The organism is Burkholderia perseverans, from assembly GCF_022870505.1.
Taxonomy (GTDB): Bacteria; Pseudomonadota; Gammaproteobacteria; order Burkholderiales; family Burkholderiaceae; genus Burkholderia; species Burkholderia plantarii.
In genome coordinates this window covers 3687169-3744384 of the sequence record NZ_CP045094.1, presented here as the reverse complement: position 1 = coordinate 3744384, position 57216 = coordinate 3687169, and the positions used below count along the sequence as shown (strand labels likewise).

The window sequence follows — 57216 nt, the reverse complement described above, 5'->3', positions numbered from 1 at the left end:
GCCGGCGGCGTCGAAATTCGGTTCCATATCCCTCCCGTGAGATTGGCGAGCGGTGCGACATCAAGCTTGCCGCATCCTGCGCATGCTATCATTTCGAATCGTTGACACGTCAAACGTTGTGTGAGCAAAAGATGGCCGTCCATACCGCCGCCCACCATTCGAGTGGGCAAGTCCTGCCGTTTCGCGAATCGCTGCTCGCGATGCTCGGCGTCTCGTTCGTCACCATGCTCGTGGCTTTCGACCAGACCGTGGTCGGCACCGCGCTGCCGACCATCGTGGCCGAGCTGCGCGGCTTCGATCTGTACGCCTGGGTCGCCACCTCATACCTGCTGTCATCGGTGATCACCGTGCCGATCTTCGGCCGGCTCGGCGACCATTACGGCCGCAAGCCGTTCGTGATCGCCTCGATCGTGGTGTTCACGGCCGCCTCGGTGCTGTGCGGGATGGCCAACAGCATGCGCTTTCTCGTGATCGCGCGCGTGCTGCAGGGCGTCGGCGGCGGGATGCTGGTGGGCACCGCGTTCGCCTGCGTGCCCGACCTGTTTCCCGATTCGGTGGTGCGGCTGCGCTGGCAGGTGCTGATGAGCACCGCGTTCGGCATCGCGAACGCGATCGGGCCGTCGCTCGGCGGGTTCCTGACGCAGTTCTGGGGCTGGCGCTCGGTGTTCTACGTGAACCTGCCGTTCGGGCTGCTGTCGCTGTATTTCGTGATCCGCTACCTGCCGCACCTGCGCCATGCCCCGCAGGCCGGCAGGATGCGGCTCGACTGGCCCGGCGCGCTGCTGATCGCGCTCGCGCTCGGCGCGTTCCAGCTGTTCGTCGAATGGCTGCCGCAGCGCGGCTTCCTCGGCTGGCCGGCCGCGCTGCTGGCGCTCGCGGCGCTGGCCGGCGTGGCGCTCTGGCGCTGGGAGAAGCGCACCGAACACGCGCTGCTGCCGGCCGACCTGTTCCGCAACCGCTCGCTGTCGATGCTGTTCTGGCTCGCGATCCTGGCCGGCTTCTCGATGTTCTCGCTGCTGTTCTTCGCGCCGCTGCTGTTCCAGGGCGGTTTCGGGATGTCGCCGAAGGCGGCCGGCGTGGTGATCACGCCGCTGGTGGTGTTCGTCACGATCGGCAGCATCGTGAACGGCCGCATCGTCACGCGGATTCCGAGCCCGAACGCGATGCTGCCCGCCGGCTTCGCGCTGCTCGCGCTGGCCTGCTTCGGCATCGCGCTGTCCTCGCATCTCACGCCGCGGTGGCTGCTGCTCGTGATCATGGTGGCGGGCGGCATCGGGCTCGGCTTCGTGCTGCCGAACCTCACCGTGTTCGCGCAGCAGACGGCCGGGCGCGGGCATCTGGGCATCGCCACCGCGCTGTTGCAATCGCTGCGTATGGTTGGCGGTATGATCGGCACCGCGCTGACCGGCACGCTGGTCAACCAGACCTACGCGGGCGGGGTGCGCGACGCGCTCGGCGCCGAGCATGCGCAGCGCTGGTTCGCGCAGCTCGCCGATCCGCAGATCCTGATCGATCGCGCCGCGCAGACGCGCGTCGTCGCCGAGCTGGTGCAGCAGGGCCACCCCGGCGCGCAGCTGCTCGAGGCCGCGCGCGCATCGCTGGTCGCGGCGATCCACCTCGGCATCGGGATCGGCGCGGTGGTGGCGGTGCTGGCCATCTGGCAGAGTTGCCGCGTGCCGCCGATCCGGCTGCGCGGCAAGATCGAGCCGACCGTCGTCGCCGAGTGAGCGGCGCGGCCGGCGTTCACCCGCGTGGCGCTCGCTCGCGTCAATCCGCTCGCGAGGCGCATCCGCGGCATTCACTCGTCATTGTTCTGAATCATGGAAGCTCAAGACCACGTCGCGGTCCTTCAGCAGTTCGGCCGGACCTATCGCGCGTTCCTCGCCGCGTTCGAGGCGCACGTCGGCCAGCCGATGCCGCGCTGGCGGATTCTGCTCGCGCTGCACAACGAGCGCGGCACCGCCTCGCAGAAGCGGCTCGTCGAGCTGGTGCGCACCGATCCCGGCGCGCTCACGCGGCAGCTGAAATCGCTCGAGGCGCTCGGCTGGATCGCGCGCGCCTCCGATCCGCGCGACAACCGCGTGACCAACGTGACGCTGACCGCCGCCGGGCGCGAGGCGTTCGACGAATGCATGCCGCGCCGCGTCGCGTTTCTCGACGAGACGATGTCGGCGCTGCCCGACGACGCGCTGAGCGCGCTGTCGGGCGCGCTCGCGCTGCTCGAGGCGCGCATCGCCGAGTTCGGCGCGGCGCCGGCGCAAATCGGCGAATCGGCGCGCGGGCGCCGCTCGGCGGCCTGAGCCGCTCGATCCGCTTGGCTTGATCCGCTTGGGTCATGGAAAAGCCGCTCGAATCGCCGGCCGTTTCAAGCCGGTGTCCGTTGCGCCCACCACCGGCGCAGCACCGCATGCGCGGCGCGACCGGGATGACAGGGGACGAGCGGCGACGGCTGGCGGTGCGGATCTCGCCTGGGTGTGAGGTTGGCGCGCCGTGTCGCGCCGCTGTTTACAGCTCGATGCGCGTGCCGAGCAGCGTCAGGAACTGTGCGATCCAGGCCGGATGCGCGGGCCAGGCGGGCGCCGTGACGAACGGCGCGTCGGTGACGGCCGCGTCCACCGGGATCTCCGCGTATTCGCCGCCGGCCAGCCGCACTTCGGGCGCGCAGGCCGGGTAGGCCGAGATCCGCTTGCCGCGGATCACCTCGGCCGCCGCGAGCAGTTGCGCGCCGTGGCAGACCGCGGCCACCGGCTTGTTCGCGTCGACGAACGCGCGCACCAGCGCGATTACCTTCGGATTCAGGCGCAGATATTCCGGCGCGCGGCCGCCCGCGATCATCAGCGCGTCGTAGCGCGACGCCTCGACCTCGTCGAAGCTCGCGTTCAGCGTGAACTGGTGGCCGGGCTTCTCGGTATAGGTCTGGTCGCCCTCGAAGTCGTGGATCGCCGTCTTCACCTTGTCGCCGGCGCACTTGCCCGGGCAGACCGCATGCACGGTATGGCCGATCGCCTGCAGCGCCTGGAACGGCACCATCGTTTCGTAGTCTTCGGCGAAATCGCCGGTGAGAAAGAGGATCTGCTTGGCTGCCATCGTGTGCTCCGCGGGTTGAAGACGGGAGCGGGCAGTGTACGCCTCGCGGCGGTTCGATACCATGACGGCCGGGCGCGCGCGGCGCGGCCCGGAGCGGGCCTTCGGCGTGGTGCGCCGGACCCTGCGAGGCGCCGGATGCGCCCGGGGCGCGATGTTGCCGGCGCGCGCCGGGGCGGCCGGCGCGTGGCGCTCCGGAAGAGGCTCCGGTAGCGCCGGCGACGCCGGCCCGCGCGACCTCGGAACCTCAGAAGAACGTCTCGATCACCTCGGTCACGCGGTAGTCCGCGTCGACCACGAGGATCTGCCGCCACTTGTCGAACGTCAGGCACGGATGCGAGATGTCGAACGCGATCATGTCGCCGACCTTCACGTCGGCGCCGACGGCGATCTTCAGGTAGGCATGCTGGTCCATCATCCCCGTCACTTCCCAGCCGTCGGCCGGCGTGACCTCGCGCGGCGCGGTGCCGCTGCCGGGGCGGAAGTGGCGCGCCGGCTCCGGATAGCCGGCGTCGAACGCGGCGTCGCGCTTGCCGAGCGTGATGATCGCGCGGTCCGGCTCGGGAATCGACTGCACGTAGGCCCACAGCTGCAGCGCGGGCTTGAGCGCCTCGCCCATGCGTTTGGCCACCGGGTTGCGCGCGAGGATCTCGTCCTGTGCGCGGCGATAGACGCCGACGTCGTGCGTCAGGTAGCAACCCGGGCGCAGCACCACCTCGACGGCGCCGTCGGCGGCGACCTGCGCGAACTCGTCGGCGACCACGTCGTACCAGGCCGAGCCGGCGCCCGACAGCACGGCCGGGCTACGCGTGAAACGGCCCTTGGCCGCGAACTCGCGCGCGAGCGCGACCGCGTCCCTCAGGAACGCGCGCACCCCCGCCTCGTCCTTCAACACCCCTTCGTAGATCTCGATGCCGGCGAGCCGGATCGTGTCGGCGTGGCGTGCGATCGCGTCCAGCACGGCGTCGCGCTGCCGTGCGTCGCGCACGCCGGTGCGCCCGCCCGGCACGCCGAGTTCGAGCAGCACCTGCAGCGGACGGTTGACGGCCGCGAAGTAGCGGCCGAGCTGATCGACGTTGTCGGCCGAATCGACGAGGCAGAAGAACTCGAACTCGGGGTCCGACAGCAACTCGGCCACGATCGCCATGTTGTGCTTGCCGACCAGCTGGTTGGCAAGCAGCACGCGGCGCACCCCGCCCTGGTAGGCGGCGCGCGTCTGGTGGGCGGTGGCGAGCGTGATGCCCCAGGCGCCCGTCTCGATCTGGCGGCGGAACAGCTGCGGCGCCATGGTGGTCTTGCCGTGCGGCGCCAGCTTCACGCCGTATTCGGCGACGAACGCCTGCATCCACTTCAGGTTGTGCTCGACGCGGTCCGCGTACAGCACCGCCGCGGGCAGGCTGACGTCCTCGTCGAGCAGGTTCCATTCCAGTCGCGCGGCGTCCGACAGCGGCACGCTCGCGCTCGGCACGCGGCCGAGTCCCTTGCCGAGCGGCTGGATCGCCGCTTCCTGATAGTTTGTAACTTTCATCTTCGAGTGCTCCGTTGCTCGTCCTGTTTGAATCGAAGTTGACGGCAGGATAGTACAGAAAGTAGCATCCGCCCGGTAATGTTATTTACTAACAGATGCCCCATCCCGCCCGACCCGCCGTGACCCGATCCGCCCCGATGCCTGCCGCCGCGCCCGACGCGCTCGAAGAGAGGACGCCCCAGCCCGCGCCGGCCACGGGCCAGCTCGCGTTCGACATCGTCGCGCGGATCGCCGAATGCGCGCCCGCGCTGCGCGACGCCGAGCGCAAGGTGGCGGCACGCATCCTCGACGACCTGGCCGGCGCCGCGCATGCGAGCATCGGCGAGATCGCCGCGCAGGCCGACGTCAGTATCGCCACCGTCACGCGTTTCGCGAAGGCGGTGGGCTGCCGCGACGTGCGCGAACTCAAGCTGCGGCTCGCGCAGGCGGCCGCGGTGGGCCGGCGCTTTCTCGCGCCTGCCGCCGGCCCGGCCGGCCGGGCCGACGAGCCGGCCAGCGCCACGCGCGTCTACGACGAGGTGCGCGTCACGCTCGAACATCATCATGCGCTGTTGCGACAAACCGCGTTCGACGCGGCCGCGGCCGCGCTGGCCGGCGCGCGGATGATCTACGTGTACGGTCAGGGCGGCGGCTCGACCGCGCTCGCCGACGAGCTGCGCTTCCGGCTGGTGCGCTTCGGCCGCCCGGTCGCGAGCTATCAGGACGCGCTGCTGCAGCGGATGGTGGCCAGTACGATGACGGAGGAATGTGTCGTCGTCGCGTTGTCGGTCACCGGGCGGGTCCCCGAGTTGCTCGACAGCTGCGCGCTCGCCAAGCGCTACGGCGCGCGCGTGATCGCGCTGACGGCGCCGGCCTCGCCGCTCGCGAAGCTGGCCGACGACCTGATCCCGGTGGTCGCGTTCGAGACCGATTTCATCTTCAAGCCGTCCACCTCGCGCTACGCGATGATGATGGCGCTCGACGTGCTCGTCACCGAGGTCGCGCTGCGGCTCGGCGACGGGTGCCGCGAGACGCTGCGCCGCATGAAGCACGCGCTCGACCTGCACCGCGGCGGCGGCGACCGACAACCCCTCGGAGACTGACATGCACTCCCATCCCGAAGCCGCCGATACGCTGATCGTCGACGCGCAGCTCTACGACGGCACCGGCGCGCCGCCCGTGCCGCGCGACGTCGCGATCCGCGACGGGCGCATCGTCGCGATCGGCAACCTGTCGAACTGGCTCGCCGAGGACGTGATCGAGGCGAACGGCCTCGCGCTCGCGCCCGGCTTCATCGACGTCCACACCCATGACGACACGCACGTGATCCGCGCGCCGCAGATGCTGCCGAAGATCTCGCAGGGCGTGACCACGGTGGTGGTCGGCAACTGCGGGATCAGCGCCGCGCCGGTTTCGCTGCGCGGCGATCCGCCCGATCCGATGAACCTGCTCGGCGAGCGCGACGCGTTTTGCTATCCGAGCTTCGCGTCGTATGTCGAGGCCGTCGACGCGGCGCAGCCGGCCGTCAACGTCGCGGCGCTGGTCGGCCACACGGCGCTGCGCAACAACCAGATGGACCGGCTCGACCGCGCGGCCAGCGCCGACGAGATCGCCGCGATGCGCGCGCAGCTCGAGGAGGCGCTCGCGCATGGCGCGCTCGGTTTGAGTTCGGGGCTCGCCTACGGCTCCGCGTTCGCGGCGCCGGTGGAGGAGGTGATGGCGCTCGCCGAGCCGCTCGCGCGCGCCGGCGCGCTCTACACCACGCACATGCGCACCGAGTTCGACGCGATCCTCGACGCGATGGAGGAGGCCTACCGCGTGGGCCGCCACGCGCGCGTGCCGGTGGTGATCTCGCACCTGAAATGCGCGGGGCCGTCGAACTGGGGGCGCAGCGCCGAGGTGCTGGCCTCGCTCGAACGCGCGCGCGCGCGGCAGCCGGTGGGCTGCGACTGCTACCCGTACAGCCGCAGTTCGTCGACGCTCGACCTGAAGCAGGTGACGGGCGACATCGTGATCACCATCACCTGGTCCGAGCCGCATCCCGAGATGGCCGGCAAGACCATCGCCGCGATCGCGGCCGAATGGGGCGTGAGCGAGCAGGACGCGGCGCGCCGGCTGCAGCCGGCCGGCGCCGTCTATCACAACATGTCCGAGGACGACGTGTGCCGGATCCTCTCGCATCCGGCCACCATGGTCGGCTCGGACGGCCTGCCGAACGATCCGCTGCCGCATCCGCGGCTCTGGGGCGCGTTCCCGCGCGTGCTCGGCCATTACGCGCGCGACCAGCAGCTGCTGCCGCTCGCCGAGGCGGTGCGCAAGATGAGTTCGCTGACGGCGCGCCGCTTCGGGCTCGAACAGCGCGGCGAGGTCCACGTCGGCTACCACGCCGATCTGGTGCTGTTCGATCCCGACACGGTGATCGACGTCGCGTCGTTCGAGCGCCCGCAGCAGCCGGCGCGCGGCATCGAGGCGGTGTGGGTCAACGGCGTGCTGTCGTATCGCGGCGGCGCGTCCACCGGCGCGCGCGCGGGCCGCTTCGTGCCGCGCGGCGCGCGCACCGCGCCCGACGACGCGTTCTGACGGCGTGATGCCGGGCTCGTGCGCGTCGCGGCGTGCGCGAACCCGGCCGAAACATTGCCGGCGCGCGGCTGCGGCGCCGGGTGAGGCGGCCGTGCCGCGCCGGCACGGCCCGAACCAGCAAACCGAAGGAGAAAACGATGAAGCGTTACGGTGTGGGCGATGCGAAGGGAACGGGCGGCCAGGTGATGCCGTTCGCGCGGGCGGTGGAAGCGGACGGCTGGCTGTACGTGTCGGGGCAGACGCCGATGGTGAACGGCGAGGTCGTCGAGGGCGGCATCGTCACGCAGTCGAAGCAGGCGATCGAGAACCTGATCGCGATCCTCAAGGATGCCGGCTACGGCGTCGAGCACGTCGTGCGCTGCGGCGTCTGGCTCGACGACGCGCGCGACTTCGCCTCGTTCAACAAGGTGTTCGTGTCGTATTTCGGCGAGCATCCGCCGGCACGTGCCTGCGTGCAGTCGAGCATGGTGATCGACTGCAAGGTCGAGGTGGACTGCATCGCGTACAAGCCGCCCGTCAGGTAAGCGGCGCGGCCGTGATCGGCCTTTGTCAATGACAAACGCGGCAAGGCGGGCTTCGATGCCCGGCTGGCCGCGTTTGTCGTTTCTGGAGCGCCCGCTGCCGCGTTTACTGCCGCGCGGTGCGCGCGTTGTCGGGCAGCGGCTGGTTGAAGTTGGTGCGGAACGGGTTGATGTCGAGCCCGCCGCGACGCGTGTAGCGTGCATAGACGGCCAGCTTCAGCGGCCGGCATTCGCGCAGGATGTCGACGAAGATCCGCTCGACGCACTGCTCGTGGAAGCCCGTGTGATTGCGGAACGAGATCAGGTAGCGCAGCAGCCCCGCGTGGTCGATCGGCGCGCCGACGTAATGGACCTGCACGCTGCCCCAGTCGGGCTGGCCCGTGACCGGGCAGTTCGACTTCAGCAGGTCCGACACCAGCGTTTCCTCGACCGGCGACTCGCCGTGCGAGGCCGCCAGCAGCGTCGGGTCAGGATGATAGACGTCGGTGTCGAGGTCGAGCCGGTCGAGCGAGAGGCCGTCGAGTTCCTCCAGCTTCAGTTTCGCGAACCCCGACGGCGAGGCCAGCTGCACCGCCACGCTCGCGCCGCAGGCGGCCGACACGTCGCGTTTGAGCGTATCGCGCACGGCATCGACCGAATCGAACGCGGTCTGCGCGAACGAGCCGAGATAGAGCTTCAACGACTTCGATTCGACGATGTTCGGCGAATCGGCCGGCACCAGGAACGTCGCCACCGCGATCTGCGGCTTGCCGCGCGGGGTGAGCCACGACAGTTCGTAGGCGTTCCAGATGTCGGTGCCGAAGAACGGCAGCGCGGCGCCGATGCCGATCTGCTCGCGCGCGCCGGCGCGCGGGATCGGGAACAGCAGCGAGGCGTCGTAGTCGGTCGTGTAGACGGCGGCCTTGCCGAGCGGGGAATGGTCGGGAGTCATCGAGCGTTTCTCTGCAATCAGGACAGGAACAGCCGGTAGGCCGGGTTCGCGGTCTCTTCGTGATACGGGTAGCCGAGCGTGGCGAGGAACCGGTCGAACGCCGCGTGATCGGCGCCCGGCACCTGCAGCCCGACCAGGATCGAGCTGTGGTCCGCGCCCTGGTTGCGGTAATGGAACAGGCTGATGTTCCAGTTCGGCGCCATCGCCGACAGGAACTTCATCAGCGCGCCCGGACGCTCCGGGAACGTGAAGCGGAACAGCCGCTCGTCGCGCGAGAGCGGCGAGCGCCCGCCCACCATGTAGCGAATGTGATCCTTCGACAGTTCGTCGCCGGTCAGGTCGGCCGCCTCGAAGCCGTGCGCGGCGAAGTTCGCCGCGATCTCGGCCGATTCCCCGCGGCGGCGGATCTGCACGCCCACGAAGATCTGCGCGGCGCGCTCGTCGGCGATCCGGTAGTTGAACTCGGTCACGTTGCGCTCGCCCACCAGCTCGCAGAAGCGCCGGAAGCTGCCGCGCTCCTCGGGGATCGTCACCGCGAACACCGCCTCGCGCGCCTCGCCCACCTCGGCGCGCTCGGCCACGAAGCGCATCCGGTCGAAGTTCATGTTGGCGCCCGAGGTGATCGCCACCAGCGTCTCGCCCTCGATGCCGACTTGCGCCGCGTAGCGCTTCGCGCCCGCCACGGCCAGCGCGCCGGCCGGCTCCAGCACGCTGCGCGTGTCCTGGAACACGTCCTTGATCGCCGCGCACAGCGCGTCGGTGTCCACCGTGATCACGTCGTCGAGCAGCTCGCGGCAGAGCCGGAACGTTTCCTCGCCGACCAGCTTCACGGCCGTGCCGTCCGAGAACAGCCCGACCTCGGCCAGCGTCACGCGCTCGCCGGCGCGGATCGACTGCGCCATCGCGCAGGAATCCTCGGTCTGCACGCCGATCACACGGATCTCGGGGCGCACCGCCTTGACGTAGGCGGCCACGCCGGCCGCCAGGCCGCCGCCGCCGATCGGCACGAAGATCGCGTGGATCGGCCCCTGGTGCTGGCGCAGCACTTCCATCGCAACCGTGCCCTGGCCGGCGATCACGTCGGGATCGTCGAACGGGTGGACGAAGGTCAGCTCGCGCTGGCGCTGCACCTCGAGCGCGTGGGCGTAGGCGTCGCTGAACGATTCGCCGGCCTGGATCACCTCGACGGTCGGCCCGCCGTGCGTGCGCACCGCGTCGACCTTGACCTGCGGGGTGGTGACGGGCACCACGATCACGGCCTTCACGCCGAGGCGCGCGGCCGAGAACGCGACGCCCTGCGCGTGGTTGCCGGCCGAGGCGGTGATCACGCCGCGCGCGAGCGCATCGGCGCTCAGGTGGGCCATGCGGTTGTAGGCGCCGCGCAGCTTGAACGAGAACACCGGTTGATTGTCCTCGCGCTTGAGCCAGACGCGGTTGCGCACGCGCGCGGACAGGTTGCGTGCCGGTTCGAGCGCGGTTTCGACCGCCACGTCGTAGACGCGCGCGGTGAGGATCTTCTTCAGGTAATCGTGAGCAGCCATGACGGTCGCGCGGGTATCGACCGGCGCGCCAGAAAGCGGGGAAAATCGCGATTTTAGCGCCAACCTCGCCCCGGCGGGCCGGCTGGTCCGGTGACCGACCGGACGGACGGCAAATTCGATGACGGATCGGATGGCCGACGGGAGGGTGAGTCGGAGGATGAATCGGGCCGCCGGCGACCTACCTGTTCTCGTAGTGCCGCCACCAGCGGGCCGCGCCGGCCGCGCCAGGCGCTCACGCGTGCGCCCATCCTGGGTTAGAATTCTGTTTTGAATCAAGGATCGGAAGATGCAACGGCAGTTCCGGATTGCCCATTTGATGCCTTCCCCGCGCGCAGCATGTCCCGCGGCGGTTCGGCATGCGCACTGCGCGCGATCGTGCTGATGGCTCCGAGCTCCGCCAGGCAGCCCCAGGCCTGGTAACAGAAGATTTTCCCCAGATCCGCGCACCAAGCGCATGCCGGTGTCGTGCCTCCAGCGCACGGCCGGCCTTCCGAACTGTCCGAACCATGAACGCACCACAAGTTTTCGATCCGCATGGCGCGGCTGCCGTCGTCGCCGCCGACCTGAAACCGCGCCTGCGCGAAATCCCGTACAACTACACGTCGTTCTCGGATCGCGAGATCGTGATCCGCCTGCTGGGCGAGGAAGCCTGGTCGGCGCTCGACGAACTGCGCGGCGAACGCCGTACCGGCCGCTCGGCGCGCATGCTGTACGAAGTGCTCGGCGACATCTGGGTGGTGCGTCGCAATCCGTACCTGCAGGACGACCTGCTCGACAACCCGAAGCGCCGCCAGATGCTGGTGGACGCGCTGAACCACCGGCTCGCCGAGATCGACAAGCGCCGCCAGGCCGACCTCAGCACGCACGACGACGACGCGGGGCACGATCGCGCCTCGCGCGTGGCGCTGCTGACGGTGGCCGCGCGCGGCGCGGTGGACGCGTTCGCGCGCGAGTTCGAGCAGATGGCCGACCTGCGCCGCCGGGCCACCAAGGCGCTCGGCCGCTGCACGCAGAAGGACAACATCCGCTTCGACGGCCTCGCGCGCGTCTCGCACGTGACCGACGCCACCGACTGGCGCGTCGAATACCCGTTCGTGATCCTCACGCCCGACACCGAGGCCGAGATCGCCGCGCTCGTGAAGGCCTGCTTCGAGCTGGGCCTGACGGTGATCCCGCGCGGCGGCGGCACCGGCTACACGGGCGGCGCGGTGCCGCTCACGCCGTTCTCGGCCGTGATCAACACCGAGAAGCTCGAACAGCTCGGCGCGGTCGAGCTGACCGAGCTGCCCGGCGTCGCGCACAAGGTGCCGACCATCTTCTCGGGCGCCGGTGTCGTCACGCGCCGCGTGACCGAGGCGGCCGAGGCGGCCGGCTACGTGTTCGCGGTCGATCCGACCTCGCTCGACGCGTCGTGCATCGGCGGCAACGTCGCGATGAACGCCGGCGGCAAGAAGGCCGTGCTGTGGGGCACCGCGCTCGACAACCTGGCCTGGTGGCGAATGGTCGACCCGGACGGCAACTGGCTCGAGGTCACGCGTCACGAACACAACCAGGGCAAGATCCACGACATCGCGGTCGCGCGCTTCGAGCTGAAGTGGTTCGACGGCGCCCACGCGCCGGGCGAGAAGCTGCTTCGCAGCGAGATGCTCGAGATCGAGGGCCGGCGCTTCCGCAAGGAAGGGCTCGGCAAGGACGTCACCGACAAGTTCCTGGCGGGCCTGCCCGGCGTGCAGAAGGAAGGCTGCGACGGCCTCATCACCTCGGCGCGCTGGATCCTGCACAAGATGCCCGCGCATACGCGCACCGTCTGCCTCGAATTCTTCGGCCAGGCGCGCGAGGCGATCCCGAGCATCGTCGAAATCAAGGACTACCTGTTCGAGACCTCGAAGCAGGGCGGCGCGATCCTGGCCGGCCTCGAGCACCTCGACGAACGCTACCTGCGCGCGGTCGGCTACGCCACCAAGAGCAAGCGCAACGCGTTCCCGAAGATGGTGCTGATCGGCGACATCGTCGGCGACGACGCCGACGCGGTGGCCGCGGCCACCTCGGAAGTGATCCGGATGGCCAACGGCAAGAGCGGCGAGGGCTTCGTGGCCGTCAGTGCCGAGGCGCGCAAGCGCTTCTGGCTCGACCGCAGCCGCACCGCCGCGATCGCGAAGCACACCAACGCGTTCAAGATCAACGAAGACGTCGTGATCCCGCTGAACCGGATGGGCGAGTACACCGACGCGATCGAACGCATCAACATCGAGCTGTCGATCAAGAACAAGCTGCAGCTGCTCGACGCGCTCGAAGCGTTCTTCCGCACCGGCGACCTGCCGCTCGGCAAGAGCGACGACGCCAACGAGATCCCGAGCGCCGAACTGCTCGAGGACCGCGTCCAGCACGCGCTCGAACTGTTCAAGCAGGTGCGCGCGCGCTGGGAATTCCTGCGCGACCGGCTCGACATGCCGCTGCGCGAGGCGCAGCACTACCTCGTGCAGCTCGGCCACGAGAAGCTCGCGGCCACCTTTGCGGCACGCGCCGACGCGCAGCCCGAGGCGACCGTGTTCCACATCACGCAGGACCGCACGATCCGCGTGTCGTGGAAGCAGGAGCTGCGCGCGGAACTGCGCGCGATCTTCAACGGCGGCGCGTTCAAGCCGATCCTCGATGAAGCGCAGGCGATCCACAAGCGCGTGCTGCGCGGCCGCGTGTTCGTGGCGCTGCACATGCACGCCGGCGACGGCAACGTCCACACCAACATCCCGGTCAATTCCGACAACTACGAGATGCTGCAGGACGCGCACGTCGCGGTCGCGCGCATCATGCAGATCGCGCGTTCGCTCGACGGCGTGATCTCGGGCGAGCACGGCATCGGCATCACCAAGCTCGAGTTCCTGACCGAGGAGGAACTGCGCGAATTCCGCGAGTACAAGCATCGCGTCGATCCGCACGGCCGCTTCAACAAGGGCAAGCTGCTCGAGGGCGCGGACCTGCGCAACGCCTACACGCCGAGCTTCGGGCTGATGGGCTACGAGTCGCTGATCATGCAGCAGTCCGACATCGGCGCGATCGCCGAATCGGTCAAGGACTGCCTGCGCTGCGGCAAGTGCAAGCCGGTCTGCGCGACCCACGTGCCGCGCGCGAACCTGCTCTACAGCCCGCGCAACAAGATCCTCGCCACCTCGCTGCTGGTCGAGGCGTTCCTGTACGAGGAACAGACCCGGCGCGGCGTGTCGATCCAGCACTGGGACGAGTTCAACGACGTGGCCGACCACTGCACGGTCTGCCACAAGTGCGTCACGCCCTGCCCGGTCAAGATCGACTTCGGCGACGTGACGATGAACATGCGCAACCTGCTGCGCAAGATGGGCAAGAAGAAGTTCAATCCGGGCCAGGCGGCCGGCATGTTCTTCCTGAACGCCACCAACCCGCAGACCATCAACGCCGCGCGCGGCGTGATGATGGGCGTCGGCTACAAGGCGCAGCGCCTGGCCAACGACATGCTGAAGAAGGTCACGAAGAAGCAGACGGCGCGCCCGCCCGCCACCACCGGCAAGGCGCCGGTGGTCGAGCAGGTGATCCACTTCGTGAACAAGAAGATGCCGGGCAACCTGCCGAAGAAGACGGCGCGCGCGCTGCTCGACATCGAGGACAACAAGATCGTGCCGATCATCCGCAATCCGAAGACCACCTCGGTCGATTCGGAAGCGGTGTTCTACTTCCCGGGCTGCGGTTCGGAGCGGCTGTTCTCGCAGGTCGGGCTGGCGACCCAGGCGATGCTGTGGGAAGCCGGGGTGCAGACCGTGCTGCCGCCGGGCTACCTCTGCTGCGGCTATCCGCAGCGCGGCTCGGGCCAGTACGACAAGGCCGAGCAGATCGTCACCGACAATCGCGTGCTGTTCCACCGCATGGCGAACACGCTGAATTATCTCGATATCAAGACGGTGGTGGTGTCGTGCGGCACCTGCTACGACCAGCTCGCCGGCTATGAATTCGAGAAGATCTTCCCGGGCTGCCGGATCATCGACATCCACGAGTTCCTGCTCGAGAAGGGCATGAAGCTCGACGGCGTGTCGGGGACGCGCTACATGTACCACGACCCGTGCCACACGCCGATCAAGACCATGGACCCGGTCAAGCTCGTCAACGAGCTGATGGGCGCCGAGAAGGACGGCTACAAGATCGCCAAGAACGACCGCTGCTGCGGCGAGTCGGGCACGCTGGCGGTCACGCGGCCGGACGTCTCGACGCAGATCCGCTTCCGCAAGGAGGAGGAGATCCGCAAGGGCGCCGCGCAGCTGCGCAACATCCCGGTGGTGTCGGGCGACGGCGCGGCGGTGGCCGGCCAGGCCGACGTGAAGATCCTGACCAGCTGCCCGTCGTGCCTGCAGGGGCTGTCGCGCTACAACGAGGATGCCGGCATCGAGGCCGACTACATCGTCGTCGAGATCGCGCGCAGCATGCTCGGCGAAAACTGGATGGCGGACTACGTGGCGCGCGCCAACAACGGCGGGATCGAGCGCGTCCTGGTGTAAAGTCGGGGGCGTCCGACCTGTAAGGAATTGACGATGGATTGCGTATTCTGCCGCGAGGACGGGGGCGAGCTGCTCTGGAAGGGCGACCTGCTGCGCGTCGTGCTCGCCACCGCCGAGACCGATTACCCGGGCTTCTGCCGCGTGATCTGGCAGGCGCACGTCGCCGAGTTCTCCGATCTCGACGAACCCGCGCGCGTGCATCTGATGCGCGTCGTGGCGGCCGTCGAGCGGGCCGTGCGCCGCGTGATGCAACCTGATAAGGTGAATCTCGCGAGCCTCGGCAACCAGGTGCCGCACGTCCACTGGCATGTGATCCCGCGCTTCTCGAACGACGCGCATTTCCCGCAGCCGGTCTGGGCGCCGCGCCAGCGCTCGGTGTCCGACGCGCTGCTGCGGCTGCGCTCGGCGCAGGCCACGCTGCTGCACAACGCGGTCCACGAGGAAATCGAACAGGTTTTGAACACGAGGCATTCTTCATGAGCGGCTTGACCCCGACCACGCCAATTCCGTCCGGCGTGGTCGTCCACGCGGTATCGCGCGTGCTCGAACTGCAGTACCCGAACGGCGAAAGCTACCGCGTGCCGTTCGAACTGATGCGCGTCTTCTCGCCGTCGGCCGAAGTGCGCGGCCACGGTCCCGGGCAGGAGACCCTGCAGACCGGCAAGCGCGGCGTGACCATCACGGCGCTCGAGGGCGTCGGCCACTACGCGCTGCAACCGACCTTCTCCGACGGCCATTCCACCGGCATCTACTCGTGGGATCTGCTGTACGAGCTGGCGACGCGCCAGGATGCGCTCTGGCGCGAGTATTTCGACAAGCTGCAGGCGGCCGGCGTCGAACGCGACGCGCCGATGCCCGCGGCGGGCGGCCCGAGCGGCCACTGCCACTGACCACCGACTGATCCGACGGCGCCCTTCCGGCGCCGTCTTGCCATTTCCAGAGGATTCACGCGATGAGCAAAACCCACTTCGGCTTCGAGACCGTCGACGAGCAGGACAAGGCGAAAAAGGTGGCGGGAGTGTTCCACTCGGTCGCGAGCAACTACGACCTGATGAACGACCTGATGTCGGCCGGCATGCACCGCGCCTGGAAGGCGTTCACGATCGCGCAGGCGAACGTGCGGCCCGGCTACAAGGTGCTCGACATCGCGGCCGGCACCGGCGACCTGACGCGCGCGTTCGCGAAGGCGGCTGGCCCGACCGGCGAGGTCTGGCATACCGACATCAACGAATCGATGCTGCGCGTGGGCCGCGACCGGCTGCTCGACAAGGGCGTGGTCACGCCGTCGCTGCTCTGCGACGCCGAGAAGATCCCGTTTCCCGACAACCATTTCGACGTGGTGACGGTGGCGTTCGGGCTGCGCAACATGACCCACAAGGATGCCGCGCTGGCCGAGATGCGGCGCGTGACGCGGCCTGGCGGGCGCGTGATGGTGCTCGAATTCTCGAAAGTGTGGGCGCCGCTGAAAAAAGCCTACGATCTGTATTCTTTCAAAGTATTACCGTGGCTGGGCGACAAGTTCGCGAAAGATGCCGGGAGTTACCAGTATCTTGCCGAGTCGATCCGGATGCATCCGGATCAGGACACGCTGAAGACGATGATGGAGCAGGCGGGCCTCGACGCTGTCAAATATTACAATTTGTCAGGTGGCGTGGTAGCGTTACACCACGGAACCAAGTACTAAGGGGTTCTGTCCATACAGTTGCCTTTCATTTTGGAGATAGCGATGTCCGAGTCCCGTGCGTTGAACAATGGCAGCAAGCAGCGGAGGCCGTGGGCACGACGGCTCGGCACGCTGTTCATGGTCGGCCTGCTCGCGGCCGGCACGTTCGCGTCGCTCGATGCCGAGGCGCGCCGCATGGGCGGCGGCCGCAGCGTCGGGCGTCAGTCCCAGATGGTGCAGCAGCGCCAGGCCACGCCGCCCGCCCAGCAGCCGATGCAGCAGGCCGCGCCGGCCCCGATGCAGCGCGGCGCGCAGCCGGCTCCGGCCGCCCAGCCCAACCGCTCGCGCTGGCTCGGGCCGATCGCCGGCCTGGCCGCCGGCCTCGGTATCGCGGCGCTGTTGTCCCACTTCGGGCTCGGCGGCGCGTTCGCCGGCATGATGGCGAACCTGATCGTGATCGCGCTGCTCGCGTTCGTCGGCATCTGGCTGGTGCGCAAGCTGATGAACCGCGGCCGCCGGCAGGAGCCGGCCTATGCGGGCTCGGGCTCGTCGATGAACCGCGGCGCCGACGGCGCGGCCGGCGGCGGCTACGCGGCGGGCAACGCGAACTACGCGTCGGCGCCGCAGCCCGCGTCGTCCAGCAGCTACGCGAACGAGGCGGCGAGCGTGTTCGGCGGCGGCGCGGCGGTGGGGGTGGCGAACGGCGCGAGCGCGGCGCCGCAGGTGCCGGCCGGCTTCGACACCGAGGCGTTCGTGCGCAACGCGAAGGTCTACTTCGTCCGGCTGCAGGCCGCCTGGGACCAGGGCAACATGGCCGACATCCGCGAATTCACCACGCCCGAGATGTTCGCCGAGGTGAAGATCGATCTCGATTCGCGCGGCGCGGGAAAGAATCAGACCGACGTGGTCCAGCTCGATGCCGACCTGCTCGGCGTCGAGCAGCACGGCAGCCAGTCCGAGGCGAGCGTGCGCTTCCACGGCCTGATCCGCGAGAATCCGGGCGCGCCGGCCGAGTCGTTCGAGGAGGTCTGGAACCTGACCAAGTCGGGCAACGAAGGCTGGCTGCTGGCCGGCATCCAGCAGATCAACCTGCACTGAGCCTTGCGCCGGACCCGGCGCCCCGGATAAATCGGCCGATGCCGGAGCGGGGCCGGACCGATCCGACGTTACAATAGGAACCCGCGCGGGCACCCTGCCTGCGCGGGTTTTTTACTCAGTCCGATGACCTTTGCCGCCAAGTCTGTCGCCGCTGCCGTCAACCATCTGCTCGCCCGTGAATCGTGGGCGCGCGAACGCCTGATTCCCTACGCCGGGAAAACCGCCCGACTCGAATTCCCGCCCGTCGCGTTGTTGCTGCTGGTGCAGCCGGACGGCTATTTCGCCGCGCTCGAGGCCCACGAGGCGCCGCAGGTGGACGTGTCGATCGCGCTCGGCGGCGCGCAGCGCTCGCCGCTCGACGCGCTCTCGGCGTTCGTGCAGGGCGGCCAGGCCGCCGTCATGAAGCACGTCAAGCTCGAGGGCGACGCCGAATTCGCGACCCAGCTCGCGAAGCTCGCCGAACATCTGCGCTGGGAGCCCGAGGAGGATCTCGCGCGGATCGTCGGCGACGCCGCCGCCTACCGGATCGCGACGCTGGTGCGTTCGGCCGGCGATCAGGCGCGCCGCACCGGCCGTAATCTGCTCGACTCGTTGACCGAATACTTTCTCGACGAGAATCCCCAGGTCGTGCGGCGTGCCGCGCTCGGCGATTTCGACGCCGAACTCGCGCGCGCGCGCGACGCGCTGGCCCGTATCGAAAAGCGGGTCGAGCGCCTGGAACAACGATCCGGCGCGCCGGCGGGCGGCAGCCCGCGCGGCGTGAACTGAGGGACCGCATCGCATGCGCATTTTCCGTTTCATCAAAATCGTCTACACCGTGATCCGCTTCGGCCTCGACGAGGTCATGCTGTCGCGTATCGACGATCGTCGCGTCAAGCTGCTGCTGCGCATCACCACCATCGGCCGCCGTTTCTCCGATCCGCCCGCGGTGCGCCTGCGCCGCGCGCTCGAAAGCCTCGGCCCGATCTTCGTGAAGTTCGGCCAGGTGCTGTCCACGCGCCGCGACCTGCTGCCCGTCGATTTCGCGATCGAGCTTGCGAAACTGCAGGACCAGGTGCCGCCGTTCGATTCGGCGGTGGCGATGTCGATCGTCGAGAAGTCGCTCGGCGCGCCGATCGGCGAGTTCTTCGACGAATTCGATCCGGTGCCGGTGGCGAGCGCGTCGATCGCGCAGGTCCACTTCGCGAAGCTGAAGCAGGGCGTCCACGCGGGCAAGGCGGTGGCCGTCAAGGTGCTGCGCCCGAACATGCTGCCCGTGATCGATTCCGACATGGCGCTGCTGCGCGACATCGCGATCTGGGCCGAGCGGCTCTGGCCGGACGGCCGGCGCCTGAAGCCGCGCGAAGTGGTGGCCGAGTTCGACAAATACCTGCACGACGAGCTCGACCTGATGCGCGAGGCCGCCAACGGCAGCCAGTTGCGCCGCAACTTCGCCGGGCTCGACATCCTGCTGGTGCCGGAGATGTTCTGGGATTTCAGCTCGCAGTCGGTGCTCGTGATGGAGCGCATGTCGGGCGTGCCGATCAGCCAGGTCGAGACGCTGCGCGCGGCCGGCGTCGACATCCCGAAGCTCGCGCGAGAGGGCGTGGAGATCTTCTTCACGCAGGTGTTCCGCGACGGCTTCTTCCATGCCGACATGCACCCGGGCAACATCCAGGTCAGCCTCGATCCGCAGCACTTCGGCCGCTATATCGCGCTCGATTTCGGGATCGTCGGCGCGCTGTCCGACTTCGACAAGAACTATCTCGCGCAGAACTTCCTCGCGTTCTTCAAGCGCGACTATCACCGCGTCGCGACGCTGCACCTCGAGTCGGGCTGGGTGCCGCCGAACACGCGCGTCGAGGAGCTCGAGAGCGCGATCCGCGCCGTCTGCGAGCCGTATTTCGACCGCGCGCTGAAGGACATCTCGCTCGGCCAGGTGCTGATGCGGCTGTTCTCCACCTCGCGCCGCTTCAACGTCGAGATCCAGCCGCAGCTCGTGCTGCTGCAGAAGACCATGCTGAACGTCGAGGGGCTCGGCCGCTCGCTCGACCCCGAGCTCGATCTCTGGAAGACGGCCAAGCCCTATCTGGAGCGCTGGATGGCCGAGCAGATCGGCCTGCGCGGCTGGTACGAACGCTTCAAGGTCGAGGCGCCGCAATGGAGCAAGACGCTGCCGCAGCTGCCGCGCCTGATCCATCACGCATTCGCCGAGCGGCACAACTCGCCGCGCGCGGCCACCGACGAACTGATGCAGCAGATCCTGATCGAGCAAAAGCGCACCAACCGGCTGCTGCAGGCGCTGCTGGTGTTCGGCCTCGCGGTCGGCGTCGGGGCGATCGTCGCGCGCGTACTGCTCGCGCTCGCGGCCGGCGCCTGACACGGGCGCGGCCATGAGCGAGCGCAGCCGCACGCCGGCCGACGTCGCGGGCGGGTCGAGCGACCCGATTTCGCCGACGTCCGGGGCGGCCGGCGAGGCCGGCGCGGGTTTCGCGCATCGCGATCCCGGCAGCGCCGCGTTCTGGGACGAGCGCTTCGACCGCGATTTCCTGCCCTGGGATCTCGCGCGCGTGCCCGAGGCGTTCGCCGCGTTCGCGGCTGCGCTCGCGCCGTGTCCGGTGCTGGTGCCCGGTTGCGGCAGCGCCCACGAGGCGCAGTGGCTCGCGCGGGCCGGCTGGCCGGTCAAGGCGATCGATTTCTCGGCGAGCGCGGTGGACGCGGCGCGCCGGCAACTGGGCGAGCACGCGGGCGTGGTCGAGCAGGCCGATTTCTTCGCCTATGCGCCGCCGTGGCGGCCGCAATGGATCTACGAGCGCGCGTTTCTCTGCGCGCTGCCGCCGGCGCGCTGGCCCGACTACGCGGCGCGCATGGCGGCGCTGCTGCCCGAGGGCGGCGTGCTGGCCGGCTGCTTCGTGCTGGGCGCGACGCGCAAGGGGCCGCCGTTCGGCATCGAGCGTGATGCGCTCGATGCGCTGTTGGGCGCCTGGTTCGTGCTCGAGCAGGCGCTGCCGGTCGCCGATTCGCTGCCGGTGTTTGAAGGGCGCGAAAGCTGGCTCACCTGGCGCCGAAACGGGCGGAGTACGGTGAGCTTTCGGATATAATTCAAGGTTTTGCAAGACGTTTCTAGTTTCCGCGGGAAGAAAACATGCCGATTTACGCCTATCGATGCGATGCGTGCGGTTTCGCGAAGGACGTGCTCCAGAAGATGAGCGACGCGCCGCTGTCCGTTTGCCCCGAGTGCGGGAAGGATGCCTTCCGCAAGCAGGTGACGGCCGCCGGGTTCCAGTTGAAGGGCTCGGGCTGGTACGTGACCGACTTCCGGGGCGGCTCGGGCGGCAAGAGCGCGCCGGCCACGGGCGCTGACGGCGCCGGCGGCGAGGCCGCCAAGCCCGATGCGGCCACGCCGGCGGCAGCAGCGGCTTCGACTGCGGCGGCGCCGGCCGCCGGCGCGAGCCCCGCGGCCCCGGCCCCGGCCGCGCCGGCCGCGTCGAGCGACACCTGATGATGATCCGGCGCCCGGTCCGGGTGCCGGCGTGTTCGTGCCGGGCACCGGCGCGGTTACCTCACGGCTGATGATGAAGAAGACGACCCTCAAAACGGTATTCCTGACCGGCCTCCTGGTCCTCGTCCCGCTCGCGATCACGCTGTGGGTGCTCGGTTCGGTGATCGGGATCATGGATCAGACGCTGCTGCTGCTGCCAGAATCGTGGCAACCGGAGCGTGTGCTCGGCTTCCACCTGCCCGGCATCGGCGCGCTGCTCACGCTCGCGTTCATCTTCATCGTCGGGCTGGCCACGCAGAATTTCATCGGTCAGAAGCTCGTGACGTGGTGGAATGCCGTGGTGCGGCACATCCCGGTAGTCGGGCCGATCTACACGAGCGTCAAGCAGGTGTCCGACACGCTGCTGTCGAGCAGCGGCAACGCGTTCCGCAAGGCGCTGCTGATCGAGTATCCGCGCCGCGGCTCCTATACGATCGCGTTTCTGACCGGCGTGCCGGGCGGCGACGTGGTCAACCACCTGAAGGAGGAGTACGTGAGCGTGTACGTGCCGACCACGCCGAACCCGACCTCCGGCTTCTTCCTGATGGTGCCCAAGAGCGAGGTCGTCGAGCTCGACATGTCGGTCGACGCCGCGCTGAAGTACATCGTCTCGATGGGCGTCGTCGCGCCGTCGGTGCCCGTGCCCGCACCCGCGCGTCCGCCCGTCGAGCCTCCGCTGTAATGCCCCGGGTGTGCGTGTTGCGCCCCGTTGATCAAACCGAACGAAAGCAAACATCATGTCGATGCGAACTGAATACTGCGGTCTCGTGACCGAACACCTGCTGGGCCAAACCGTTTCGCTGTGCGGCTGGGTGCATCGCCGCCGCGATCACGGCGGTGTGATCTTCATCGACCTGCGCGATCGTGAGGGCCTCGTGCAGGTGGTGTGCGATCCGGACCGCGCGGAGATGTTCGCGGCGGCCGAGGGCGTGCGCAACGAGTTCTGCATCCAGGTGAAGGGCCTCGTGCGCGGCCGCCCGGACGGCACCATCAACGCGGGCCTGAAGAGCGGCAAGATCGAGGTGCTGTGCCACGAGCTGACGGTGCTGAACCCGTCGGTCACGCCGCCGTTCCAGCTCGACGACGACAACCTCTCCGAAACCACGCGCCTCACGCATCGCGTGCTCGACCTGCGCCGCCCGCAGATGCAGCACAACCTGCGCCTGCGCTACCGCGTGGCGATCGAGGTCCGCAAGTACCTCGACGAGCAGGGCTTCATCGACATCGAAACGCCGATGCTGACCAAGAGCACGCCGGAAGGCGCGCGCGACTACCTGGTGCCGTCGCGCGTCAACGCGGGCCAGTTCTTCGCGCTGCCGCAGTCGCCGCAGCTGTTCAAGCAGCTGCTGATGGTGGCGAACTTCGATCGCTACTACCAGATCACCAAGTGCTTCCGCGACGAGGATCTGCGCGCCGACCGCCAGCCCGAATTCACGCAGATCGACTGCGAGACCTCGTTCCTGGGCGAGCAGGAGATCCGCGACCTGTTCGAGGAAATGATCCGCCACGTCTTCCACAAGACGATCGGCGTCGAGCTGGGCGCGAAGTTCCCGGTCATGCCGTACTCGGAAGCGATGGCCCGCTTCGGCTCGGACAAGCCGGACCTGCGCGTGAAGCTCGAATTCACCGAGCTGACCGACGCGATGAAGGACGTCGACTTCAAGGTGTTCAGCACGCCGGCCAACACCAAGGACGGCCGCGTCGCGGCGCTGCGCGTGCCGAAGGGCAGCGAGCTGACGCGCGGCGACATCGACGGCTACACCGAGTTCGTGCGCATCTACGGCGCCAAGGGCCTCGCGTGGATCAAGGTCAACGAGAAGGCGAAGGGCCGCGACGGCCTGCAGAGCCCGATCGTGAAGAACCTGCACGATGCGTCGATCGCCGCGATCCTCGAGCGCACTGGCGCGCAGGACGGCGACATCATCTTCTTCGCGGCCGACCGCGCGAAGGTGGTCAACGACAGCCTCGGCGCGCTGCGCCTGAAGATCGGCCATTCGGAATTCGGCAAGGCCAACGGCCTCGTCGAGTCGGGCTGGAAGCCGCTGTGGGTGATCGACTTCCCGATGTTCGAGTACGACGACGAGGACGCGCGCTACGTGGCCGCCCACCATCCGTTCACGAGCCCGAAGGACGAGCACCTCGAGTACCTCGAAACGGATCCGGGCCGCTGCCTCGCGAAGGCCTACGACATGGTCCTGAACGGCTGGGAAATCGGCGGCGGTTCGGTGCGGATCTTCCAGGAAGACGTGCAGAGCAAGGTGTTCCGCGCGCTGAAGATCGGGCCGGAGGAAGCGCAGGCGAAGTTCGGCTTCCTGCTCGACGCGCTGCAGTACGGCGCGCCGCCGCACGGCGGGATCGCGTTCGGCCTCGACCGGATCATCACGATGATGGCCGGCGCCGATTCGATCCGCGACGTGATCGCGTTCCCGAAGACGCAGCGCGCGCAGGATCTGCTCACGCAGGCGCCGAGCCCGGTGGACGAGCGTCAGCTGAAGGAACTGCACATCCGCCTGCGCCAGCCGGAACAGAAGGCGTAACGCGGCGGCTGCCCGCGCCTGGCGCGGGTGTCGGCCGAATCGACAAAGCCCGGCCGGTGGTCCACCGGCCGGGCTTTTTGTCGTCCGGCGCATGATCTCGCCGCGCCCGCGCCGCGTGCGTTCCGTTCAGGCGATCGCGAGGAACCGTTCGAGGCACGGGTTGCGGTTCGACGGCGACCAGACCAGCGCCTGCTCGATGGTCGGCGCGTCGACGAGCGGCCGGAACACCACGCCGGCCCACTGCGCGCGCCGCATCGATTCGGGCACGAGCGCGACGCCGACGCCCTCGTCGACGAGCCCGAGCACGGTCTGCTGCAACTGCACCTCGAGGCGGATGTTCGGCTCGAAGCCGCCGTGCCGGCAATGGTCGACGATGGCGGCGCGCAGCGTGGGCGCGACGGCCTCGACCGCCATCACGAACGGCTCGTCGGCCAGCTCGGCGATCCGCAGCCGGCGCGCCCGCGCGCGCGGATGCTCGCGGGACAGCGCGACGCACAGCGGCTCGGTGACGACGGTGCGCTGCGCGAGCCCCTCGTGCGGCGCGCCGGGAAACAGGATCGCCGCGTCGATATGGCCATTCAGCACCTGTTCGGCGAGATCGTTCGACACCGTCTCGCGCAGGTGCAGCGCCACCTCGGGCCAGGCCGCGCCGAATTCGCGCGCGTAGCGCGGCACCACGCTGTAGGCCGCGCACATCGTGAACCCCACCGTCAGCTTGCCGGCGGCGCCGGAGGCGGCCGCGCGCGCATGGTGCGCGGCGCGCTCGACGGCCGCCAGGATCGCCTTGGCGTCGTCGCGGAAACGCTCGCCGGCCGGCGTCAGCGTGACGCCGCGCGGCCCGCGCTCGACCAGCGTCACGCCGAGCGAGGCTTCCAGCGCCGCGATCTGCCGCGACAGCGGCGGCTGGGACAGGTTCAGCCGCGTCGCCGCGCGGCCGAAATGGCCGGTTTCGGCGAGCGTCACGAAATAACGGAGCGGCTTGATATCGAGCACGATGCAAAAAAGGTATCGACTTAGCTTAAAAATCGCATTGGATTGTATCAAGCAGGCAAGCTACCCTCCTTCGTTTTCCGAAGCTGCGGGTTTACCCGGCGCGCGCTTCGTGTCGATTGCCATCCGTCTTCCTGACCGAGTCCCGCCGTGTCCGCTACGCTGCCCATCCTGCTTCCCATCTTCGCGCTGATCCTGGCCGGCTTCCTGTGCCGCCGCCGCGGCCTGCTCGGCCCGACCGCCGCTTCGGAACTGAACCGCTTCGTGGTCTGGCTCGCGCTGCCGGCGCTGCTGTTCGACGTGATGGCGCATGCCACCTGGGCGCAGCTCGACCAGCCGCGCTTCATCGCGGCGTTCTCGATCGCCTGCGCCGTGTCGTTCGTGGTGGTGCTGGCGCTGCGGCTTGCGCGCGGCCGGCCGCTGGCCGACGCGAGCGTCGACGCGATCGCGGCCGCCTACCCGAACACCGGCTACATCGGCTTCCCGCTCTGCCTGCTGGTGTTCGGGCCGGCCAGCCTGATGCCGACCACCATCGCCACCATCATCGTCGCCTGCGTGCTGTTCGGCTTCGCGATCGTGCTGATCGAGGTCGGCCTGCAGAGCGAGCGCGCGCCGCACCGGCTCGCGCTGAAGGTGCTCGGCTCGCTCGGGCGCAATCCGCTGATCGTCTCGCCGCTCGTCGGCGCGCTGGTGTCGGCCGCCCACGTCGCGCCGCCTGCCAGCGTCGAGACCTTCCTGAAGCTGCTCGGCGGCGCGGCCAGCCCCTGCGCGCTGGTCAGCCTCGGGCTGTTCCTCGCCGAGAAGCGGCCCGCGCACGGCGTGCTGCCCGACGCGCTGCTGCTCTCGACCATCAAGCTGGTGGTGCAGCCGGCGCTGACCTGGTGGCTGTCGGCGCGCGTGTTCGGCCTGCCGCCGGCGCTGGTCGCGATGGCGGTGGTGCTGGCCGCGCTGCCCACCGGCACCGGGCCGTTCATGCTCGCCGAGTTCTATCGGCGCGAACCGCAGGTCACCTCGCGCACGATCCTGTTCTCGACCGTCGCGTCGATCGTCACGCTGTCGGTGCTGCTGATCGTCGTGCCGCGCGCCTGAGGCACGGACATACGGACGTACGGCGCGGCGCGCGTGCCCGCGCCGCCCGCCGGTGCCCCGACACGCGGCGGCCTTCGTTTTGCGGTACAGTCTGCCGGTCCCGAAGTCCCCGGCCGGCCGGCGCGAATTCCCGCGCGGGCGGCCGCACCCGCAATGACGAAGCCGCCGAAAATCCCCGAATCCGTCCTGGTCGTGATCCACACCGCCGCGCTCGACGTGCTGATCATCAAGCGCGCCGACCTGCCCGGCTTCTGGCAGTCGGTAACGGGCGCGAAGGACTGGCCGGACGAGCCGCTCGCCGCTACGGCGATCCGCGAGGTCGGCGAGGAAACCGGCATCGTGGTCGGCGCCGAGGGCGTGCCGCCCGCCGCGCTCGTCGACTGGCGCCACCAGATCGAATACTCGATCTATCCGCAGTACCGGCACCGCTACGCGCCCGGCGTCACGCGCAACACCGAGCACTGGTTCAGCCTCGAGGTGCCGGCCGGCACGCCCGTCACGCTGTCGCCGCGCGAGCATACCGACCATCTCTGGCTGCCGTACCGCGAGGCGGCCGCGCGCTGCTACTCGCCGTCCAACGCCGAGGCGATCCTGCAACTTCCCGCGCGCCTCGCGGCGCGTGCGGCATGAGCGGCGGCAACCGGCTGCGCCTCACCCAGTTGCGGGACCTGTTCCTGCAGGAGCGCGGGTCGTCGTCGCGGCTCGCGTTCAGCTCCGGCAACACCGTCACGCTGCGCCATGGCGGCGCCGAGTTCTTCCCGGCACTGGTGCGCCGCATCGATGAGGCGTCGGTGTCGGTGCTGCTGGAAACCTACATCTTCTGCGACGACCCGGCCGGCCGCCTGGTGTCCGAGGCGCTGCTGCGCGCGGCCGGGCGCGGCGTCCACGTGCGCGTGATCACCGACGGCGTCGGCACCGCGCGCCTGCCGCTGTTCGACAGCTGGCAGGACGCCGGCATCGAGCACCGCATCTACAACCGCTACCTGTTCGGCCGCCTCGGCTTCTCGCGCACGCACCGCAAGCTCGCCTGCATCGACGACGCCTACGCGTTCTGTGGCGGCATCAACGTGGTGGACGACCACGAGCAGAACGGCGAGCGCCTGCCGTTCCCGCGCTGGGATTTCGCCGTCGAACTGGCCGGGCCGGCCGTGGTCGACGTGCGCGCGGCGTTCGAGGTGCAGTGGTATCGCGTGCGGATGGGCCACAAGCGCTACGCGCAGTACGCGCCGCCGATGGTGACGAGCGAGGCGTTCGCCGCGCGCTTCCGGCGCTGGATGCGCAACCACCGCTGGGTCAAGGCCGGCGCGCTGCGCAACGTGACCGAGCCGAGCGTGGCGTTCGTCGCGCGCGACAACGTGCTGAACCGGCGCGCGATCGAGAAGGCCTACCTGGCCGCGATCGGCCGCGCGCGCCAGGCGGTGGTGCTGGCCAATCCGTACTTCATGCCCGGACGCAAGCTGCGCCGCGCGCTGACCAACGCGGCGCGACGCGGCGTCGAGGTGCGCGTACTGATCGGCCGGAAGGAATTCGTCGCGCTCGATACGGCCGTGCCGTTCCTTTATCATGCGTTGCTGCGCGCCGGCGTGCGGGTGGCCGAGTACGACCGGACCATGCTGCACGGCAAGGTGGCGGTGGTCGACGACGGCTGGGCGACGGTCGGTTCGTCGAACCTCGACGCGCTGAGCCTGATGCTCAACAACGAGGCGAACGTGGTGCTGGTGAAACACGACGCCGAGATCGGCGCGCTGCGCGAGGCGATCGACGCGGCGTTCGCGGACGGCCGCGAGATCGACGCGGCCCGCTACGCGGCGCGCCCGCCGCTGGAGCGGCTGATGAACTGGCTCGCGTACACCGCGTACCGCTGGTCGATGAAGCTGCTGACGGTGGGCGGCTACGACTAGTCCGCCACGACCGGCCGGCGCCGGCCGGAACGCGGGCCGCGGGCCCGTTCGTTGCGCGCCCGGCGGACCCGCCGCGGCGCCTTGCGGGGACTGGTAAACCCTTGCCGCGCATGCCGCCATGACCTGAGAACCATCGCGGGGCGGTTAGACACCCGAATCTAATAATTTCCTTGTTTGACCGACGGCCGCACTCAATAATAGTACGGCCGTTCGATTTTCTGGATGACCCCTTGGACGGTTTAGACATCAAGCTTATGCGAAAAGGCGAACAGACGCGTGCCGCGATACTCGAAGCAGCTTTGGACCTCGCCAGCCGTGACGGGCTGGAGGGTCTGACGATCGGCCTGCTGGCCGAGCGCATGCAGATGAGCAAGAGCGGCGTGTTCGCGCACTTCGGCTCGCGCGAGGACCTGCAGGTGGAGGTCGTGCGAGAGTATCACCGCCGCTTCGAGAGCGAGGTGTTCTTTCCGAGCCTGCGCGAGCCGCGCGGCCTGCCGCGCCTGCGTGCGATGCTGGCCCGCTGGATCGAGAAGCGCATCCAGGAAGTGACCACCGGCTGCATCTACATCAGCGGCGCGGTGGAGTACGACGACCGGCCCGACAGTCCGGTGCGCGAGCAGCTGATCGCGAGCGTGACGGCCTGGCGCGCCGCGCTGCTGCGCGCGATTTCGCAGGCGAAGGACGAAGGCCATCTGCGCCCGGACACCGATCCGGACGTGATGCTCTTCGAGTTGTACAGCTTCACGCTCGGCCTGCATCACGACGCCCGCTTCCTGCATCTGCCGGACGGCGTGCGTCTGACCTGGGCCGCGCTGGAAAAGACGATCGTTTCGTATCAGAGCGAGAGCCAGTAGCGGTGCCGTGACGCCCGCGCGAGGCTCGAGCCAGTGCCCTATCTTTGGAGAGAGTCATGGGACAGTACGTTGCCCCGCTGCGCGACATGCAATTCGTGCTGCACGAGTTGCTCAATGTCGAAGCCGAACTGAAGCAGATGCCGAAACACGCGGATCTCGACGCCGACACCATCAACCAGGTGCTCGAGGAAGCCGGCAAGTTCTGCGCCGAGGTGCTGTTCCCGCTCAACCAGGTGGGCGACCGCGAAGGCTGCAAGTACGAGGGTGACGGCGTGGTCACCACCCCCACCGGCTTCAAGGACGCGTACCGCCAGTACATCGACGCGGGCTGGCCCGCGCTCGGCTGCGATCCCGAGTACGGCGGCCAGGGCCTGCCCGCGTTCGTCAACAACGCGCTCTACGAGATGATGAACTCGGCGAACCAGGCCTGGACCATGTACCCGGGTCTCTCGCACGGCGCCTACGAATGCCTGCACGCGCACGGCGCGCCGGAACTGCAGCAGCAGTACCTGCCGAAGCTGGTGTCGGGCGAATGGACGGGCACCATGTGCCTGACCGAGCCGCATTGCGGCACCGACCTCGGCATCCTGCGCACCAAGGCCGAGCCGACCGGTGACGGCGCCTACTCGATCAGCGGCACGAAGATCTTCATCTCGAGCGGCGAGCACGACATGTCGGCCAACATCGTCCACCTGGTGCTCGCTCGCCTGCCGGACGCGCCGCAGGGCACCAAGGGCATTTCGCTGTTCATCGTGCCGAAGTTCATCCCCGACGCGTCGGGCGAGCCGGGCGAGCGCAACGGCATCAAGTGCGGCTCGATCGAGCACAAGATGGGCATCCACGGCAACGCCACCTGCGTGATGAATCTCGACAACGCGAAGGGCTGGCTGGTGGGCGAGCCGAACAAGGGCTTGAACGCGATGTTCGTGATGATGAACGCCGCGCGCCTCGGCGTGGGGATGCAGGGCCTCGGCCTCACCGAGGTGGCCTACCAGAACTCGCTGACCTACGCGAAGGAGCGCCTGCAGATGCGCTCGCTGACCGGCCCGAAGGCGCCCGAGAAGGCCGCCGACCCGATCATCGTGCACCCCGACGTGCGCCGCATGCTGCTCACGCAGAAGGCCTACGCGGAAGGCGCGCGCGCGTTCACGTACTGGTCCGCGCTGCAGATCGACAAGGAGCTGTCGCACGGCGACGAGTCCGAGCGCAAGGAAGCGGCCGATCTGGTCGCGCTGCTCACGCCGATCATCAAGGCGTTCCTGACCGACAACGCGTTCGAGTGCACCAACCACGCGATGCAGATCTACGGCGGGCACGGCTTCATCTCCGAGTGGGGCATGGAGCAGTACGTGCGCGACGCGCGCATCAACATGATCTACGAAGGCACCAACTCGATCCAGTCGCTCGACCTGCTGGGCCGCAAGGTGCTCGGCGACATGGGCGCGAAGCTGAAGAAGTTCGGCGCGATCGTGACCGAATTCGTCGAGTCCGAGGGCGTCAAGCCGGAGATGGCCGAGTTCGTCAATCCGCTGGCCGACATCGGCGAGAAACTGCAGAAGCTGACCATGGAAATCGGCATGAAGGCGATGCAGAACCCGGACGAGGTCGGCGCCGCCGCGGTGCCGTACCTGCGTACCGCCGGGCACCTCGTGTTCGCCTACTTCTGGGCGCGCATGGCGCGCCTCGCGCTCGACAAGGAAGCCTCGGGCGATCCGTTCTACAAGTCGAAGCTGGCCACCGCGCGATTCTATTTCGCGCGTCTGCTGCCCGAGACGGCCGCCACGATCCGCGCCGCGCGCGCCGGCTCGAAGACGCTGATGGAAGTCGACGAAGCGCTGTTCTGACACGTTGCCCGGGCCACCGCCGTGCCGCACGACGCGGCGCCGGCGGCCCGGGCGCCCGCAGCCGATTCATCTGCCGCGCCGTTCGCAGCCAGCCCCGCCAGGCGCGACGCGCGGCTCTATCCGGAGGAATCCCGTGAGCAATTTCATCATTCGCAAGGTCGCCGTGCTCGGCGCCGGCGTGATGGGCGCGCAGATCGCCGCGCATCTCGTCAACGCGCGCGTGCCGGTGCTGCTGTTCGATCTGCCGGCCAAGGAAGGCCCCAAGAACGGCATCGCGCTGAAGGCCATCGAAAACCTGAAGAAGCTGTCGCCGGCGCCGTTCGGCGTGAAGGACGACGCGAAGTATCTGGTGCCCGCGAACTACGAGGACGACCTCGACCAGCTGGCCGAATGCGACGTGGTGATCGAGGCGATCGCCGAGCGCATGGACTGGAAGCATGACCTCTACAAGAAGGTCGCGCCGCACATCGGCCCCAACGCGATCTTCGCGTCGAACACCTCGGGCCTGTCGATCACGGCGCTCTCGGACGGCTTCGCCGACGAGCTGAAGGCACGCTTCTGCGGCGTCCACTTCTTCAATCCGCCGCGCTACATGCACCTCGTCGAACTGATCCCGACCGCCCACACGCGCGGCGAGATCCTCGACCAGCTGGAGACCTTCCTGACCAGCGTGGTCGGCAAGGGCGTGGTGCGTGCCAAGGACACGCCGAACTTCATCGCGAACCGCGTCGGCATCTTCTCGATCCTGGCCGTGATCACCGAAGCGGCCAAGTTCGGCCTGCGCTTCGACGAGGTGGACGACCTGACCGGCGCGCGGCTCGGCCGCGCCAAGTCGGCGACGTTCCGCACCGCCGACGTGGTCGGTCTCGACACCATGGCGCACGTCATCAAGACGATGCAGGACAACCTCGCCGACGACCCGTTCTTCCCGGTCTACGAGACGCCCGCCGTGCTCGCCGAACTCGTCAAGCAGGGCGCGCTCGGCCAGAAGACCGGCGCCGGCTTCTACAAGAAGGAAGGCCGCGCGATCAAGGTGCTCGACCCGAAGTCGGGCGGCTACGTGGACGGCGGCGCAAAGGCCGACGAGACGGTCGCGCGCATTCTCAAGCGCCCGCCCGCCGAGCGCCTGAAGCTGCTGCGCGAGACCCAGCATCCGCACGCGCAGTTCCTGTGGGCGGTGTTCCGCGACGTGTTCCATTACATCGGCGTCCACCTCGAATCGATCGCCGACAACGCGCGCGACGTGGACCTCGCGATCCGCTGGGGCTTCGGCTGGAACGAAGGCCCGTTCGAGGGCTGGCAGGCGGCCGGCTGGAAGCAGGTGGCCGAGTGGGTGCAGGAGGACATCGCGGCGGGCAAGGCGCTGGCCAGCGTGCCGCTGCCGTCGTGGGTGCTGGAAGGCGCGGTGGCCGAGCAGGGCGGCGTGCATACCGCCGAGGGCTCGTGGTCGCCGGCCGCGGGCAAATTCGTGCCGCGTTCGTCGCTGCCGGTCTACGAGCGCCAGGTGTTCCGCGCGCCGCTCTTGGGCGAGGCGGGCCGCGACCCGGCCAAGTACGGCAGGACGCTGTTCGAGACCGACTCGGTGCGCGCCTGGGTGGACGACCGCGCGGGCGAGGACGACGTCGTGATCGTCTCGTTCAAGTCGAAGATGAACACCATCGGCCCGGGCGTGATCGACGGCCTCGCGCAGGCCATCGACCTCGCCGAGAAGGATTACCAGGGCGTGGTGATCTGGCAGCCGACCTCGCTCAAGCTCGGCACGCCGGGCGGCCCGTTCTCGGCCGGCGCGAACCTCGAGGAGGCGATGCCCGCGTTCATGATGGGCGGCGCGAAGGGCATCGAGCCGTTCGTGAAGAAATTCCAGCAGGGCATGCTGCGCGTGAAGTACGCGAACGTGCCGGTGGTCTCGGCGGTGTCGGGCATCGCGCTCGGCGGCGGCTGCGAGCTGATGCTGCACAGCGCGAAGCGGGTGGTCCATGTGGAGAGCTACGTCGGCCTCGTCGAGGTGGGCGTGGGCCTCGTGCCGGCGGGCGGCGGCCTCAAGGAAGCGGCGCTGCGCGCGGCCGAGGCGGCCACGGCGGCCGGCGCCACCAGCGAGCTGCTGAAGTTCGTCACGAAGTCGTTCGAGAACGCGGCGACGGCGAAGGTCTCGACCTCGGCGCACGACGCGCGCGCGATGGGCTACCTGAAGCCGTCGGACACCATCGTGTTCAACGTGTTCGAGCTGCTCGACGTGGCCAAGAAGGAAGCGCGCGCGCTGGCCGCCACCGGCTATCGCGCGCCGCTCAAGGCCACCGAGATTCCAGTGGCGGGCCGCTCGGCGATCTCGACCATCAAGGCGCAGCTCGTCAACATGCGCGACGGCCGCTTCATCAGCGAGCACGACTTCCTGATCGCGAGCCGGATCGCGGAAGCGGTGTGCGGCGGCAACGTCGAGGCCGGCAGCACGGTGGACGAGGAATGGCTGCTCGCGCTGGAGCGCCGCGCGTTCGTCGAGCTGCTCGGCACGCAGAAGACGCAGGAACGGATCATGGGCATGTTGCAGACCGGCAAGCCGGTGCGCAACTGAGCGAGCCGCGGACCACTTTGCATCGGACCCGTTCCGGCGCGAGCGCGCCGGGCCGGGTCGACAGGAGCCACAAATGAGCAAACAGCTGCAAGACGCATACATCGTCGCCGCGAGCCGCACGCCGATCGGCAAGGCGCCGCGCGGCGTGTTCAAGAACACGCGCCCGGATGAACTGCTGGTCCACGCGATCCGCGCCGCGGTCGCGCAGGTGCCGGGCCTCGATACCAAGCTGATCGAGGACGCGATCATCGGCTGCGCGATCCCCGAGGCCGAGCAGGGCCTCAACGTGGCGCGCATCAGCGCGCTCCTGGCCGGGCTGCCGAACTCGGTCGGCGGCGTGACCGTCAACCGCTTCTGCGCGTCGGGCCTGACCGCGCTTGCGTTCGCGGCGGACCGGATTCGCGTCGGCGAATCGGAAGCGCTGATCGCGGGCGGCACCGAATCGATGAGCATGGTGCCGATGATGGGCAACAAGCCGTCGATGTCGCCGCACATCTTCGACCGCGGCGAGGACGTCGGCATCGCCTACGGCATGGGCCTGACGGCCGAGCGCGTGGCCGAGCAGTGGAAGGTGAGCCGCGAGGACCAGGACGCGTTCTCGGTGGAATCGCACCGCAAGGCGCTGGCCGCGCAGCAGTCCGGCGAGTTCGCCGACGAGATCGCGCCGTACACGATCAGCGAGCATTTTCCGAACCTCGCGACCGGCGAGATCGACGTGAAGACGCGCGAGATCAAGCTCGACGAAGGCCCGCGCGCCGACACCTCGCCGGAAGGGCTCGCCAAGCTGCGCACGGTGTTCGCGAACAAGGGCTCGGTGACGGCCGGCAACAGCTCGCAGACCTCGGACGGCGCCGGCGCGCTGCTGGTGGTCTCGGAAAAGGTGCTGAAGGAATTCAACCTGACGCCGCTCGCGCGCTTCGTCAGCTTCGCCGTGCGCGGCGTGCCGCCCGAGATCATGGGGATCGGCCCGAAGGAGGCGATCCCGGCCGCGTTGAAGGCCGCCGGCCTCAAGCAGGACGATCTCGACTGGATCGAGCTGAACGAGGCGTTCGCCGCGCAGTCGCTGGCCGTGATCCGCGATCTCGGCCTCGATCCGTCCAAGGTCAACCCGCTCGGCGGCGCGATCGCGCTCGGCCACCCGCTCGGCGCGACCGGCGCGATCCGCGCCTCGACGGTGGTGCATGGCCTGCGCCGCCGCAACCTGAAGTACGGGATGGTGACGATGTGCGTCGGCACCGGGATGGGCGCCGCGGGTATCTTCGAACGGCTGTAAGCGGGTCGCGTACCCGATGACGGCGGTGCGCGGGCAGCTCGCTCGCGCACCGCTTTTTTTATCGCTCGGATTTGAGGAGACGGTTAGATGGATATCCAGACCGACGTCGCGAACGGCGTCCTGACGATCACGATCGCGCGCCCCGCCAAGAAGAACGCGATCACCGCGGCGATGTACCAGGCGATGGCCGACGCGCTCGCCGCCGCGCAGGAGGACAACGCCGTGCGCGTGGTGCTGATCCGCGGCAGCGACGGCAATTTCAGCGCGGGCAACGATCTCGAGGACTTCATCAAGGTGCCGCCGAACACGCCCGACGCGCCCGTGTTCCAGTTCCTGCACCAGATCAGCACGGCGGCCAAGCCGCTCGTCGCGGCGGTGCCGGGCATCGCGGTCGGCGTCGGCGTGACGATGCTGATGCATTGCGATCTCGTCTACGCGGCCGACACCGCCAAGCTGTCGCTGCCGTTCACGCAACTCGGGCTGTGCCCGGAAGCGGCTTCGAGCCTGTTGCTGCCGCGCCTCGCGGGCCACCAGATCGCGGCCGAGAAGCTGATGCTCGGCGAGCCGTTCGACGCGCTCGAAGCGCACCGCATCGGCCTCGTCAACCGCGTGCTGCCGGCCGCCGAACTCGACGCGTTCGCGGCGAAGCAGGCCGCCAGGCTGGCCGCGCTGCCGGCCTCGTCGCTGCGCGTGACGAAGGCGCTGCTCAAGCAGACCGGCAGCGGCGTCGAGGTGGCCGCGCGGATGGACGACGAGGCGAGCCACTTCGGGCGCATGCTCGACGCGCCCGAGGCGCGCGAGGCGATCAGCGCGTTCTTCGAGAAGCGCAAGCCGGACTTCCGTCAGTTCGACTGAGCGCGGCCGACCGCGTCGGATGGCGGACGTGAGGGAACCGGCCGCGCCGATCAATGGGCGGCAGGCCGTCGGGGCGGCCACGCCCCGATCCGACTGCGGGACGCGACGCGATGCAAAAAAGGGGCGTCCACGCAGCAGCGCTGCCCGGTTCGAATCATCTCCGCGGGAAACGGCCATCCCGAAGTGAACAGATCCTAATAATAATATAAATCAAGCTTGATTGATTAAATACTCAATGGGTGGTGATCATCCAGATAAAAAGATTATCGATGGCGTCGATAAAGGTGTTGCGCCGCCGCGAATTTAAAATCCGGAATGCATCTGGATATGTCGTGAAAGCCTGGTGTATGATTGCCGTGACTCTCTTTGACGAGTCGATTGCATGACGCGACAGCGGCGAGCCGGGCGTTGAATGCCGGAAAATGGCGGTCGTCCGTCTGCCAAAAAATTAGTGGGGGCGTATGAAACTGCTTTCGTGGGCTGACGGGGTGGCAGTTGCCTTCGGTATTTTTCTATTCTTGATCTTCGATCTCGTTTTCCCGACCATCGGCGCGACGAACTTTTTCCCGCTGATCCTGGCCGTGATGGTTATTATCTCGGCGGGCTGTAGATGGATGATCGGCAAGAAGGCGCAAAAATGAAGTTGAGCCGACCGCTGCTTGGGACCCGACTCTGCGCGTGCGGGTTGGCCGGTCTGCTTTCCGCCTGCGCGACGGTACTGTCACCGCCGCCTGCCCCTGCCCCTGCCCCTACTTCCGCTCCTACGTCCGCTCCCGCTCCCGCCATGCCGATCACGGACGCGGACGCGGACATCTTGATCCCGGTGTGGTCGGCGATCACCGATGCCCCGCAACAACCGTGGGCAGGCGCCAGGACCATTCTGTATACCTACGTGCTGGTCGGCGATATCGGCAATGGCGACGTCAATGCTGCGACGCGTAACGCGAAAGCGTCGCTCGGTTCCCTGCTTCTCGAGGTACAGGCCGGCCAGCGGCTCGCTCCGCACGACTCGTCGATATCGGCCGAGATGCTGGCACAGATGAATCAATTCTGTATTCCGGCATCCTCGAGTGCCGCGAATAATATCTCTCTGGATCGATACAATTTCTCGCTATCGAAGGATTACCTCAATGCATTCAGGATGCTTTTAAGAAAATATCCGAAAATCAAAAAAAGATTGCATGGTGTTGGTCCTTTCCTGGTCGCTACTCATAAGCCGATCAATGAGTTGCTGGCCAACCACGGGAAGGCCAGTCCCGGGTCGCCGATATTGCTCATGGATCTGAGTGGCCAGGAACCGAAATCGATATCGGGTTACGTGTCGTCGTATAAAGAGGCAGTGCGCAAGGATTTTTCCGAGACCGGCGAGATCGGATCGCTGCGTTCGCGGATCGCCTCGTTCCTTCTCAAGGTCGGACTATCGATCTCGGCCGTCCTGGAAATCTATCCGCACGCCTAGCGTGCGCCGGTCTCAGGCCGTGCCGTAATCGACGTAGCCCGATTCGCGGCAGAAGCTGACGAGCCGCAGCCCCGCTTCCTTCGCGATCGCGATGGCCAGCGACGAGGGCGCCGAGATCGTCGCGACGAGCGGGATGCCGACGCGCGCGGCCTTGCGCACCAGTTCGTAGCTCGCGCGGCTCGACAGGAACACGAAGCCGTCGGTCAGCTCGGCGCGCGCGAGCGTCAGGTGGCCGATCAGCTTGTCGAGCGCGTTGTGGCGGCCGACGTCCTCGAACGCGCAGCGGATCGCGCCCGTCGCGTCGCACCAGGCGGCCGCGTGCAGGCCGCCGGTGAGCTTCGTCAACGCCTGATGCGCAGGCAGCGCGCGCGCGGCCTGCGCGAGCGCGTCGGGCGCGAGACGCTCGAGAAAGCCCGTCACCGGCACGCGTTCGGGCGCGAGATCGAGCAGGTCGATGCTCTCGATGCCGCACACGCCGCAGCCGGTGCGGCCGGCCAGCGAGCGGCGCTTTTCCTTCAATGCGACGAACGCCTGCTGGACCACGTCGAGATGGACCTCGGCGTGCGGGATCGGCGCGTCGGCGTGCAGCACCACCTCGATATCCTTGATGTCGGCGCCGCGCGCGACGATGCCCTCCGAGATCGCGAAGCCGACCGCGAACGCTTCCAGGTCGCGCGGCGTACCCATCATCACCGCGTGCGAGATGCCGTTGAACACCAGCGCGACCGGCCATTCCTGGCCGACGTGGTCGGCGGTGGCGGCGACGTCGGCGCCGCGATGGCGCGAGATCGCCACCTCGATGCTGCCGTTCGGTTCGAGATCGGGTTCGAGCAGATCGGACGGATTCACGGCAAGACTCCAGCAGGGGATACGGGCAGGGCCGAGCGGGCGCAAGGCGCGCCGCGCGGACGGGTTCTACAATACCGGAACGCGGCGAATCCCGCCGGGCCGGGCGCGCCGCGCTCATGTCACCAGACCGGAATCACCATGGAACTCAGCAGCCAGCCCTTGCTGTTCGGCTTCGAAGTCGAATCGTCGGAGGATTTCACCTTCATCCCGATGATCGTGCGCTTTCATCTCGATCGTTGCGCGCTGCGGATTTCGCTCGATCAGTGGCAGCGGTTGCCGCTGGAAGACCGGCGGCTGCTCGCGCGGTTTCCGGTCGTGGTCGGGGCGGACGAGCAGGACGCGGCGCAGCCCGATTTCGCGAGCGCGCTGGCGGAGATGCTGCGCTCGCATGCGGCCGGCGAGGCCGAACGCATCGAGCCCGAGGCGGCGCCGGCGTGGCGCGACACCGCCACGGTGCCGGCGGCGCTCGCCGCGCAGTGCGCGCTGGCCGGGCTGCCGGCGCCGGACGCGGCGGCCTGGGCGGCGCTCGGGCCGTTCGAGCGCTACGTGCTCGCCAAGCTGTCGCGCAAGCCGAAGCTCAACCACGACTTCCTGCCGGCGATGCGCGAGTTCGGGCTCGCCGCGCGCTGAACGCGGCGCGAGCGAATCCGCTCACGATTCGATCCAGATCCGGCAGCGACGCGACATTTCAGCGCAGTATTGATGCGTGACGTCGACGCGCGACATCGGCGCGCGGATTACGCCGTCGCCCGCGGCGCCTCAGGCGGAGACGGGCGGCAGCGCGCGCGGCCGGCGGTCCGAGTCGGTCGCCACGTAGGTCAGCGTCGCCTCGGTCACCTTCACCACCTCGCCGGCCAGCCCCATGCGCTGCGCGTAGACCTCGACGCCGACCGTCACCGAGGTGTTGCCGGTCTTGACGATGTTCGCGTAGAAGCTGACCAGGTCGCCGACGAACACCGGCTGCTTGAACAGGAAGGAATTGACGGCGATCGTCGCGACGCGGCCGTTGGCGCGCCGGCTGGCCGGGATCGAGCCGGCGATGTCGACCTGCGACATGATCCAGCCGCCGAACACGTCGCCGTGAACGTTCGCTTCGGACGGTTGCGGGACGACGCGCAGCGCGGGCTGCTGCTGCGGGAGTTGCGACGGCGTATCGGTCATGGGGGGATTCCACTCGTTATGCGGGCCGGGTGCGGCGCCATCCGGCGGACAGCGGTGCGAACCGGCTTCTGCGACAATGCAGGATTCTGAAATTGTACGAGAAAGCGCGTGCGCGGCCCGCCCGGGCGCATGCGCTCCATTCCCATGCGCCGCTTTCCCGCTTCCTCCGAGTCCGCCCCGGCCGCGTCCGGCCCTCGCAACGACTGGCAGACGATCCGCTCGCTGCTGCCCTACCTGACCACCTACAAGGGCCGCGTGGTGCTCGCGCTCACCTGCCTGATCGGCGCCAAGTTCGCCAATCTCGGCGTGCCGATCGTGATGAAGCGCATCGTCGACGGGCTCTCGTCGGTCCAGCACCTGCAGGCGCTGGGCCGCGCCGAACAGTCGGCGCCGCTGGTGCTGGCGGGCGGCATCGGGCTGCTGGTGGTGGCCTACGCGGTGGTGCGGCTGTCGACCTCGATGTTCACCGAGCTGCGCGAGATCCTGTTCGCGAAGGTGACCGAGAGCGCGGTGCGCCAGCTCGCGCTGCAGGTGTTCCGGCATCTGCACGGGCTGTCGCTGCGCTTTCACCTGGACCGCCAGACCGGCGGCATGTCGCGCGACATCGAACGCGGCACGCGCGGCATCCAGCAGTTGATCTCGTATTCGCTCTACAGCATCCTGCCGACGCTGATCGAGGTCGGGCTCGTGCTCGGCTTCTTCGTGGTCAAGTACGACGCGTCCTACGCGCTGATCACGCTGGCCGCGCTGGCCGCCTACGTGGTGTTCACGATCAAGGTCACCGAATGGCGCACGCATTTCCGGCGCACCATGAACGAGCTCGATTCGCGCGCGAACTCGCGCGCCATCGATTCGCTGATCAACTACGAGACGGTCAAGTATTTCGGCAACGAGGACTGGGAGGCGCGGCGCTACGACGAGAACCTGCTGCGCTACCGGCAGGCCGCGATCCGCTCGCAGCGCTCGCTGTCGCTGCTGAACTTCGGCCAGCAGGCGATCATCGGCGTGGGGCTGGTGTTCATCCTCTGGCGCGCGACCCAGGGCGTGCTGGCCGGGCGCCTGACGCTCGGCGACCTGGTGCTGATCAACACCTTCATGCTGCAGCTCTACATCCCGCTGAACTTCCTCGGCATCGTCTATCGCGAACTCAAGCAGAGCCTGACCGACATGGACCGCATGTTCGCGCTGCTCGGCGCGCCGCAGGAGGTGGCGGACCTGCCCGCCGCGCCGGCGCTCGCGGTGCGCGGCGCGCAAGTGCGTTTCGCGCACGTCGATTTCGCCTACGAGCCGGCGCGGCAGATCCTGCACGACGTCGATTTCACGGTCGAGGCCGGCACCACCACGGCGGTGGTCGGCCACAGCGGCTCGGGCAAGTCCACGCTGTCGCGGCTGCTGTTCCGCTTCTACGATCTCGATCGCGCGGCGGGCGGCGCGATCACGATCGACGGCCAGGACCTGCGCGACGTCTCGCAGGCGTCGCTGCGCGCGGCGATCGGCATCGTGCCGCAGGACACCGTGCTGTTCAACGACACGATCCACTACAACATCGCCTACGGGCGGCCGAACGCGACGCGCGACGAGGTGATCGCCGCGGCGCGCGCCGCGCACATCCACGCGTTCATCGAAAGCCTGCCGAACGGCTATGACACGACCGTCGGCGAGCGCGGGCTCAAGCTGTCGGGCGGCGAGAAGCAGCGCGTCGCGATCGCGCGCACGATCCTCAAGAACCCGCCGATCCTCGTGTTCGACGAGGCAACCTCGGCGCTCGATTCGCGTTCCGAGCGCGCGATCCAGCACGAGCTCGAGCAGATCGCGCGGCACCGCACGACGCTCGTGATCGCGCACCGGCTGTCGACCGTGGTGCATGCGGCGCAGATCATCGTGATGGATCGCGGCCGGATCGTCGAGCGCGGCACGCACGAGGCGCTGGTGCGCGCGGGCGGGCATTACGCGCAGATGTGGGCACTGCAGCAGCGCGCGGCGACGGCGGGCGACGGGGGCGAGGAAGCGGCCGGAGAGGCCGGCGAGGCGGCGCGCGGCGCGGCAACGGGTGCCGCGGCGCAAATGTAAGCGGCGCTGGCGGCCGGCGCGGATGACGGGTTGGTGCGCGTGCGCTCGGGTTGGGGCGGTGGTTGCCGCCCCGCGGCGACGCGACCGGCTCAAGGCGACCGCCCGCGCACGAGTGGCCGGCGTCCCTGCGGTGGCTGCCGGGGCGGCCGCGCGGCTCCCGCGTGACGACTACCGTATGAAGGAGACGACTACCGCACCGCTCGCAGCCGCGCGTCGAGCCCGGCCAGCTGAGCCGGCGTGCCGACGTTTTCCCAGATCCCCTCGTACCGCTCGCCCGTCGCTCGGCCGGCCGCGATCGTCTCGCGGTAGTAAGGCGTGAGTGCGCGCCGCGTGCCGCGCGGCAGGCCGGCGAACATCCGCACGTCGTAGAGCCCGATGTTGCCGAACGTGACGCGCGGCGCGTCGGTGTCGAGCGAGAGCCGGCCGTCGGCGTCGAGCGCGAAATCGCCGTCGGGATGGAACGGCGGGTTCGGCACCATCACGAGATGCAGCCCCGGCGTGTCGAGCGCGGCCATCCGCGCTGCGTGAGCACGCAGCGACGCGTAGTCGAATTCACAGAACACGTCGCCGCTGACGGCGACGAACACGGGCGAGCGCGCCACGCCGGCCGCAGCGGACTCGTCGGCCCGCGTCAGCAGCGGCAGCGCCTGCGCGATGCCGCCCGCGGTCTCGAGCGCCTCGCCCTCGGCCGAGTAGCGCAGCCGCACGCCCCAGCGCGCGCCGTCGCCGAGCGCGGCCTCGATCCGTGCGCCGAGCCAGGCATGGTTGATCACGATGGTCGTGAAGCCGGCCGCCGCGAGCCGTTCGATCTGCCAGACGATCAGCGGCTTGCCGCCGGCTTCGAGCAGCGGCTTCGGGCAGGTGTCGGTGAGCGGGCGCATCCGTTCGCCGCGTCCGGCGGCGAAGATCATCGCGGTATCGAGCACGGCGGTCATGGCGTGGGCGGGCGCAGGGGGGAGATTCAGAACGTGTAGCCGACCTCGACGGACGGCTGCCCCTCGAGTTCGTCGAGCAGGTGCGCGAACGGCGCGAGCGGCCGATAGCGCTGCGCGACCTTGCGTGCATAGCCGAGGAAGCGCGGCAGGTCGTCGAGATAGCGCGGCTTGCCGTCACGATAGTGGATGCGCGGGAACAGCCCGAGCACCTTGATGTGGCGCTGCAGCCCGGTCCATTCGAGCTGGCGGTAGAACTCGCCGAAATCGGCCTCGACGGGCAGGCCGGCTTTTTTTGCCCGCTCCCAGTAGTAAACGAAGCAGTCGAGCTCGAATTCCTCGTCCCAGCTGATGAACGCGTCGCGCAGCAGCGAGACGACGTCGTAGCCGAGCGGCCCCCAGACGGCGTCCTGGAAGTCGAGCACGCCGGGGTTCGGCGCGGTGATCATCAGGTTGCGCGGCATGAAGTCACGCAGCATGAAGCCCTGCGGCTGCCCGAGCGCGTTCGCCACCAGCAGCGCGAAGGTGCGGTCGAGCACGCCGCGCTGGCGCGCGTCGAGCGTCTTGCCGAGATGGCGGCCCACGTACCACTCGGGCATCAGCTCCATCTCGCGGCGCAGGAACGCCTCGTCGAACGGCGGCAGCACGCCCTCGCGCGAGCTGAGCTGCCAGCGCACCAGCGCGTCGAGCGCGTCGCGCATCAGCGGCCGGGCCGCCACGGGGTCGGCCGGGTCGAGTGCGCCGATGTAGGTGGCGCGGCCGAGATCGGTGACCAGCATGAAGCCGGCTTCCAGGTCGCATTCGTGGACCTGCGGCGCATGCAGGCCGGCCGCCGCCAGCAACTCGGCGACCTGCACGAACTCGCGGCACTTCTCGGGCGGCGGCGCATCGACGGCGATCAGCGTGCCGGACGGCTCGCTGCCGCTCGCCAGCCGGAAGTAGCGCCGGAAGCTGGCGTCGGCCGAAGCGGGCACGAGCGAGCCGAGGTCGAGCGCGTAGCGCGGGGCGAACCCGGCGAGCCAGGCGAGCAGCCGTTCGCGGCGGCCATCGTGGCTGTCGGCGGGCATGGCGGGGGAGGCGGCAGCGGAAGGGGGCGTCATCGAAACGGAAACTCGGGGGAGGGGGGAACGTCTTGCCATATAATACCCCACGACTTTTTTGACGCGTCCCGTGTCAATCCCCGCCGGTTGCGGGTCGCAGCGCGGCTGCGGCCTGTCGTGCCGCCCGCCGATCGCCTTGCCTCGTGTGCGCCGCGTCGCAGTCACGGTTCGATTGCGCGGGCCTCGACGTGCGAACGCGAGGGACCTGCCGGGACCGATTCGCCCGATATCGATGCCGCCCAAACCGTTTTTCCCGCTCGTATCCTGCAGCGAACCCGCGATCCGCAAACGGCGCCTCGCGGTGGCGCTGCTCGCCGTGCCCGGTTTCGTGCCCGCTATCGCGCAGGCGCAACTGGCGGGCTCGGCCGCGCAGCCGCAGTCGCTCGACTCCCCCTGGGACCTGCGTCTCGCGCCGCAGCTCGAGGATCATCCGCTGCGCACCGGCTCGAAGCCGGCCGGCTTCGTGCTCGCCGACCACACGAGCGGCACGGCCGACCAGGACCTGGCCGCCAAGGGCTCGGCCGAGCTGCGCCGCGGCACCACGATCGTGAAGGCCGACGCGCTGCACTACGATCAGGACACCGACATGGCCGATGCCTACGGCCGCGTCACGGTGTCGGGCAGCGGCACCACCTTCTCGGGACCGGAGGCCCACCTGAAGGTGGAGGCCAACCAGGGCACGATGGCCACGCCGAAGTACCACTTCACGACCACCGGCGGCTCCGGTAGCGCGAAGCAGGTCGAGCTGCTCGACAGCGAGCGCTCGGTGTTCACCGACGCGACCTACTCGGCCTGCCAGTGCGAGAAGCCGGCCTGGTACATCAAGGGCAGCCGTTTCGAATTCGACACGGGCGCCGACGAGGGCGTGGCGCGCAACGGCGTGCTGTTCTTCCAGGGCCTGCCGATCTTCGCGAGCCCGTGGCTGACGTTCCCGCTGTCGGGCGACCGGCGCAGCGGCTTCCTGCCGCCGACGGTGTCGCTGAGCTCGACCAACGGCTTCGAGCTGGCGCTGCCGTACTACTTCAACATCGCGCCGAACCGCGACCTGACGCTGACGCCGGAGATCATCGCGAAGCGCGGGGTGTTCACGCGCGCCGAGTTCCGCTACCTGTCGCCGAACTATTCGGGCTCGCTGACGGGCGAATTCCTGCCTGACGATCGCCTGACGCACTCGAACCGCTACGCGATCTACTGGCAGCACCAGCAGAACTTCGGCGGCGGCTTCGGCGGTTACGTCTATTACAACAAGGTCTCGGACAACACCTATCCGGAAGACCTCGGCTCGACCAACCAGTTCGTCAACGGCACCCAGACGCTGTACCAGCAGGAAGCGGGCCTCACCTACAACAAGGGTCCGTGGTCGGTGCTCACGCGCTACCAGCACTGGCAGACGCTGCCGCCGTCGATCGCGCCGTATGGCCGCGAACCGCAGCTGAACGTGAAGTACACGAAGTACGACGTGGGCGGCTTCGACTTCGGCGCCGAGGCCGACTACTCGCGCTTCCGGATCACCACGGCGGACCAGCCCGAAGGCGACCGCGTGATGTTCAACCCCTACGTGTCGTACGGGGTCTACGGTCCGGGCTACTTCATCGTGCCGAAGGCGCAGCTGCACATCGCGTCGTATGACCTCACGACGACGACGGGCGGCATCCCCGGCCAGCCGAAGCGTTTCACCTACTCGATCCCGACCTTCTCGCTCGACAGCGGGCTGGAGTTCGACCGCTCGGTGCGGCTGTTCGGCCAGGATTTCATCCAGACGCTCGAGCCGCGGCTGTTCTACGTCTACACGCCGTACCGCAACCAGCTCGACGCGCCGCTGTTCGATACCGCCGAGTCCGACTTCGGGCTCGCCGAGATCTTCACCACCAATACCTTCGTCGGCAACGACCGGATCGCCGACGAGAACCGCGTCACCGCCGCGCTGACCACGCGCTTCCTGAACCCGGCCACGGGCGACGAGCGCGCGCGCTTCGTGATCGCGCAGCAGTATTACTTCTCCAACCAGCGCACCACGCTGCTGCCGACCGACTCGGTCGCGCAGGCGCGCCACTCGGACCTGATCCTCGGCGCGTCGCTGAAGCTCGGCGCCGGCTTCGCGTCGGAGACGGCGTTCCAGTACAACGCCGACAACAACCAGCTCGTGAAGTCGAGCATCGGCTTCGGCTACAGCCCCGGCGAGCGCCGCGTGATCAACGTGGCCTACCGCTACACGCGCGCCAACACGACGCTCAACGGCGATCCGATCAACCAGGTGCTGATCTCGGGCCAGTGGCCGCTCACACGCCACCTCTACGCGGTCGGCCGCTTCAATTACGATCTGGCCAGCAACCGGGTTGTCGACGGTCTACTCGGCTTCCAGTACGATGCCGACTGCTGGGCGCTCGGCGTCGGCGTGCAGCGCTACGCGAACGGCGTCAACACGTCGGGACAGCAGAATTCCGCGACGCGCTTCATGGCGCAGCTGACGCTGAAGGGGCTGACGAGCATCGACAACGGGCTCGTCGCCGCGTTCCGCGAGGGCATCCCGGGCTATACGCCGCTGCCGCCGCAGGCCCCGCCGCTGGCCCGTTTCAGCAACTATGAGTAACCAACCTTCGCGCACCATCGCCGCGCCTGACACGGTGCCGGCCAGCCTGCTTTCAATGGAGTCTCCGTGGCAATGAAGAAAACCCTTCGCTTCGCAGCAATCGTGTCCGGCCTCGTCGCCGCCATGTCGCTGCTGTCCGTCACGCCGGCGGTCGCCCAAGCGCTCGGTTCGAATGGCGCGGCGCTGGCCGACGAGGTCGTCGCCGTCGTCAACAACGACGTGATCACCGGCCGCGAGCTGGACCAGCGGGTCGGCCTGATCGCGCGCCGGCTGCAGCAGCAGAAGGCGCCGGTGCCGCCCGCCGACGAGCTGCGCCTGCAGGTGCTGAACCAGATGGTGCTGGAGCGCATCCAGGTGCAGAAGGCGAAGGATGACGGCATCGTGGTGGACGACGCGATGGTGCAGACCACGCTGCAGCGTCTGGCGGCCGCCAACAACATGCAGCTCGACCAGTACCGCACGCGGCTCGAGGCCGAAGGGGTGCCCTGGAGCATCTTCGTCAGCGACGCGCGTACCGAGCTGATGCTCTCGCGCCTGCGCGAGAAGGAAGTGGACAGCAAGATCACCGTGTCCGACGCCGAGGTGGCGAGCTACATCGCGAGCCAGCGCGGCCCGAACGCCGGTTCGCAGCAGGATCTGCGGCTCGAGCACATCTTCGTGGCGGCCGCGCAGAACGCGCCGGAGACGCAGATCGACGCCGCCCAGAAGAAGGCCGACGGCCTGCTCAAGCAGGCGCTCGCGCCGGGCGCCGATTTCGAGCGGATCGCGAAGAACAATTCCGAGGCGAAGGACGCGAAGTCGGGCGGCGACCTCGGCTTCAAGTCGCCGGGCTCGCTGCCGGCCGACGTGGTGCAGGCCGCCGCGCAACTGCGCCCGGGCCAGGTCAACCCGACGCTGATCCGCGTGCCGGACGGCTTCGAGATCGTGCGCCTGGTCGACCGCCGCACGGCGCAGGGCACCTCGGCCGCGTCGCCGAAGATCGTCCAGACCCACGTGCGCCACATCCTGCTGCGCGTCGGCGAAGGCAAGTCCGAGGCGCAGGCGCGCCAGCAACTGATCGACATCCGCAACCAGGTGGAGGCGGGCGGCGATTTCGCGAGCTTCGCGCGCACCTACTCGCAGGACGGTTCGGCCTCGCAGGGCGGCGATCTCGGCTGGATCAGCCCGGGCGAGACGGTGCCGGAATTCGAGCGCGCCATGAACACGCTGCAGGACGGCCAGATCAGCAACCCGGTGCGCACCGAGTACGGCTATCACCTGATCCAGGTGCTCGGCCGCCGCGACGCGGAAGGCTCGGTCCAGCAGCAGATGGACATCGCACGCCAGGCGATCGGCCAGCGCAAGGCCGAGCAGGCCTATGCCGACTGGCTGCGCGAGTTGCGCGATTCGTCCTACGTGCAGATCAAGATCGGCCAGCCGCAACTCTGAGCGAGCCCGCCATGCCCACCGACCCGACGCTGCGCATCGCGATCACCACCGGCGAGCCGGCCGGGGTCGGCCCCGAGTTGAGCGCGCGCGCGCTGGCCGAGGCGCCGGTGCGCTGGCCCGACGCGCGCTTCGAGGTGCTTTGCGACGCGGCGCTGTTCGCCGAACGCGCGCAGGCGGTCGGCATCGATCCGGCCGCGCTCGGCGCCGGCAACCGCGTGGAGCTGGCGCATCGCCCGCTCGCCGTGCCGGCGCGGGCCGGGCAGCTCGACGCGGCCAACGGCCGCTACGTGCTGGGCCTGCTCGACGCGGCGATCGACGGCGCGGTGGCGGGCCGTTACGACGCGATCGTCACGGCGCCGCTGCAGAAGAGCACGATCAACGATGCCGGCGTGCCGTTCACCGGCCACACCGAATACCTGGCCGAACGCACCGGCACGCCGCGCGTCGTGATGATGCTGGCCGGCACCGGCGAGCGGCCGCTGCGCGTGGCGCTGGCCACCACGCACCTGCCGCTCAGGGACGTGTCGGCCGCGCTGACGATCGACTCGCTGGTCGAGACGCTCGTCATCATCGACGCCGACCTGCGCCGCCATTTCGGCCTTGCCGCGCCGCGCATCCTCGTCACCGGCCTGAACCCGCACGCGGGCGAGAACGGCTATCTCGGCCGCGAGGAGATCGACGTGATCGCGCCGGCGCTGGCCGCGGCCAAGGCGCGCGGCATCGACGCGCGCGGGCCGTATCCGGCCGACACGCTGTTCCAGCCGCGCTACCTCGAGCACGCCGACTGCGTGCTCGCGATGTTCCATGACCAGGGCCTGCCGGTGCTCAAGTTCGCCACGTTCGGCGAAGGCATCAACGTCACGCTCGGCCTGCCGATCGTGCGCACCTCGGTCGATCACGGCACCGCGCTCGACCTGGCCGGCACCGGCCGCGCCGACGCGGGCAGCCTGATCGCCGCGCTCGATACCGCGGTCGCGATGGCGCGCCACCGCCGCGGCGCCTGACGCGCCGGCCCGCTCCACTTTCGTTTCATTCTTTCGATGTCGAACAGCAGACAGCACCAGGGACACTTCGCGCGCAAGCGCTTCGGGCAGAACTTTCTCGTCGACACCGGCGTGATCGATTCGATCGTCTCGACGATCCGCCCCGAGCGCGGCGAGCGCATGGTCGAGATCGGCCCGGGCCTCGGCGCGCTGACCGGCCCCGTGATCGAGCGGCTCGCCACGCCCGAGGCGCCGCTGCACGCGGTCGAACTCGACCGCGACCTGATCGGCCGCCTCAAGCAGCGCTTCGGCGACCTGCTGGAGCTGCATGCCGGCGACGCGCTCGCGTTCGATTTCGGCGCGCTCGCGCTGCCGGGCGAGAAGCCGTCGCTACGCATCATCGGCAATCTGCCCTACAACATATCGAGCCCGCTGCTGTTCCACCTGATGACGTTCGCCGAGCGCGTGGTGGACCAGCACTTCATGCTGCAGAACGAGGTGGTCGAGCGGATGGTGGCCGAGCCGGGCAGCAAGGCGTTCAGCCGGCTGTCGGTGATGCTGCAGTACCGCTACGTGATGGACAAGCTGATCGACGTGCCGCCCGAGTCGTTCCAGCCGCCGCCGAAAGTCGATTCGGCGATCGTGCGGATGATTCCCTACGCGCCGCACGAGCTGCTCGAGGTGGACGTCGGCGTGCTCGGCGAGGTGGTCGCGGCGGCGTTCTCGCAGCGTCGCAAGATGCTGCGCAACACGCTCGGCGCGTACCGCGACACGGTCGATTTCGACGCGCTCGGCTTCGATCTGGCGCGCCGCGCCGAGGATGTCGGCGTGGCCGAATACGTGACGCTGGCGCGCACGGTCGCCGCGACGCGGCCTGCCGCCGGCAGTTGATCCGGCTCTGATCCGGTTGGCGCGGCTTCGGCGGCTGGCACGCCGCCGCCTGCGCCGCGCGTTGCCGTTCACGGGCTGCCGTGGTTCGCCACGGCTCGCCGCCGTGTTCGCTTTCCACCCGGCGAAAATCGGCCGTGTCTGGTAAATTCGGCCGTCCCCCAGATTGTTCCCCACGGAGTACCAAACCATGCGAATGCTGCACACGATGCTGCGCGTCGGCGATCTCGACCGCTCGATCCAGTTCTACACCGAGCTGCTCGGCATGAAGCTGCTGCGCCGCAACGACTACCCGGAAGGCAAATTCACGCTCGCGTTCGTCGGCTACGAAGCGGAATCGACCGGCACCGTGATCGAGCTGACCCACAACTGGGACACGCCGTCCTACGAGCTCGGCACCGGTTTCGGCCACCTCGCGATCGAGGTCGACGACGCCTACGCGGCCTGCGAGCGCATCAAGGCGCAAGGCGGCAAGGTCACGCGCGAAGCCGGCCCGATGAAGCACGGCACGACCGTGATCGCGTTCGTCGAGGATCCAGACGGCTACAAGATCGAATTCATCCAGCGCAAGTCGCACTGAGCCGGATGCATGAAAAAAACGGCGCCTCGCATGAGGCGCCGTTTTTCATTGGAGCGGGCCGGCAGCGCTCACAGCGCCGGCAGCAGTTCGGGCGGATGGTGCTTGAGCGTGTGCCGCGCCTCGCGGAATTCCGGGAAGATCGATTCGACCGTCTGCCAGAACGCCGGGCTGTGGTTCATCTCGCGCAGGTGCGAGAGTTCATGCGCGACCACGTAGTCGATGATCGAGACCGGGAAATGCACGAGCCGCCAGTTCAGGCGGATCTTGCCGTCGCTGGAGCAGCTGCCCCAGCGCGTCGAGGCCGACGACAGCGCATAGGCGCTGTAGCTGACGCCGAGCTTCTGCGCGTACACCGCGAGCCGCTCGCCGAAGATGCGCCGGGCCTCGCCCTGCAGCCAGCCCTGCACGCGGTCCTTGATCTGCTGCGGCTCCGCATGCGCGGGCAGGCCGAGCGCGAGTACCGAGCGCTCGGCATCGTAGGCGAGCGAGCCGTCGGCCGACGCCAGCGCGATCTCGACCGGCTTGCCGAGGAACGGGATGCGCGCGCCGTCCTTCCAGTCGATCTGCGGCAGCGCGCGCTGCTCGATGCGGGTCTGCCATTCGGCCAGCTTCACGAAGATCCAGCGGCGCTTCTCGGCGATCGCGGCCTCGATGTCGGCGAGCGTGACCCAGCGCGGCGCGGTGATCGTGAGCCCGCTGCCGTCGATCGCGAAGCCGATGGTGCGGCGCGCCGAGCGCTTGAGCCGGTATTCGAGGACACGGCCGTCGAGCGTCAGCGAGCGCAGCGAACGGTCGCGTTCGGGCGACGGCGAGGCGGACGGCGCAGGCGGCAGCGGGCCGTCGAACAGCGGCAGATCGAGCTGGTGGTGATCGAGTGCGACGACGGCGGGCCGTGGCCTGGGACGCTTGGGCATCAGTTCGCTTCGTTTGGCGGTGCGCAATATGAATGAAACCTTGAATCAGAATCGTGCGGCAGGCTCCGGCCGGGCATCGCCCGCGGCGCCGCCGGCGCGGCGGCGTTCGTCGCGTCAGCGGCTGTCGCCGCGTTCGTCACGATAGGCGTCGGGATCGATGCGGCGCATTTCCGTTTCGATCCACTGCTCGACGCGCGTGTTCAGCTCCTCCGGGGTGAGGCCGCGCGAATCGATCGGCTTGCCGATCGACACCGTGACTATACCCGGATACTTGATGAACGAATTGCGCGGCCACACGCGCCCCGCATTATGGGCGATCGGCACCACCGGCGCGCCGGTGCCCACCGCGAAGCGCACCCCGCCCGTCTTGTACTTGCCTTGGCTGCCGGTGGGGGTGCGCGTGCCTTCCGGGAACATGATCACCCAGGCGCCCTCGGCGAGGCGCTTCTTGCCCTGGCGGATCACCGAGTCGAACGCGTTCTTGCCTTCCCGGCGGTTGATGTTGACCATGTGCAGCAGCCCGAGCGTCCAGCCGAAGAACGGCACGTAGAGCAGCTCGCGCTTGAACACGTAGCAGAGCGGACGCGGCATCAGCGCCGGAAACGCGAGCGTCTCCCACGCCGACTGGTGCTTCGAGAGCAGCACGGCCGGGCCGTCGGGCAGGTTCTCGAAGCCCTCGATGCGGTAGCGGATGCCGTTCAGCCAGCGCACCACCGCGAGCGTGGAGCGGCACCAGCCGGCTGCCATCCAGTAGCGCGCGTCGGGACGCAGGAACGGGAACGCGATGAAACACGCGGTGGCGTAGGGCACCGTGTACAGCACGAAGAAGATCAGCAGCAGCAGCGAACGGAGGAGGCGCATCGGCTAGGGGCTCGGAAGCGGTGGAACTGGGTGGCGAGAGGCGGCGGGTGCCGGCTCAGGCATGTTCCCGGGACAGAAAATCGAGCGCGAAGGCGCGCAGGTCGTCGTGGACGCGCGTGCCGTCGGGCAGGTTGCCGGCCGCCAGCGTCTTGCGGCCCTTGCCGGTCAGCACCAGGTGCGGCTGGAAGCCGACCGCGGCGCCCGCCTGCAGGTCGCGCAGCGAGTCGCCGACCATCGGCGTCTCGTCCGGCTCGATCTCGAAGCGTTCGGCGATCATCGCCATCATGCCGGGCTTCGGCTTGCGGCACTCGCAGTTGTCGCCGGCCGTGTGCGGGCAGAAGAACACCGCGTCGATGCGCGCACCCACCGCCGCGGCGGCCTTGTGCATCTTCAGGTGCATCGCGTTGAGCGCGGCCATGTCGAACAGCCCGCGTCCGATGCCGGACTGGTTGGTCGCCACCACCACGCGGTAGCCCGCGTGGTTGAGCCGCCCGATCGCCTCGAGGGCGCCGGGCAGCGCGATCCATTCGTCGGGCGTCTTGATGAACGCGTCCGAATCGACGTTGATGACGCCGTCCCGGTCGAGGACGACGAGCTTGCGGTTGGCACTCGTCGGCATGGCGTGCTCTCCTGGCGCTGGCTGGCGGTGGGCCGCCCGAGGCGGCGGGTTGGGCTGCGGTCGGGGGCGCTCAGGCGGCGAGCTTCGAGATGTCCGCCACGCAGTTCATCTGCTGGTGCAGCGCACCGAGCAGGGCGAGGCGGTTGGCGCGCAGCGCCGGATCCTCGGCGTTCACCATCACGTCGTTGAAGAACGTGTCGACCGGCGCGCGCAGCGCGGCGAGCGCCGACAGCGCGCCCGTGTAGTCGCGCGCAGCGAGCTGCGCCTGCACGCGCGGGGCAACCTGCGCGAGCTCGGCGGCGAGCGCCTGCTCGGCCGCTTCGGCCAGCAGCGCCGCGTCGACTGCGCCCGGCGCGCCGCCTTCCGACTTCTTGAGGATGTTCGAGATCCGCTTGTTGGCGGCCGCGAGCGCCTCGGCCTCGGCCAGGCGCGTGAACTCGCGCACCGCATCGAGGCGCGCGATCAGGTCGTCGATGCGGGTCGGCTCGAGGCCCAGCACCGCGTCGATCTCGCCCGTCGTGTAGCCGCGCTCGCGCAGCAGGCCGCGCAGCCGGTCGAGGAAGAACGCGTAGATCGCGTCGGTCGATTCGGCCACGCCGGCGATGTCGGCGAAGCTCGCGTAGGTGGCGCGCAGCAGGCCGCGAACGTCGAGCGGCAGCTGCTTCTCGAGCAGCAGACGCAGCACGCCGAGCGCGTGGCGGCGCAGCGCGAACGGATCCTTCTCGCCGGTCGGCGCGAGGCCGATGCCCCAGATGCCGACGATCGTCTCGAGCTTGTCGGCCAGCGCCACGGCGGTGCTGACCGGCGCGGCCGGCAGCGTGTCGCCCGAGAAGCGCGGCTGGTAGTGCTCGGTGCAGGCCACGGCCACTTCGTCCGCCTCGCCGTCGTGGCGCGCGTAGTAGGTGCCCATGGTGCCCTGCAGTTCCGGGAACTCGCCGACCATGTCGGTCAGCAGGTCGGCCTTCGCGAGCCGCGCGGCACGCTGCGCGAGCGCGGCGTCGGCGCCGACGGCCGGCGCGATCTGCGCGGCCAGCGATTCGATGCGCTCGACGCGCGCGAGCTGCGAGCCGAGCTTGTTGTGATAGACGACGTTGGCGAGGCGCGGCACGCGCTCGGCGAGCGGCGTCTTCTTGTCGGTCTCGAAGAAGAACTTCGCGTCGGCCAGGCGCGGGCGCACCACGCGCTCGTTGCCGTCGATGATCTCGGCCGGGGTGGCCGTCTCGATGTTCGAGACGATCAGGAAGCGCGAGCGCAGCCTGCCGGCCGCGTCGGTCAGCGCGAAATACTTCTGGTTGGTCTGCATCGTCAGGATCAGGCATTCCTGCGGCACCTGCAGGAACTCGTCCTCGAACCTGCAGGCGTAGACCACCGGCCATTCCACCAGCGCGTTGACCTCGTCGAGCAGCGACTCGGGCATCACCACGGCGTCGCCGCCGGCGCGCTCAGCGAGCGCGGTGCGGATCGATTCCCTGCGGTCGACGAAGTGCGCGATCACGCGGCCCTTCTCGCGCAGCGTGTCGGCATAGGCGCTCGCCGAGCCGATCGCGACCAGCCCGTCCGACAGGAAGCGGTGGCCGAGCGTGGTGTCGCCGGCATCGATGCCGAACGCCGACACCGGCACGACGCGCGTGTCGTGCAGCACGGTCAGGCGCTTCACCGGGCGCACGAACTGCACGTCGCTGCCGTCGGGGCGCTGGTAGGTCATCACCTTCGGGATCGGCAGCTTCGCGAGCGTCTCGTCGAGCGCGGCCTGCAGGCCGTCGGCGAGCGTCGCGCCCGGTGCCGAATAGTTGACGAAGAACGCCTCGGCCTTGCCGTCCTGCGCGCGCTCGAGATCGGCGACGGTCAGGTTCGGGTGGCCGAGCGCGGCGAGCTTCTTGGCGAGCGGCGCGGTGGGCTGGCCGGCCGCGTCGAGCGCGACCGACACCGGCAGCACCTTCTCGCGGACCTGGCGGTCCGGCGCGACGGCGCGCACGTTGGTGATCACCACGGCAAGCCGGCGCGGCGTGGCGTAGCGTTCGAAGACGGGCGCGCCGTCGGTCAGGTCGCGCGCGGCGAGGCGCTGGGCGATGCCCTCGGCGAACGCGTCGCCGAGACGCGCGAGCGCCTTCGGCGGCAGTTCCTCGGTCAGCAGTTCGACCAGCAGCGGAGCGGATTGGATGTGCGTCATGATGGGGGGAATCTCGTCAGTCCTGGTCGATCTTGCGTTCGGCCTTCAGCGGCGGCACCCAGCCGGGCTGCGCCGCGTCCTGCGCGTCGGTCGTGAGGCCCGGCACGCCGCGCACCGGGTTGCCGATCATCGGGAAGCCGAGCGCCTCGCGCGATTCGTAGTAGCTCTGCGCGACGAGCCGCGACAGCGCGCGGATCCGGCCGATGTAGGCCGCGCGCTCGGTCACCGAGATCGCGCCGCGCGCGTCGAGCAGGTTGAACGTGTGGCCGGCCTTCAGCACGAGTTCGTAGGCGGGCAGCGCGAGCTTCGCCTCGATCATGCGCTTCGCTTCCGATTCGTAGCTGTTGAAGAACGTGAACAGCAGGTCGACGTTGGCGTGCTCGAAGTTGTAGGTCGACTGCTCGACCTCGTTCTGGTGATAGACGTCGCGATAGGTCAGGCGCCGCATCTCCGGGCCGTTCGGGCCGAGTTCCTCCCACTCCGTCCAGACCAGGTCGTAGATGTTCTCGACCTTCTGCAGGTACATCGCGAGCCGCTCGATGCCGTAGGTGATCTCGCCGAGCACGGGCTTGCAGTCGAGGCCGCCCACCTGCTGGAAGTAGGTGAACTGCGTCACCTCCATGCCGTTCAGCCAGACTTCCCAGCCGAGGCCCCAGGCGCCCAGCGTCGGATTTTCCCAGTCGTCCTCGACGAAGCGCACGTCGTTCTGCTTCAGGTCGAAGCCGAGCGCCTCGAGCGAGCCGAGATACAGGTCGAGGATGTTCTCCGGCGCCGGCTTCATCACCACCTGGTACTGGTAGTAGTGCTGCAGGCGGTTCGGGTTCTCGCCGTAGCGGCCGTCCTTCGGACGGCGCGAGGGCTGCACGTAGGCGGCGCGCCACGGCTCGGGGCCGATCGCGCGCAGGAACGTGTGGACGTGCGAGGTGCCGGCGCCGACTTCCATGTCGATCGGCTGGAGCAGGGCGCAACCCTGTTTGTCCCAGTAGGACTGGAGCGTCAGGATGATTTGCTGAAACGTGAGCATGAGGGGCCTTCGTAGGCGCTTTGCGTTCCGGTGGCGCAGCCGGCGCGAGCGGACTCGGGCCGGGGCTCCAGTCCGGCGCGCGGCTTGGATGGGCGTAAAGCGCGTAATTTTACCGGATCGGCGCGACGCTGCGGCCGTGATGGCCGGGACGGGCTGTCGGGGAGCCTGCATGCGGGCGTTGCGGCGAGTGTCTGGGTCGTCGATGAGGGCGTGGATCGTGTCGTGAATGAAGGGCGCGCGGGCTGCGAATGGCGGTGTGAACGAGGCTCGAGTCGCGAGTGGCGAGCGGACGGCGATGGGGCGCGCGCGGACGCGACCGCTGCGTGCCTCGTCAGCCGGCGGCCCGCGCGACCCGCACGGTATTTGCCGCCTCGCCGAAGCCCCGCCGCCGCGCGGTAAGATGCGTGGACTGGCCGTCCGCGCCGATCATGGACCGATGACGCTCATGTTCAAACCGCCCGTCGACCCGCATTTCCCGCTCTATTCGCCGTTCCTCGACTTCCTGCGCGAGGCCGCAGCCGCCGGCGCGGCGGGCCGCGAGGCGGCGCGCGCGGTATGGCTCGACGCGGCCTCGCGGCTGCACTCGCTCGACTACGCGGCGCTCGCGCGGCTGACCGCGAGCCTGATCGAGCGCCAGCGCCACGCGGACGCGGCCGAGCTCGCGGGCTGCCTGTGGCGCATCGAGCCCGACGTGCCCGCGCTCGCGTTCAACTGCGGCTACGCGCTGCAGATGGGCGGCCGCCACGCCGAGGCGCTCGCGCCGTACCGCCGCGCGCTGGCGCTCGAACCCGACTGGCCGTCGCTGCGCAACAACCTCGCGATCGCGATCCGTCTCTCGAAGGGCGATCCGGCCGAGGAACTCGCGCTGTTCGAGCAGGCCGTCGAGGCGAACCCGCGCGACGAGCAGGCCTGGATCAACCTGATCGTCTCGTATCGCGCACGCGGCGATCTCGCGCGTGCGCTCGATGCCGCCGCGCAGGCGCTCGCGCTCGTGCCCGACAACGCGCTCGCGCGCAACAACGCGAGCTGCGCCTACAAGGAGGCGCAGCGCTGGGACGAGGCCGAGCACTGCGCGCGGCGTGCGCTCGAGCTCTCGCCCGACGACGCCACGTTCCGTTTCAATCTCGCCATCATCCAGCTGGTGCGCGGCAACTTCGCCGACGGCTGGCTCGGCCACGAGGCGCGCTGGCAGGGCTCGACCGAACTGCGCGCGCTGCGCCCGACCCTGCCGGCGCCGCGCTGGCACGGCGAGCCGCTCGCGGGCAAGACGCTCCTGGTGTGGGGCGAGCAGGGCATGGGCGACCTGCTGCAGCTGTGCCGGACCATCCCGCTGCTGGGGGAGCGCGTGCATCGCGAGGGCGGGCGGCTCGTCTGGAATGCATTTCCGCAGATGGGCGCGCTGCTCTCGCGCAGCCTCGGCGAACACGTCGACCTTTATGGCGACGAACTCGACGTCGAGCGCCTGCCGGCCGCCGACTATCACCTGCCGATCGGCAGCGTGCCATGGCAGCTCGGCCTGCCCGACGCGGCGGCCGGCGCGGCCGTGCCGTACCTGCGCGCCGACGCGGCCGCGCGCGACGCGTGGCGCGCGCGCTTCGCGGCCGAGGCGCGGCCCGGCGAGCGGCTGCGCGTGGGGCTCGCCTGGAGCGGCAGCGCCGGGCATCAGCGCAATCCGTTCCGGCGCATCGGCATCGAGCGCTACGCGGCCGCGTTCGCGGGCATCGAGGGCGTGCGCTTCCACTCGCTGCAGCCGGGCGGCGAGGCCGAGGTGGCGGCCGCGCGCGCGCTCGGCCTGCCGATCGTCGATCACAGCGCCGAATGGCGCAGCTTCGACGACACGGCCGCCTATCTCGGCGCGCTCGACCTCGTGATCACCGTCTGCACCTCGATCGCGCACCTGAGCGGCGCGCTCGGCCTGGCGAGCTGGGTGCTGCTCGACGTCAATCCGCACTGGGTCTGGCAGCTCGAACGGCGCGACAGCCCGCTGTACCCCGCCGCGACGCTGTACCGACAGCCGGCCTTCATGCAATGGCAGCCGGTGCTCGACGCGGTCGCGCAGGATTTGCGCGCGCTGGCGGGGACGGGCGGGGCGTGGTGAGAGGGGGCGGACTGGCGCGATGCCGGTGACGTCGGCAAGGCGGGGATGGGTGGCGCCCGGCCGTTGAAGCGTGAGGCACGACAGCTGCGATGGACGCAAGCGCTGCAGGCGGCGTCGCGCGACAACCATGGATCCGAATCGAAACGAACGGGCCGGCACCGACGCGAGCGTCGGCCCGGCCCTTCAGCCGTCGGGCGGCGCGCGGCCTCAGCCGCGCCGGCGCAGCCGCGGCCCGGCCACCAGCGCGAACGCGAGCAGCAGGCCGGCCACGGCCAGCACGATCGCGTTGCCGTTCGCGACGAACGGCGTGATGCCCTGGGTGCCCTCGATCGTCACGTCGAGCGAGCCGAGCGTGAACGGCTTGAGGCGGCCGATCACGCGGCCGTGCGCGTCGATCGCCGCAGTCATGCCGGTGTTGGTCGCGCGCAGCATCGGCCGGCCGGTTTCCAGCGAACGCATCCGCGCGATCTGCAGGTGCTGGTCGAGCGCGATGGTGTCGCCGAACCAGGCGAGGTTCGTCACGTTGACGAGCACGCCCGGCGACGGCGCGTTGTCGCGCACGGTCGCCGCGATCTCCTCGCCGAAGATGTCCTCGTAGCAGATGTCGGCCATC

Annotated in this window: 50 protein-coding genes (2 of these 50 cut by a window edge); 34 read left to right on the top strand and 16 right to left on the bottom strand. The window is 69.0% G+C overall.

The annotated features are described in order from the left end of the window. Window positions 1-27, bottom strand: partial view of an EcsC family protein gene (locus BpN12_RS31210; RefSeq protein ID WP_246795971.1) — the start only. The gene continues 879 nt to the left of window position 1, outside the view; 27 of the gene's 906 nt are visible here — the first part of the coding sequence; it begins with the start codon at window positions 25-27; the stop codon falls past the left edge of the window. A 104-nt stretch (window positions 28-131) separates the two neighbouring features. On the opposite strand from BpN12_RS31210, the gene BpN12_RS31205 reads away from it, so the two are divergent. Continuing rightward, a complete protein-coding gene (locus BpN12_RS31205) occupies window positions 132-1727 on the top strand; it encodes an MFS transporter (protein ID WP_246795970.1) in 1596 nt (531 codons plus the stop codon). 93 nt (window positions 1728-1820) lie between these two features. Continuing rightward, window positions 1821-2300 carry a MarR family winged helix-turn-helix transcriptional regulator gene (locus tag BpN12_RS31200; RefSeq protein ID WP_246795969.1) on the top strand — a complete coding sequence of 160 codons (480 nt, stop codon included), beginning with the start codon at window positions 1821-1823 and terminating at the stop codon, window positions 2298-2300. Window positions 2301-2505: 205 nt separating this feature from the next. On the opposite strand, the gene BpN12_RS31195 is transcribed toward BpN12_RS31200, so the two are convergent. Both BpN12_RS31195 and BpN12_RS31190 read right to left on the bottom strand, forming a co-directional pair. Beyond that, window positions 2506-3087: a DJ-1/PfpI family protein gene (locus BpN12_RS31195; protein WP_246795968.1), complete on the bottom strand. Its 582-nt coding sequence runs from the start codon at window positions 3085-3087 to the stop codon at window positions 2506-2508. Between the two features lie 244 nt (window positions 3088-3331). Then, window positions 3332-4612, bottom strand: coding sequence for an amino acid deaminase (locus BpN12_RS31190; protein ID WP_246795967.1), 1281 nt, complete (start codon window positions 4610-4612; stop codon window positions 3332-3334). Between the two features lie 137 nt (window positions 4613-4749). Between BpN12_RS31190 and BpN12_RS31185 the strand changes: the two genes are divergently transcribed. From BpN12_RS31185 to BpN12_RS31175, 3 genes are all read left to right on the top strand, one after another. Then, window positions 4750-5694, top strand: coding sequence for a MurR/RpiR family transcriptional regulator (locus BpN12_RS31185; protein ID WP_246798052.1), 945 nt, complete (start codon window positions 4750-4752; stop codon window positions 5692-5694). A 1-nt stretch (window position 5695) separates the two neighbouring features. Further along, a complete protein-coding gene (locus tag BpN12_RS31180) occupies window positions 5696-7171 on the top strand; it encodes an N-acyl-D-amino-acid deacylase family protein (protein ID WP_246795966.1) in 1476 nt (491 codons plus the stop codon). Window positions 7172-7308: 137 nt separating this feature from the next. After that, window positions 7309-7695: a RidA family protein gene (locus BpN12_RS31175; protein ID WP_246795965.1), complete on the top strand. Its 387-nt coding sequence runs from the start codon at window positions 7309-7311 to the stop codon at window positions 7693-7695. A 103-nt stretch (window positions 7696-7798) separates the two neighbouring features. On the opposite strand, the gene queF is transcribed toward BpN12_RS31175, so the two are convergent. Together queF and ilvA are read right to left on the bottom strand one after the other, a co-directional pair. Continuing rightward, complete coding sequence (queF, locus tag BpN12_RS31170) at window positions 7799-8623, bottom strand: NADPH-dependent 7-cyano-7-deazaguanine reductase QueF (RefSeq protein ID WP_246795964.1); 825 nt, start codon at window positions 8621-8623, stop codon at window positions 7799-7801. 17 nt (window positions 8624-8640) lie between these two features. Further along, a complete protein-coding gene (ilvA, locus tag BpN12_RS31165; RefSeq protein ID WP_246795963.1) occupies window positions 8641-10164 on the bottom strand; it encodes a threonine ammonia-lyase, biosynthetic in 1524 nt (507 codons plus the stop codon). Window positions 10165-10670: 506 nt separating this feature from the next. Here ilvA and BpN12_RS31160 point away from each other — a divergent pair. The 11 genes from BpN12_RS31160 to aspS all read left to right on the top strand — a co-directional run bounded on the left by BpN12_RS31160 (window position 10671) and on the right by aspS (window position 23502). Next, complete coding sequence (locus BpN12_RS31160; protein ID WP_246795962.1) at window positions 10671-14684, top strand: DUF3683 domain-containing protein; 4014 nt, start codon at window positions 10671-10673, stop codon at window positions 14682-14684. A gap of 33 nt (window positions 14685-14717) precedes the next feature. Continuing rightward, window positions 14718-15164 carry an HIT family protein gene (locus BpN12_RS31155; protein ID WP_246795961.1) on the top strand — a complete coding sequence of 149 codons (447 nt, stop codon included), beginning with the start codon at window positions 14718-14720 and terminating at the stop codon, window positions 15162-15164. Continuing rightward, window positions 15161-15574 (top strand): gamma-butyrobetaine hydroxylase family protein, encoded by a 414-nt coding sequence (locus BpN12_RS31150; protein WP_198251126.1) that lies wholly within the window; start codon window positions 15161-15163, stop codon window positions 15572-15574. Before BpN12_RS31155 ends, BpN12_RS31150 begins: the two co-directional genes overlap by 4 nt. 62 nt (window positions 15575-15636) lie before the next feature. Next, window positions 15637-16368, top strand: a complete 732-nt coding sequence (ubiE, locus tag BpN12_RS31145) for a bifunctional demethylmenaquinone methyltransferase/2-methoxy-6-polyprenyl-1,4-benzoquinol methylase UbiE (protein WP_055139255.1) — start codon at window positions 15637-15639, stop codon at window positions 16366-16368. Between the two features lie 42 nt (window positions 16369-16410). After that, entirely contained in the window at window positions 16411-17445 is a 1035-nt protein-coding gene (locus BpN12_RS31140; RefSeq protein ID WP_246795960.1) for a TIM44-like domain-containing protein, read from the top strand. A 123-nt stretch (window positions 17446-17568) separates the two neighbouring features. Then, complete coding sequence (locus BpN12_RS31135; RefSeq protein ID WP_246795959.1) at window positions 17569-18213, top strand: ubiquinone biosynthesis accessory factor UbiJ; 645 nt, start codon at window positions 17569-17571, stop codon at window positions 18211-18213. Between the two features lie 13 nt (window positions 18214-18226). Next, entirely contained in the window at window positions 18227-19804 is a 1578-nt protein-coding gene (gene ubiB / locus BpN12_RS31130) for a ubiquinone biosynthesis regulatory protein kinase UbiB (RefSeq protein ID WP_246795958.1), read from the top strand. 13 nt (window positions 19805-19817) lie between these two features. Beyond that, window positions 19818-20525 carry a TPMT family class I SAM-dependent methyltransferase gene (locus BpN12_RS31125; protein ID WP_246795957.1) on the top strand — a complete coding sequence of 236 codons (708 nt, stop codon included), beginning with the start codon at window positions 19818-19820 and terminating at the stop codon, window positions 20523-20525. A gap of 44 nt (window positions 20526-20569) precedes the next feature. Continuing rightward, window positions 20570-20926, top strand: coding sequence for an FmdB family zinc ribbon protein (locus BpN12_RS31120; protein WP_246795956.1), 357 nt, complete (start codon window positions 20570-20572; stop codon window positions 20924-20926). Between the two features lie 70 nt (window positions 20927-20996). Then, the gene (locus BpN12_RS31115) at window positions 20997-21647 is read left to right on the top strand and encodes a DUF502 domain-containing protein (protein ID WP_015876994.1); all 651 of its coding nucleotides are present in this window, start codon (window positions 20997-20999) and stop codon (window positions 21645-21647) included. Window positions 21648-21702: 55 nt separating this feature from the next. Next, entirely contained in the window at window positions 21703-23502 is a 1800-nt protein-coding gene (gene aspS / locus BpN12_RS31110; RefSeq protein WP_042625992.1) for an aspartate--tRNA ligase, read from the top strand. A 126-nt stretch (window positions 23503-23628) separates the two neighbouring features. On the opposite strand, the gene BpN12_RS31105 is transcribed toward aspS, so the two are convergent. Further along, entirely contained in the window at window positions 23629-24495 is an 867-nt protein-coding gene (locus BpN12_RS31105; protein WP_055139250.1) for a LysR family transcriptional regulator, read from the bottom strand. Window positions 24496-24642: 147 nt separating this feature from the next. On the opposite strand from BpN12_RS31105, the gene BpN12_RS31100 reads away from it, so the two are divergent. The 10 genes from BpN12_RS31100 to BpN12_RS31055 all read left to right on the top strand — a co-directional run bounded on the left by BpN12_RS31100 (window position 24643) and on the right by BpN12_RS31055 (window position 36336). After that, a complete protein-coding gene (locus tag BpN12_RS31100; RefSeq protein WP_246795955.1) occupies window positions 24643-25581 on the top strand; it encodes an AEC family transporter in 939 nt (312 codons plus the stop codon). Window positions 25582-25734: 153 nt separating this feature from the next. After that, window positions 25735-26211, top strand: a complete 477-nt coding sequence (nudB, locus tag BpN12_RS31095) for a dihydroneopterin triphosphate diphosphatase (protein ID WP_246795954.1) — start codon at window positions 25735-25737, stop codon at window positions 26209-26211. Beyond that, window positions 26208-27482: a cardiolipin synthase ClsB gene (clsB, locus tag BpN12_RS31090; RefSeq protein ID WP_246795953.1), complete on the top strand. Its 1275-nt coding sequence runs from the start codon at window positions 26208-26210 to the stop codon at window positions 27480-27482. The genes nudB and clsB overlap by 4 nt, the downstream gene beginning before the upstream one ends. A gap of 254 nt (window positions 27483-27736) precedes the next feature. Beyond that, the gene (locus BpN12_RS31085) at window positions 27737-28336 is read left to right on the top strand and encodes a TetR/AcrR family transcriptional regulator (RefSeq protein WP_246795952.1); all 600 of its coding nucleotides are present in this window, start codon (window positions 27737-27739) and stop codon (window positions 28334-28336) included. 56 nt (window positions 28337-28392) lie between these two features. Beyond that, window positions 28393-30180, top strand: coding sequence for an acyl-CoA dehydrogenase C-terminal domain-containing protein (locus BpN12_RS31080; RefSeq protein WP_246795951.1), 1788 nt, complete (start codon window positions 28393-28395; stop codon window positions 30178-30180). A gap of 133 nt (window positions 30181-30313) precedes the next feature. After that, entirely contained in the window at window positions 30314-32749 is a 2436-nt protein-coding gene (locus BpN12_RS31075) for a 3-hydroxyacyl-CoA dehydrogenase/enoyl-CoA hydratase family protein (RefSeq protein ID WP_246795950.1), read from the top strand. A gap of 73 nt (window positions 32750-32822) precedes the next feature. Further along, the gene (locus BpN12_RS31070) at window positions 32823-34022 is read left to right on the top strand and encodes an acetyl-CoA C-acyltransferase (RefSeq protein WP_246795949.1); all 1200 of its coding nucleotides are present in this window, start codon (window positions 32823-32825) and stop codon (window positions 34020-34022) included. A gap of 87 nt (window positions 34023-34109) precedes the next feature. Further along, the gene (locus BpN12_RS31065; RefSeq protein ID WP_246795948.1) at window positions 34110-34877 is read left to right on the top strand and encodes an enoyl-CoA hydratase; all 768 of its coding nucleotides are present in this window, start codon (window positions 34110-34112) and stop codon (window positions 34875-34877) included. Between the two features lie 461 nt (window positions 34878-35338). Further along, a complete protein-coding gene (locus BpN12_RS31060) occupies window positions 35339-35518 on the top strand; it encodes a hypothetical protein (RefSeq protein ID WP_246795947.1) in 180 nt (59 codons plus the stop codon). A gap of 143 nt (window positions 35519-35661) precedes the next feature. Then, window positions 35662-36336, top strand: coding sequence for a hypothetical protein (locus tag BpN12_RS31055; RefSeq protein WP_246795946.1), 675 nt, complete (start codon window positions 35662-35664; stop codon window positions 36334-36336). A gap of 12 nt (window positions 36337-36348) precedes the next feature. Here BpN12_RS31055 and fdhD read toward each other — a convergent pair whose 3' ends face one another. Next, entirely contained in the window at window positions 36349-37185 is an 837-nt protein-coding gene (fdhD, locus tag BpN12_RS31050; protein WP_246795945.1) for a formate dehydrogenase accessory sulfurtransferase FdhD, read from the bottom strand. Window positions 37186-37323: 138 nt separating this feature from the next. On the opposite strand from fdhD, the gene BpN12_RS31045 reads away from it, so the two are divergent. Next, window positions 37324-37815, top strand: a complete 492-nt coding sequence (locus BpN12_RS31045; RefSeq protein WP_246795944.1) for a nitrate reductase associated protein — start codon at window positions 37324-37326, stop codon at window positions 37813-37815. A gap of 129 nt (window positions 37816-37944) precedes the next feature. Here the strand turns inward: BpN12_RS31045 and BpN12_RS31040 are convergent, their stop codons facing one another. Beyond that, on the bottom strand, window positions 37945-38346 hold the full coding sequence (locus BpN12_RS31040) for an acyl-CoA thioesterase (RefSeq protein ID WP_246795943.1): 402 nt from the start codon (window positions 38344-38346) through the stop codon (window positions 37945-37947). A 144-nt stretch (window positions 38347-38490) separates the two neighbouring features. Between BpN12_RS31040 and BpN12_RS31035 the strand changes: the two genes are divergently transcribed. Next, on the top strand, window positions 38491-40416 hold the full coding sequence (locus BpN12_RS31035; protein WP_246798051.1) for an ABCB family ABC transporter ATP-binding protein/permease: 1926 nt from the start codon (window positions 38491-38493) through the stop codon (window positions 40414-40416). Window positions 40417-40604: 188 nt separating this feature from the next. On the opposite strand, the gene murU is transcribed toward BpN12_RS31035, so the two are convergent. Together murU and BpN12_RS31025 are read right to left on the bottom strand one after the other, a co-directional pair. After that, the gene (gene murU, locus BpN12_RS31030) at window positions 40605-41351 is read right to left on the bottom strand and encodes an N-acetylmuramate alpha-1-phosphate uridylyltransferase MurU (RefSeq protein ID WP_246795942.1); all 747 of its coding nucleotides are present in this window, start codon (window positions 41349-41351) and stop codon (window positions 40605-40607) included. Window positions 41352-41377: 26 nt separating this feature from the next. Beyond that, the gene (locus BpN12_RS31025) at window positions 41378-42415 is read right to left on the bottom strand and encodes an aminoglycoside phosphotransferase family protein (RefSeq protein WP_246798050.1); all 1038 of its coding nucleotides are present in this window, start codon (window positions 42413-42415) and stop codon (window positions 41378-41380) included. Window positions 42416-42680: 265 nt separating this feature from the next. Between BpN12_RS31025 and BpN12_RS31020 the strand changes: the two genes are divergently transcribed. The 5 genes from BpN12_RS31020 (at window position 42681) to gloA (ending at window position 48917) form a co-directional block, all read left to right on the top strand. Further along, window positions 42681-45038, top strand: a complete 2358-nt coding sequence (locus tag BpN12_RS31020; protein ID WP_246795941.1) for an LPS-assembly protein LptD — start codon at window positions 42681-42683, stop codon at window positions 45036-45038. A 72-nt stretch (window positions 45039-45110) separates the two neighbouring features. Then, entirely contained in the window at window positions 45111-46466 is a 1356-nt protein-coding gene (locus tag BpN12_RS31015; protein ID WP_246795940.1) for a peptidylprolyl isomerase, read from the top strand. A gap of 11 nt (window positions 46467-46477) precedes the next feature. Further along, window positions 46478-47470 carry a 4-hydroxythreonine-4-phosphate dehydrogenase PdxA gene (gene pdxA, locus BpN12_RS31010; RefSeq protein ID WP_246795939.1) on the top strand — a complete coding sequence of 331 codons (993 nt, stop codon included), beginning with the start codon at window positions 46478-46480 and terminating at the stop codon, window positions 47468-47470. A 36-nt stretch (window positions 47471-47506) separates the two neighbouring features. Next, the gene (rsmA, locus tag BpN12_RS31005) at window positions 47507-48340 is read left to right on the top strand and encodes a 16S rRNA (adenine(1518)-N(6)/adenine(1519)-N(6))-dimethyltransferase RsmA (protein ID WP_246795938.1); all 834 of its coding nucleotides are present in this window, start codon (window positions 47507-47509) and stop codon (window positions 48338-48340) included. A 187-nt stretch (window positions 48341-48527) separates the two neighbouring features. After that, the gene (gloA, locus tag BpN12_RS31000; RefSeq protein ID WP_246795937.1) at window positions 48528-48917 is read left to right on the top strand and encodes a lactoylglutathione lyase; all 390 of its coding nucleotides are present in this window, start codon (window positions 48528-48530) and stop codon (window positions 48915-48917) included. 68 nt (window positions 48918-48985) lie between these two features. On the opposite strand, the gene BpN12_RS30995 is transcribed toward gloA, so the two are convergent. From BpN12_RS30995 to glyQ, 5 genes are all read right to left on the bottom strand, one after another. Further along, window positions 48986-49831, bottom strand: coding sequence for a M48 family metallopeptidase (locus BpN12_RS30995; protein ID WP_246795936.1), 846 nt, complete (start codon window positions 49829-49831; stop codon window positions 48986-48988). A gap of 114 nt (window positions 49832-49945) precedes the next feature. After that, the gene (locus tag BpN12_RS30990) at window positions 49946-50692 is read right to left on the bottom strand and encodes a lysophospholipid acyltransferase family protein (protein ID WP_246795935.1); all 747 of its coding nucleotides are present in this window, start codon (window positions 50690-50692) and stop codon (window positions 49946-49948) included. 55 nt (window positions 50693-50747) lie between these two features. Next, a complete protein-coding gene (gene gmhB / locus BpN12_RS30985; protein ID WP_246795934.1) occupies window positions 50748-51311 on the bottom strand; it encodes a D-glycero-beta-D-manno-heptose 1,7-bisphosphate 7-phosphatase in 564 nt (187 codons plus the stop codon). Between the two features lie 70 nt (window positions 51312-51381). After that, window positions 51382-53481, bottom strand: coding sequence for a glycine--tRNA ligase subunit beta (gene glyS, locus BpN12_RS30980; RefSeq protein WP_246795933.1), 2100 nt, complete (start codon window positions 53479-53481; stop codon window positions 51382-51384). Between the two features lie 16 nt (window positions 53482-53497). Beyond that, window positions 53498-54505, bottom strand: coding sequence for a glycine--tRNA ligase subunit alpha (gene glyQ, locus BpN12_RS30975; RefSeq protein ID WP_080937244.1), 1008 nt, complete (start codon window positions 54503-54505; stop codon window positions 53498-53500). A gap of 445 nt (window positions 54506-54950) precedes the next feature. On the opposite strand from glyQ, the gene BpN12_RS30970 reads away from it, so the two are divergent. After that, window positions 54951-56603: a tetratricopeptide repeat protein gene (locus BpN12_RS30970; protein ID WP_246795932.1), complete on the top strand. Its 1653-nt coding sequence runs from the start codon at window positions 54951-54953 to the stop codon at window positions 56601-56603. 207 nt (window positions 56604-56810) lie between these two features. On the opposite strand, the gene lnt is transcribed toward BpN12_RS30970, so the two are convergent. After that, on the bottom strand, window positions 56811-57216 hold the final stretch of the coding sequence (gene lnt, locus BpN12_RS30965; RefSeq protein ID WP_246795931.1) for an apolipoprotein N-acyltransferase. 1205 nt of this gene lie beyond the right edge of the window; only the last 406 of its 1611 coding nucleotides appear in the window; its start codon lies off the right edge, out of view; the stop codon is at window positions 56811-56813.

Coding starts and splice junctions, on each gene's coding strand:
- glyQ (WP_080937244.1), bottom strand. CDS start 54,505: ATGCTCACGTTTCAGCAAATCATCCTGACGCTCCAGTCCTACTGGGAC.
- BpN12_RS31085 (WP_246795952.1), top strand. CDS start 27,737: ATGCGAAAAGGCGAACAGACGCGTGCCGCGATACTCGAAGCAGCTTTG.
- BpN12_RS31080 (WP_246795951.1), top strand. CDS start 28,393: ATGGGACAGTACGTTGCCCCGCTGCGCGACATGCAATTCGTGCTGCAC.
- ilvA (WP_246795963.1), bottom strand. CDS start 10,164: ATGGCTGCTCACGATTACCTGAAGAAGATCCTCACCGCGCGCGTCTAC.
- BpN12_RS31150 (WP_198251126.1), top strand. CDS start 15,161: ATGAGCGGCTTGACCCCGACCACGCCAATTCCGTCCGGCGTGGTCGTC.
- BpN12_RS31020 (WP_246795941.1), top strand. CDS start 42,681: ATGCCGCCCAAACCGTTTTTCCCGCTCGTATCCTGCAGCGAACCCGCG.
- clsB (WP_246795953.1), top strand. CDS start 26,208: ATGAGCGGCGGCAACCGGCTGCGCCTCACCCAGTTGCGGGACCTGTTC.
- BpN12_RS31115 (WP_015876994.1), top strand. CDS start 20,997: ATGATGAAGAAGACGACCCTCAAAACGGTATTCCTGACCGGCCTCCTG.
- BpN12_RS31160 (WP_246795962.1), top strand. CDS start 10,671: ATGAACGCACCACAAGTTTTCGATCCGCATGGCGCGGCTGCCGTCGTC.
- ubiE (WP_055139255.1), top strand. CDS start 15,637: ATGAGCAAAACCCACTTCGGCTTCGAGACCGTCGACGAGCAGGACAAG.
- BpN12_RS31035 (WP_246798051.1), top strand. CDS start 38,491: ATGCGCCGCTTTCCCGCTTCCTCCGAGTCCGCCCCGGCCGCGTCCGGC.
- BpN12_RS31025 (WP_246798050.1), bottom strand. CDS start 42,415: ATGCCCGCCGACAGCCACGATGGCCGCCGCGAACGGCTGCTCGCCTGG.
- BpN12_RS30970 (WP_246795932.1), top strand. CDS start 54,951: ATGTTCAAACCGCCCGTCGACCCGCATTTCCCGCTCTATTCGCCGTTC.
- BpN12_RS31185 (WP_246798052.1), top strand. CDS start 4,750: ATGCCTGCCGCCGCGCCCGACGCGCTCGAAGAGAGGACGCCCCAGCCC.
- BpN12_RS31155 (WP_246795961.1), top strand. CDS start 14,718: ATGGATTGCGTATTCTGCCGCGAGGACGGGGGCGAGCTGCTCTGGAAG.
- BpN12_RS31175 (WP_246795965.1), top strand. CDS start 7,309: ATGAAGCGTTACGGTGTGGGCGATGCGAAGGGAACGGGCGGCCAGGTG.
- BpN12_RS31040 (WP_246795943.1), bottom strand. CDS start 38,346: ATGACCGATACGCCGTCGCAACTCCCGCAGCAGCAGCCCGCGCTGCGC.
- BpN12_RS30990 (WP_246795935.1), bottom strand. CDS start 50,692: ATGCGCCTCCTCCGTTCGCTGCTGCTGCTGATCTTCTTCGTGCTGTAC.
- BpN12_RS31205 (WP_246795970.1), top strand. CDS start 132: ATGGCCGTCCATACCGCCGCCCACCATTCGAGTGGGCAAGTCCTGCCG.
- BpN12_RS31055 (WP_246795946.1), top strand. CDS start 35,662: ATGCCGATCACGGACGCGGACGCGGACATCTTGATCCCGGTGTGGTCG.
- queF (WP_246795964.1), bottom strand. CDS start 8,623: ATGACTCCCGACCATTCCCCGCTCGGCAAGGCCGCCGTCTACACGACC.
- BpN12_RS31070 (WP_246795949.1), top strand. CDS start 32,823: ATGAGCAAACAGCTGCAAGACGCATACATCGTCGCCGCGAGCCGCACG.
- aspS (WP_042625992.1), top strand. CDS start 21,703: ATGTCGATGCGAACTGAATACTGCGGTCTCGTGACCGAACACCTGCTG.
- BpN12_RS31140 (WP_246795960.1), top strand. CDS start 16,411: ATGTCCGAGTCCCGTGCGTTGAACAATGGCAGCAAGCAGCGGAGGCCG.
- BpN12_RS31135 (WP_246795959.1), top strand. CDS start 17,569: ATGACCTTTGCCGCCAAGTCTGTCGCCGCTGCCGTCAACCATCTGCTC.
- BpN12_RS31060 (WP_246795947.1), top strand. CDS start 35,339: ATGAAACTGCTTTCGTGGGCTGACGGGGTGGCAGTTGCCTTCGGTATT.
- BpN12_RS31045 (WP_246795944.1), top strand. CDS start 37,324: ATGGAACTCAGCAGCCAGCCCTTGCTGTTCGGCTTCGAAGTCGAATCG.
- nudB (WP_246795954.1), top strand. CDS start 25,735: ATGACGAAGCCGCCGAAAATCCCCGAATCCGTCCTGGTCGTGATCCAC.
- gmhB (WP_246795934.1), bottom strand. CDS start 51,311: ATGCCGACGAGTGCCAACCGCAAGCTCGTCGTCCTCGACCGGGACGGC.
- BpN12_RS31200 (WP_246795969.1), top strand. CDS start 1,821: ATGGAAGCTCAAGACCACGTCGCGGTCCTTCAGCAGTTCGGCCGGACC.
- ubiB (WP_246795958.1), top strand. CDS start 18,227: ATGCGCATTTTCCGTTTCATCAAAATCGTCTACACCGTGATCCGCTTC.
- BpN12_RS31195 (WP_246795968.1), bottom strand. CDS start 3,087: ATGGCAGCCAAGCAGATCCTCTTTCTCACCGGCGATTTCGCCGAAGAC.
- gloA (WP_246795937.1), top strand. CDS start 48,528: ATGCGAATGCTGCACACGATGCTGCGCGTCGGCGATCTCGACCGCTCG.
- BpN12_RS31190 (WP_246795967.1), bottom strand. CDS start 4,612: ATGAAAGTTACAAACTATCAGGAAGCGGCGATCCAGCCGCTCGGCAAG.
- BpN12_RS31180 (WP_246795966.1), top strand. CDS start 5,696: ATGCACTCCCATCCCGAAGCCGCCGATACGCTGATCGTCGACGCGCAG.
- BpN12_RS31125 (WP_246795957.1), top strand. CDS start 19,818: ATGAGCGAGCGCAGCCGCACGCCGGCCGACGTCGCGGGCGGGTCGAGC.
- pdxA (WP_246795939.1), top strand. CDS start 46,478: ATGCCCACCGACCCGACGCTGCGCATCGCGATCACCACCGGCGAGCCG.
- BpN12_RS31120 (WP_246795956.1), top strand. CDS start 20,570: ATGCCGATTTACGCCTATCGATGCGATGCGTGCGGTTTCGCGAAGGAC.
- rsmA (WP_246795938.1), top strand. CDS start 47,507: ATGTCGAACAGCAGACAGCACCAGGGACACTTCGCGCGCAAGCGCTTC.
- glyS (WP_246795933.1), bottom strand. CDS start 53,481: ATGACGCACATCCAATCCGCTCCGCTGCTGGTCGAACTGCTGACCGAG.
- murU (WP_246795942.1), bottom strand. CDS start 41,351: ATGACCGCCGTGCTCGATACCGCGATGATCTTCGCCGCCGGACGCGGC.
- BpN12_RS31065 (WP_246795948.1), top strand. CDS start 34,110: ATGGATATCCAGACCGACGTCGCGAACGGCGTCCTGACGATCACGATC.
- BpN12_RS31015 (WP_246795940.1), top strand. CDS start 45,111: ATGAAGAAAACCCTTCGCTTCGCAGCAATCGTGTCCGGCCTCGTCGCC.
- BpN12_RS30995 (WP_246795936.1), bottom strand. CDS start 49,831: ATGCCCAAGCGTCCCAGGCCACGGCCCGCCGTCGTCGCACTCGATCAC.